Source organism: Arthrobacter sp. B055-34, assembly GCF_059090425.1.
The window spans coordinates 1-57,671 of sequence record NZ_JBNHFQ010000016.1; the positions used below are offsets into that span (position 1 = coordinate 1).

Sequence of the window (57,671 nt, forward strand, 5' to 3'; positions counted from 1 at the left end):
CACCACGGAGGCGGTGCCCCACGACAATAATTCAACCAATAAAATAATTGGTATCAACAAACTTGGCACACTATTGAGTTCTCAAACAACAGGAGCACCCGGCACCAGTCGGACCCTTCTTCAAGGCCCTCCATCGCTCCGGAGCAACTTTTCAAATTTACCCGCACTGCTGGTCCCTGTCAAATCAACCCGTTCCCGCACGCCTCTCAACGAGGTTTGACCTAAGCCTTGTGTGGTTTCGAGCTGTTCAACTGTTCCCTCAGCGCGGATATAAACTCTACTCCGGTTCGGCCCGAATGTAAATCCAAGGTTGCCTGCGAGCGAAGACCCGCGGAATTCCGGGGGTCTCCGCTGCGGCAGCTTTAGCTCGCCGGCTTCAGATACAGGACTCCCAGCGGAGGCACCGTCAGCACGGCGGAGGCCGGATGGCCATTCCAGGCGCCTTCGGCACCGGCGACAAGCCCCTTGTTCCCGACGCCTGATCCCCCGTACTCCGGGTCATCCGTGTTCAGTACTTCCTGCCAGTTACCGGCCCAGGGCAATCCGATTCGGAAATCGGTATGCGGGTGTCCGGCGAAATTCGCGATGCAGACCACCGGGTTGCCGTGGTTGTCCCACCGGATGAAGGAGAGTGTGTTGCGCGCCCCGTCGTTTTCGTCGATCCACTGGAAGCCAGCAGGTTCGTTGTCCCGTTCGTACAGGGCGGGGGTCTCACGGTAGAGCCCATTGAGGTTGCGAACCAGCTTCTGCAATCCCTTGTGCGGAACGTTTTCGGACAGCCACCAGTCGAGGCCGTGTTGCTCGGACCATTCAGATTCCTGCCCGAACTCCGTCCCCATGAAAATCAGCTGCTTGCCCGGATGCGCCCATTGGAAAGCAAGGTAAGCGCGCAGGTTTGCGAGCTGCTGCCACCTGTCCCCCGGCATCTTGCGGAGCATCGAGCCCTTCCCGTGCACAACCTCGTCATGGCTGATCGGGAGCAGGAAGTTTTCCGTGTAGGCGTAGACCATGGAGAACGTGGCCTTGTTGTGGTGGTGGACCCGGTTGATGGGGTCCTCCGAAATGTACTGGAGGGTGTCATGCATCCAGCCCATGTTCCACTTCAGCCCGAAGCCCAGTCCGCCGGCGCTGGTGGCCCTGGTGACGCCGTCGAACGCGGTGGATTCTTCCGCGATGGTGACAATGCCCGGCACCCGCTTGTACGCCGTGGCGTTGACTTCCTGCAGGAAGGAAATGGCTTCGAGGTTTTCGCGGCCGCCGTGGATGTTGGGGTACCACTCGCCTTCCTCACGCGAATAGTCGCGGTAGAGCATGGAGGCGACAGCATCCACGCGCAGCCCGTCGATGTGGAACTCCTCAAACCAGTAGAGGGCGTTGGCAACCAGGAAGTTGCGTACCTCGCGGCGACCGAAGTCGAAGATGAGCGTGCCCCAGTCGGGGTGCTCGCCCAACCGGGGATCTTCGTGTTCGTAAAGCGGCTGGCCGTCGAAGCGGGCCAAAGCCCACTCGTCCTTGGGGAAGTGCGCCGGCACCCAGTCCAGGATGATGCCGATGCCGGCCTGGTGCAGCTTGTCCACCAGGTATTTGAAGTCGTCCGGATGGCCAAACCGCGAGGTAGGCGCGTAGTAGGAGGTGACCTGGTAGCCCCAGGACCCGCCGAAGGGGTGCTCGGCCACGGGCATCAGCTCGACATGCGTGAAGCCCTGCCACTTGACGTACTCGACCAGCTGCTCGGCCAGCTGGCGGTAGTCCAGACCGACCCGCCAGGAACCCAGGTGCACCTCGTACACACTCATGGGCGAGTTGTGTGGATCGCGTGCAGCACGCCGGGCCAGCCACTCGCCGTCGGAAAAGTTGTACCGGGTATCCACGACACGTGAACCGGTCAGCGGCGGCACCTCGGTCCAGCGGGCCATGGGATCCGCTTTCTCATGCCAGTGCCCGTCGCGGCCCAGCAGCTCGTACTTGTAGATGGAGCCAGATGCGACGCCCGGGATGAAAATCTCCCAAACACCGGATCCGCCCATGGACCGCATGGCATGCCGGACAGCGTTCCAGCCATTGAAGTCACCCTTGACCCGCACGGCCTGGGCATTCGGCGCCCATACGGCAAAGCTGGTGCCGGTGACGTCGCCCAGTGTGGAATTGTAGTGGCGGACATGCGAGCCCAGAGCCGTCCACAGCGTTTCGTGCCGGCCCTCGCCGATCAGGTGCAGGTCGATTTCGCCCAGCGTTGGCAGGTAATGGTACGGATCGTCCACCAGGAGGGGGGCGCCGCCGTCGTACACCACCTCGAGACGGTAGTCCGGCACATGGCCCACACGTTCCGCGGGCAGGGTGGCAACCCAGACGCCTTCCTGCTCGTGCTGCATGGACACGCGTGTTGCCGCAGTGATGACGGTGACGGAGTCCGCTAGCGGCTGCAGCGAGCGGACCGTGACATGGCCGTGGTCATCCAGATGGGCGCCGAGGACGGCGTGCGGCTGGAAGTAACTGCCATGCGCGACGGCGGACAGCGTGTTCTGGTCGACCGGCACCGGATTGCCGGCGCTGGTCGCGGAGGTCGCCGACGTTTCGGCCCGCCCTTCGGCAAGCGTCGCCGCTGCGGGACCGACAGCTTGTGCCGTTTCCGAGGAGGATGCGTGGCCTGCAGCGGAACTGCTTGCAGCCGGTTCGCCGTCGCCCGCCGTAGAAGAGTTGGCGTTAGAAGAGTTGCCGGCAGAAGAGTTGGCAGTCTGCATCTGTTCCAGCGCGCGGCGAACGGCCTTGACAGGGACGCCGACCCAGCGCGGACGGTTCCGCTGTTCGTACACAACTTCGTAGAGCGCCTTGTCCAGCCACAAGCCTAGGAACAGCGGGGAGGTCGTGTCGATGCGGACCCCGGTCTCACGTTCATAGCCAGCGATGAACGCATCAGCGGCCGCGGCTGTCCAGCGGTCTGCAGCGGCTTCCACCTGTCCCGATTCATTGCCCTCGGCGGTGGTGACCGCGACGCCGCCCGCGTAGTCGAAGGACCGAAGCATGCCAACGACGTCGCGCAGGGCGACATCGTCCGTACCGCGGCTGCCCATGGGACGCAGCGGTTCGCCTTCAAAGTCCAGGACTACCCAGCCGCGTTCGACCGAGTGAAGGACCTGGCCCAGGTGATAGTCGCCGTGGATCCGCTGAAGCTCGGGGCGTTCCTCGAGGTTTTCCAGCCGGCGGAGCAGCTCATCCACCGTCCGGTCCAGCGGACCGACGGCGGATCCTGCTTGCGCCCAACCCCACCGGATCCGCTCGCGGAGTTCGGCTGCCAGCGCTGCGGCTTCCTCTTCAGTAGCCTCATGTGCGCCGAAACTCTTCCGCAGCTGGCTGTGGATCCGGCCCGTAACCTGCCCAAGTTCGCCGGCTTCCTTGGTGAAATCGGCGTCGTCCAAGGCCGCCGCCGAGGCGGTGCGCCAGGCGTCCTTGCTGTTCGCGATGTACTCGCGCAGCACGCTCAGATGCCCGGAGTCCCACAGCTTGTCCGCATTCGAATCCGTGTGCTGGCCCGGTGTGTGCCAGCCTCCGGTCACCCAGCCGTAGGTGGCGGGAACTTCGCTGGCGCCAAGCTCGCTCAACATCGCCCCGATTTCAACATCGGGATTGGCGCCGGCCTCCAAGACGCGGAAGAACTTCACGATGAGGGATGCACTGTCCGTTTCCACGACCACCGAGGTGTTGGACTGCTCGCCGGCGAGCACGGAGGCCTTCAGCGGCGCGTCGAACGGCGGCCAGTCGCCGAAGCCTGCGCCGGCGTGGCCACGGGTGCGGCCGTCCGCGGTCACGGATTCGCGCCGCATCAGTTCCAGCCAGGCGGCGACGAATACCGGGTCGTGGGTGCCGTCGTACAGCCAGCAGTTTTCCGTGCCCTGCCGTGGCTCGGCTCCGGTATGGCCGATCAGCGCCGCTTCGCCGCCCTCAAGCGGTTCGTGCCGGAAGCTGACCGGCACGTTGACGATGAAGACGTCCTGGTCGGTGTGGACCGCAACAATATGGACCTCCAGCGCGACGGCGTCTGCCGGATCCTGCAGGCGGATTCCGCCGAGCCGGCGCAGCACCGTTTCTTTGCCTTTGGCCGGGAACCATCGCTGCTGCGGCAACCAGTCGTGGAGCAGTTCAGGCAAGGACTGCGAAGCATTGGTAACGGTGTTTGTCATGGGCTCTCCACCTCAGAACGGGTGTTCACCGAAGTGAGCACGGGAAGGGCTTCGGTCAAAGGCGACGCCGGATTGGACCGGGCCGAACGCACACGCAGCCAGAAGAAATCGTGGCTGCCGAGCGTCAGGGTCAGCTGACCGGCGTCGTCAAGGGCAGGAAAGGGTAGTCCGCCGAACAAGTCGCGCAGACCCCGCCCCGCAAATTCCGGCATCCGCAAGGGCGCGGCCACCGGGTGTTGCGACAGATTAAAAATGCACAGCAGCGCTTCCGGTTCCGCCCCTTCGCGGTTGCCCGGCGGAATTTCGCGGATGAATGCCAGGACGGATTCGGCTTCTGTGGGCACGTTGCGGTAGCCGCCGAGCCCGAAGGCAGGATGGGCTTTGCGTACCGCGAGCATTTGGCGCACCCAGTGCAGCAGGGAGCTGCTGTGGGCAAGCTGCGCCTCGACGTTGACGTAGTTGTAGTTGTAGACCAGGGACTGCACCACCGGCAGATAAAGCTTGCCCGGGTCCGCCGTCGAGAATCCGGCATTTCGGTCCGGGTTCCACTGCATCGGCGTGCGCGAGGCATCGCGGTCTTCGAGCCAGATGTTGTCGCCCATGCCGATCTCGTCCCCGTAGTACAGGAACGGGCTGCCCGGCAGCGACAGCAGCAGCGCGTGGATCAGCTCGAGCTCGGCGCGGGAGTTATCCAGCAGCGGGGCCAGCCGGCGCCGGATGCCGATGTTGGCCCGCATCCGCGAGTCCGGCGCGTACCAGCCGAGCATGGCCTCGCGTTCTTCATTGGTCACCATTTCCAGCGTCAGCTCGTCATGGTTTCGCAGGAACGTGCCCCACTGTGCACCGGTGGGTATGTCCGGTGTCTCTTCCATGGTCTGGATGATGGGGGCGGCCTTCTGGTCGCGCAGGGCGTAGAACAGCCGCGGCATGATCGGGAAATGGAAGCACATGTGGCACTCCGGCACCAACCCGCCGTCGTCGGTCTTTTCGCCGAAGTACTCCACGACTTCATGGGGCATCTGGTTGGCTTCGGCGATGATCACCCGGCCGGGGTACTCCGAGTCCACCAGGGCGCGCAGGTCCTGCAGGAACTTGTGGGTTGCCGGCAGGTTTTCGCAGTTGGTCCCGTCCTCTTCGAACAGGTAGGGAATGGCGTCCGCGCGGAAACCGTCGATGCCCTGGTCCAGCCAAAACCTAACGACGTCGAAAACGGCCTCGATGACCTTGGGGTTCTCGTAGTTCAGGTCCGGCTGGTGGCTGAAGAACCGGTGCCAGAAGAATTGCCGGCGGATCGGGTCGAACGCCCAGTTGGATTCCTCGGTATCGACGAAGATGATGCGCGCATCCTGGTACTTCTCGTCCGTGTCGCTCCAGACATAGAAGTCCCCGTACGGCCCGTCGGGCTCCCGCCGCGACGCCTCGAACCACTGGTGTTGGTCCGAAGTGTGGTTCAGCGGCAGATCGATGATCACCCGGACGCCGCGGGCATGGGCCTCGGCCACCAGGCGTTTGAAGTCGCTGATGGTGCCGAATTCGTCGAGCACGTCGTAATAGTCGGCGATGTCGTAGCCGCCGTCGCGCAGGGGGGATTTGAAGAACGGCGGCACCCACAGGCAGTCGATCCCCAGCCACTGCAGGTAGTCCAGTTTGTCGATCAGTCCCACGAAGTCCCCCGACCCGTCCCCATTGGCATCTGCGAAACCGCGGACCAAGACCTCGTAAAAGACGGCCTTGCGATACCAATGGGGGTCATGCGCCAGTCCAGGCGCATGGAGTTGGAAGGGACTGGCCACTAGCTGCTCCTACGGATATGCAGGATATGCGCGGGCTCGAAATGCGCGTCCAGCCGCACATAGTTGTGCTCGCCCCACCGCCAGCTTTCCCCGCTGATCAGGTCGTCCACCCAGAAGGTGCCGTCCTCGTTCAGGTCCGCCGGGTCCAGGCCGAGTACGGCGAGGTCCAGGCTGACGGTGCATTCGCGGGCACTGTGCGGATCCACATTCACGACGACGATGATCGTGTCTTTCCCGGTGCCCTCGCTGCCGTCCGCGGCCGGCAGGTTTTCCTTGTGCTTGGAAAAGACCACGGTGGCGTCGTCCGTGCTCCGGTGGACGGTCAGGTTCTGCAGGTCCCGAAGCGCCGGGTGGGCGCGCCGGATGTGGTTAAGGCGCGTCAGGTACGGGGCCAGCGAGCGGCCTTCCGCTTCCGCACGGGCAAAGTCCCGCGCCTTGTACTCGTACTTCTCATTGTCGATGTATTCCTCGGCGCCGGGCCGGGCGACGTGTTCGTAGAGTTCGTAACCGGCGTAGACGCCCCAGAGCGGGCTTCCCATTGAGGCCAGCACGGCGCGGATCTTGAACGCCGCCGGGCCGCCGTACTGGAGGAACTCGGTCAGGATGTCCGGAGTATTGACGAAAAAGTTCGGCCGGAAGAAGGCCGCGGTTTCATGACTGACCTGGGTCAGGTACTCCTCGATCTCGGTCTTCTGGTTGCGCCAAGTGAAGTAGCTGTAGGACTGCTGGAACCCCGCACGGCCCAGCGCATGCATCATCGCCGGCACTGTGAATGCCTCAGCCAGGAAAACCACATCAGGATCGGTGGCGTTGACCTCGCCGATCAGCCATTCCCAGAACCAGACCGGCTTGGTGTGCGGATTGTCCACCCGGAAGATCTTCACCCCGTGGCTGACCCACAGCCGGACGATGCGCAGCACTTCTTCCGACAGGCCCTCGGGGTCGTTGTCGAAGTTCAGCGGGTAGATGTCCTGGTATTTCTTCGGCGGGTTCTCCGCGTAGGCAATGGTGCCGTCCACGCGGGTGGTGAACCACTCCGGGTGCTCCCTGGCCCAAGGATGGTCCGGCGAGCACTGCAGCGCCAGATCCAGGGCGACTTCCAGCCCCACGTCCGCGGCGGACTGGACGAAGCGGTCGAAGTCCTCGAACGTGCCCAGGTCAGGGTGGATGGCATCGTGGCCGCCCTCGGCGGCACCGATGGCCCACGGCGAGCCCGGATCATCCGGCCCGGCGGTGAGGGTGTTGTTGGGACCCTTGCGGTTCGTCACGCCGATAGGGTGGATCGGGGGCATGTAAATTATGTCGAATCCCATGTCGGCGACGGCTGGGAGCCGCTCTGCCGCCGTCGCAAAGTTCCCCGACGTCCATTTGTTGGCGGCCGGATCGAACACGGCGCCCTCGGAGCGGGGGAAGAACTCGTACCAAGCGCCGCGCCCGGCCAGGTCCCGCTCCACCAGGATGGGGTACCGCTGCGACTCGGTGACGAGGCTGCGGATGGGGTGGGTGCGTACCGCCGTAAGGACCTCGTCCGAGCCTCCCGCGGCCAGGCGGTCTTCGGCGGAGCGGCCCTCATCGGCGATGGCGCCGGCGGCCCGGCGCAGGACCTCGGCGTTCTCGGCCGGACGGCCGTCCTGTCCGGCAGCTTGGTTGAACAGGCGGATGCCTTCGGCCAGCATCAGGTCCACATCCACGCCGGCGGCGATCTTCACCTCGGCGTTGTGGTGCCAGGTGGCGTAAAGGTCGCCCCAGCCTTCAATGGTGAAGGTCCAGTTTCCCGGCGCCGTGGGCCGCAGAGTACCGGCCCAGCGGTCCGTTCCGCCGCCGAGCGGACGCAGGTGGGTCCGCTGCACGGCGTTGCCGTCCGGATCGTAAAGCACCGCGGTCACGCCGAGCCGGTCATGGCCCTCGCGGAAGACTGTGGCGGAGACTTCGATGTCCTCGCCGGGTACGGTTTTGGCGGGGAAACGCCCGCAATCCACCACCGGAGAGACCCCGGTGATGGGGATCCTGCCAAAGCGCAGGCGTGAGTTGGACGGTGCCGGACGCGGTTCCTCAGTGAATGTGCTCACAGACTAGACGTTAGCGACAAATGTGCCGGTTTGCTAAGGCTTCTGGACGAACTGGGTACAAATTCGGATCGTTACTCAAGCGTTTACGTATTTGAAACCGACATATGGTTACATCTGCGCTACCGTAGGCCGAGTGAAGGCAATCCGCAGATTTACGGTCCGCACTGTTCTCCCTGACAGCATCGCCGCCCTGGGCCGGCTGGCAGGCAACTTGCGCTGGTCCTGGCACCGACCCACCCAGCAGTTGTTCGAGCGCCTCGACCCGGCGCTGTGGGCCAAAAGCCACGACCCGGTGGCGCTGCTGGGCTCCTTTAACCGCGAGCAGCTCCAGGCGCTGGCGGCCGACGCCGCGCTGGTGGAGCAGGTCCAGGCGCTCAGCGCAGACCTGGACCGGTACCTGAGCGATGACCGCTGGTACCAGACCCTCGGCGAGGACGCGCCGTCGTCCATCGCGTACTTCTCCCCCGAATATGGCATCAGTTCGGTCCTGCCCCAGTACTCGGGCGGGCTCGGCATTCTCGCCGGGGACCATCTCAAGGCCGCCTCGGACCTGGGCGTGCCGCTGATCGGGGTCGGTCTGCTCTACGCCGCCGGCTATTTCAAGCAATCCCTCAGCCGCGACGGCTGGCAGCAGGAAACGTACCCGGTGCTGGATCCGGATGGGCTGCCGCTGACCCTCCTGCGCGAAGCCGACGGGACGCCGGCGCAGGTAGAACTGCCGCTGCCCAATGAGCGCCGCCTGCTGGCGCACATCTGGCGTGCCGACGTCGGACGCGTGCCGCTGCTGCTGCTCGATTCGAACGTGGCCGGCAATGACGAGGCCGCGCGTCATATTACGGACCGGCTCTACGGCGGCGGCGGCGACCACCGGCTCCAGCAGGAGCTGCTGCTGGGCATGGGCGGCGTGAAGGCCCTGCGCATCTACGAGCGGCTGACGGGCACACCCGCGCCGGAAGTTTTCCACACCAACGAAGGCCATGCCGGCTTCCTTGGCGTCGAGCGGATCCGCGAGCTGATGGACACCGGGCTGAACTGGCACGAGGCGCAGGCCGCGGGCCGCGCCAACACGGTCTTCACCACGCATACCCCCGTACCGGCCGGAATCGACAGGTTCGAGAAGCTGCAGGTCGAGCATTTCTTCCGCGCCGGCCTGGCCCCGAATGTGCCCATCGAAATGATCCTCGCCCTGGGCGCCGAAAATTACGACGGCGGGGATCCCACCAAATTCAATATGGCCGTCATGGGCCTGAGGCTGGCCCAGCGGGCCAATGGCGTGGCCAAGCTGCACGGCGTGGTCTCCCGCGGCATGTTCTCCGGACTCTTCCCGGGGTTCGACACGCAGGAAGTGCCCATCGCCTCCGTCACCAACGGCGTCCACGTGCCCACCTGGGTGGATGCCCGGATCGCCGCGCTGGCCAAGGCCAAGTTCGGCACCGAGTCCGTGGTGGCCCGGCAGTGGGACAAGGTCTACGACGTCGACGACGAGGAGATCTGGAACCTGCGCCGCGAGCTGCGCTCCACCCTGATCGACGACGTCCGGCGGCGGCTGCGCTCCTCCTGGAAAAAACGCGGCGCCACGGATGCCGAGCTGGCCTGGACCAAGAACGTGCTGGATCCGGATGTGCTGACCATCGGCTTTGCCCGCCGCGTCCCCACCTACAAGCGGCTGACCCTCATGTTGCGCGATCCGGCCCGGCTCAAGGCACTGCTGCTGCACAAGGAGCATCCCATCCAGCTGGTCATCGCCGGCAAGTCCCACCCCGCCGATGAGCAGGGCAAGCGGATGATCCAGGACCTGGTCCGTTTCACCGACGACCCCGCGATCCGGCACCGGATTGTCTTCCTGCCCAACTACGACATCGCCATGGCGCGCACGCTCTTCCCGGGCTGCGACGTCTGGCTGAACAACCCGCTGCGGCCGCTCGAGGCCTGCGGAACGTCGGGCATGAAGGCGGCTATCAACGGCGGGCTGAACCTGTCCGTACTGGATGGCTGGTGGGATGAAATGTACGACGGCGACAACGGCTGGGCGATTCCGACGGCTAATCCTTCCACGACGTCCGGAACGGATTCGGTGGTCAGCCCCGAGGAACGCGACGACATCGAGGCCGCCGCCCTGTACGACTTGCTGGAGAACCAGGTGGCCCCGCGCTTCTACGGGGAGGCTACCGAAGGCGCCACTGCCGCCGGGCCGTCCGCGCCAGTTGCACCGTCCGACCGGCTGCCGCACCAGTGGATTGCGATGATCCGGCATACCCTGGCCAACCTGGGGCCCGCTGTTTCGGCCGAGCGCATGGTGGAGGACTATGTCCGCCAGCTCTACACGCCCGCCTGCACCGCAGGCCGCGACGCCCGCGCCGCGGACTTCGCCGTCGCCCGGGATTTTGCGGGCTGGATCAGGCGGGTGCGCGCGGCCTGGCCCGACGTATCAGTGGAACATGTGGACTCGCTCGGTGTGTCCGACAATCCGCAGATCGGGGACCCGCTGCGGGTCAATGCCTATGTACGCCTGGGCAAGCTCAACCCTTCGGATGTCTGCGTCGAGGTAGCCCACGGCCAGGTTGGCGAGGGAGATGAGCTGGACCAGACGGGCTTCGATGCGCTCTCCTTTAAAGAGGACTTGGGCGAGGGCAGGTTCCTGTTCTGCGGGGAGGTCGTGATCGACCGCTCCGGTTCCTTTGGCTACACCGTACGGGTCCTGCCGCTGCATGACTCCATGGCGGCGAAAGCCGAGCTTGGGCTGGTGGCCAACGCGAATTAGGCGGCTGGCCGCAACGGGGCCTATGCCTCCGGGGAAGAAGACTGTCCCGCTGTGCCGACGGCGGTGGTGAAGCCGATCAGCTTATGGGTGCCGTCGCAGTAGGGCTTGATCGAAGACGCTCCGCAACGGCACAGCGCTACGGTCTTCCGGCGGCGCGGTACCGGTTCACCGTCCGGCGTCACGATTTCCACATCTCCGCGCAGCAGGAAGGGCCCGTCCGGGCACGCTACGAGGACGTTGTCCGGCTGTGCGGGGCTGCAAGGGCTTCCTGACGTGCCTGCATTTTCATCGGTGTCTGCTGTTTTGCAGGTTGGCTCGGTTGACTCGATCGGCTCGGCTGGCTGCATGGGAAGTTCCTTTCCTGGTCCCGGGGCGGGAGCGGTGATGGGATGTGCTGCGATCGTTGGGCGGCGTACTTCCGCCGCAGCTGGTAGCCGGGCGTGCCGGCCGTGGGCATCCGGTTGCCGGCGTATCTCACGCCACCGGCCAGTCGCTGGCCCAACGCCAGCCAGATGCAGACGGCGCGTTCGAGCAGCCAGCACGGTGTCCACAGCGCCGAGGTCGGCGGGAAGACAGCGCGCCCGTTTTTCCGCCGTCGTCCGGCTTCCGCCATGGCGACGGCGGCCGCCAGCAGCGGGATCCAGCGGGCCGGTCGGCGGGCCGCGAAGATCGTCAGCGGCAGCAGCAATAGTTCCACGGTCAGCCGGATTGGCTGGGCGAAGTCGTCGTAGGCCTGCCGGACCCGCTGTCCCCTGAAATGTGCGGCCGTTGCCGGGATCCGGCCGACAAAAAGATCGTCCGCCCGAAGTTCCCGTCCGCCGGCGGCCTTGACCGTGCGGATCAGCTCGAGGTTTTCGAACAATACGTCCCCGTCGTAACCGTCTGTAGCGTCCAGCGCGCTGCGGCGGACCCCCAGCGTACCGGGGAAGTCCGAGGCAACGGCGCGGTTGAGCAGCGTGCGGGCGGTGTCCCAGCGGGCATGCCAGGGCAGGGTCAGGAAGTAGTTTTGCGGCCGGACAACGTCTGCTCCCGCCAGCAGTGCCACCAACCGGCGGAGCGCGGGAAGGGTGTAGCGGACATCGTCGTCGGCCAGCACCAGGTACTCCTTCCTGCTGTGCCGCACCCCTGTCATGACGCCGGCGACCTTGCCGTTGCGTCCCGGCCAGGCTTCGGGCCTGCGGTGCTCCACCAACCCGGCCCACGCCGCTGCGTGCGCCTTGTAAAGTTCGGGGGCGGAGCCGTCCACTACGGTGATCCGGATCCAGCCCGAGAGCATGCGGAGGTACCCGGTCAGCTCATCGAGGCCCTCGTCCGAATACCAGCGCAGCGGCAGAATGTACTCAGCCTCAGGTAACTGCGCCTCCGTCCCGCTGCCCCCAGTCCCGGTCATGCCGACGCCCCGCCCGCCTGCCCACGGACAGGACCGCCGCCGCTCATGCCGCCAGGTCCAGCGGGATCCGCAGCGAGCTGCGCCCGGCCTGCCACGCCGACAGCTGGTGCGTTCCCACCAAAGCGTCCACGGCCAGCGCCGCTGCGGCCCCGAACAGGATGTCCGGCAGCAGCTCCGGTTCCGCTTCGGCGAGTCCGCCGGCCAGATCGCGCCCGGCGATCTGTTCGTGGACGGCGTCGGCCTCGACATGCTCGTCGAAGTAGCCGGTCACATCCTCGCCGTGGCCGTGGCGGCGGAAGCCCCGGCTATAGAACTTGTTCGGGATGGATGAGGTCATTTCGTACGCCGCCAAGTGCCCCACGATCGCCCCGCGCAGCCGCCGGTTCAGGCCGAAGAGCGACATCATGTTGACCGAAGCCAGCGTCACGGCGGGAATCAGGTCCACGTACGCGCCGTACTGATCGTCCAGCCCCAAGCCCCGCATGGACCGGGCGAAGAGGGTTGAATGCATCTTCTCCGGCCGGCCGCCGCCATACTCGTCCGCCTGGATTTCCACCAGGGCCGCCTTGGCCCGGCCGGTCAGCCGCGGGATCGCCCAGCTGTGCGGATCCGCTTCTTTGAGCTGGTACACGGACCGGTGGATCAGGAACTCCCGCAGTTGCTCCGGCGTCGCCTCCCTGGCGACGTATTTCGAAACGCTGGGGCCGTCGTCGTCCCCCGTGAGCTTGAACAGCGCCGCCGCCACGTCCGCGGCGACGGGTGGTGGCGCGTCGCGCATGTCAGTCATCCGGCGAAGGACGCCCTCGAAGCGGCGTTCCAGCTCCAGCCGGAACGCGGTCAGCTCCGGATGCCATTCCCATCGGTCGTCCACGCCTTCGATGCCGCCGTAGTGCAGCTCGTAAAGGCAGAAAAGCGCGAGCTGCAGGTCGTCGTCGTCCATGAGCTGCACACCGGCCGTCTGTTCCATGGCGGCGCCCAGCCTCGTCAGCTCGGGCACATGGTGTTGCGGTGCCGTGGCGAGGATGTCCATCAGGATCGAGCTCACCGGTCCGCGGGGCGTTGGCATTTTCATTATTTCTCCTGTTCCAAGGGAACCCCTTACTTCTAAGCATACTTACCAATACGATGGAATTTGTCCGACCATGTCGGGTTCTGCTCAGGAGGTGATCATGGCACACGATGAAACGGCGGCAAAGGGTTCAAATGCGCCATCGCCCGAGGACTCCCGTAAGCCCGATTCCCCCGGCGACCTCAAGAAGCCGTCATGGCTCTATGTCTTCCGTAAGGCCGTCCGTGAGTTCTCTGCGGACCAATGCACGGATCTCGCCGCTGCCTTGACCTACTACGCTGTGCTGTCCTTGTTCCCGGCCCTGCTGGCGCTGGTCTCACTGCTCGGCGTCTTCGGGCAGGGCGAGCAGACCACAACATTCATGACAGACGTGCTCGAGCGCTTGGCACCGGGGCAGGCGGCAGAAACCATGCGCCAGCCGATCGAGCAGCTGGCCAGTGCGCCCACTGCGGGGCTGGCTCTGATTGTCGGTGTCGCCGGCGCGCTGTGGTCGGCCTCCGGCTATGTGAACGCCTTCAGCCGCGCGATGAACCGGATCTATGAAATCGAGGAGGGCCGCCCGTTCTGGAAGCTGCGTCCGGTCATGCTGCTGATCACGCTTGTGGTGGTGGTGCTGGCTGCGCTGATGCTGCTCATCCTGATTCTCTCCGGGCCCGTTGCGGAAGCCATCGGCTCGGCCATCGGGCTGGGTCAGATTGCCCTGACGGTGTGGAACATCGCCAAGTGGCCGGTGCTGGCCGCCTTTGCCGTGCTGGTAGTAGCGCTACTCTATTACGCTACTCCCAACGTGAAGCAGCCGAAATTCCGCTGGATGAGCATGGGCGCATTCATCGCGCTGTTGGTGCTGGCCCTGGCCACGGCCGGCTTCGCCTTCTACGTAGCCAATTTTTCCAACTACAACCGGACCTACGGCGCTATCGGCGGCATGATCGTACTGCTGCTGTGGTTCTGGTTGGCCAATCTGTCCCTGTTGTTCGGCGCCGAGTTCGATGCAGAAACCGAACGCGGCCGCCAGCTGCAGGCCGGCATCGAGGCGGAGGAAACTATTCAGTTGCCGCCTCGTGATACCCGCAAGAGCGACAAGCAGCTCGAAAAAGAAAAGGAGGACATAGAGCGCGGCCGTTCTCTGCGCCGCAAGTACGCCCAGACCGAGGATGATTCCGGCGGCCCAGGCTAACCATCATCTGCTCCGCAGGAAGAAACCGACGAGGAAAAGGAATTGCGATGACTACGAATCCGAATACCGGCAATTACGACGACGGCATTCCCGGCTCCAACCAGCCCGGCGGCCCGGTCAGCCAGGATCCCTACGCCCCGGATCCCTATGCCACGCCGGCAGGCCAGCAGTCCAAGAGCGATACTGCCAAGGAAGAGGCCAGGGAAGTAGGCCGCGAGAGCAAGGCTGCCGGAGAGCACGTCAAGGAAACGGCCAAGGGCGAGGCGCAGCAGGTAGCGCACGAGGCCAAGGAGAAGGCCCGTGGCCTGATGACCGAGTTCGGCGACGATGTCAAAAGCCAGGCCAGCACCCAGCAGCAGCGCGTGGCATCGGGCCTGCGCTCCATCGGCGATGAGCTCCGGTCCATGTCCCAAAACTCCGAAGGTTCCGGCACGGCGACCAGTCTTGTGAGCCAGGCGGCCGACAAGGCGGGCTCCGTGGCGGGCTGGCTGGAGAACCGTGATCCGGGCTCGCTGCTCGACGAAGCCAAGCGCTTTGCGCGCCAACGTCCCGGCGCCTTCCTTGCGATCGCGGCCGGCGCAGGACTGCTCGCGGGACGCCTCACCCGCGGCCTCACCGCCGACAGCGGCGGATCCGGACAGATCGGACAAGGCGCAACACAGTACGGCGGCGCACACCGCGCGACGCCGGCAGTGTCCGACTATGACTACGACACGCAAAGCGCCGCGGGCTTCGCTGCCCCGGGTGCACAGACAGGCTCGGCACTCGGCGGCGCAGCCGGAGCCCCGGAAACCATCGGGTATCCCTCCGGCACCCCGACCGGTGCCACCGAGCGCCAGGAAACAAATTCCGGTCTCGGTGGAGCGGCTGGCACGCCGGAGACCATCAGCTACCCGGAGGAACCGCCGGCCGGCGGCCGGGGCACGGCCATTCCGGAGCGGGACCCGTATGAGGGCGGTGGGAGCCGATGACCGAGAACCGCGTTCCCGATCCGGGTCAGGTTCCGCCCACGCGCGCCGAAGTCAAGGCGGAGAACGAGTCGCTGGGCGATTTGCTCGGCGAAGTCAGCCGTGACATTTCGATACTGATGCGCCAGGAACTGGAACTGGCCAAGGCCGAACTCAAGGAATCCGGAACAAGGGCCGGCAAGGGCGTAGGGATGATGGTGGGTGCCGCGGTCGCGGGCCACTTCGTCCTGCTGTTCCTCTCCATCGGCCTTTGGGATGCCCTCGGCTCCCTCATCGGCTGGGGCTGGTCCGCGGTGATAGTCGCCGTCATATGGGCAATCATCGGCGCCATCCTCTTCGCCGTCGGCAAGAAGCAGATGAAGACCATCCAAGGGATGCCCCGCACGACGGAGTCCGTCAAGAAAATACCCGAAACTCTCAAGCCCAGTGAGGAAGCACGATGAGCCAGTCACCAGAAGAAATCCGAGCAGACATCGAACGTACCCGGGCACGGCTTGGCACGGATGTAGACGCCGTCGCAGAGAAGACCTCGCCCTCGAACATTGTGCACCGGCAGACGGACAAGGTGAAGGATTCCGTTGGCCGGGCCAAGGACAAGGTCATGGGCGCCAAGGACTCGGTCATGGGTGCCAAAGATGACGCGAGCGGCTCCGCCCGGTCCATGGCGCACGACGCCGGCGAGGCAGTCAGCGAAGCACCGCACCAGATTGCCCGCAAGACCGAGGGCAATCCGCTGGCCGCGGGCCTGATCGCCTTCGGCGCCGGTTGGCTGGTCTCCTCGCTGTTCCCCGCCAGCAAGGTAGAGCAGCAGGCGGCCGAAAAGGTGAAGGACCAGGCCCAGCCGTTGGTCGACGAGGTCAAGACTTCCGCCCAGCAGGTGGCGCAGGACATGAAGGAACCTGCCCGGGAAGCGGCCGAGGATCTGAAGACCTCGGCCAGGGAGTCGGCGGAGAACGTCAAGGCCGAAGGCCAGACGGCGGCGCAGGACGTCAAGGACCGGGCCGACACGGCACGCCAGCACGTCCAGGAGCCGCCGGCCGGCCGGGTCTAGGCCGGCTTTCAGGGGTATCCGCTCCGGATTGGTCCGCGACTGTAGCAGAGCGGGACCTGGCCAAGACGGGTAAGGGGAACGACGGCGGTGGTGCACACCGCCGTCGTTCTCTAATTTTCGCCCGGTAGCCAGGCGCGATAGACGCTGAGGGCATCCGCGCCGATGATCTCGCGTTCGCCGCTGCGCACTTTGGCGCCGCGGCGCTGGTCATCCAGCTTGGACGTGGTCAGGACCAGTTCAAACATCCGGTTGTTGCCGTCGAGGATGCCGAAATCCTTCAGGGCGCCGGCGCTGGGCATCGTGATCTTCCGCGGCTCGCACCGGCCGTTGATCACCACCAGCCCGTCGATGACGCCGTCCGGCGAGCCCATCAGCAGCTGGACGGTCCGGCTGCCGGGATCGGTCCACTGCTCCTGGGTCATGGGTTCGCCCGCTTCGTTGAACCACAGCAGATAGGAGCTCTGTTCCCGGGTGGGATAACTGCGCGGCTGGCTGGTCAGGAAGGACTGCCGGATCCGCAGCAGCCGCCGCGTGATCTTGAACATCTGTTCCTGGCGGTCGTCGAGCACCCAGTTGAGCCAGGACAGCTCATTGTCCTGACAGTAGGCGTTGTTGTTGCCGTGCTGGGTTTTGCCCAGTTCGTCCCCGGCGGTGATCATCGGGACGCCGAGCGAGAGCAGCAGAGTGGCCATCAGGTTCCGGGCGGAGCGGGCCCGCGCATCCAGGACGGCCGCGTCGCCCGTGGGACCTTCGACCCCGTGGTTGTAGCTGCGGTTGTGGTTGGTTCCGTCCCGGTTTTCTTCGCCGTTGTCCTCGTTGTGCTTGCGGTCGTACGATGTCAGGTCCGCCAGGGTGAAACCGTCATGGGCGGTGATGAAGTTGACCGACGCCAGCGAGCTGCGGCCGGAACCGGCGAAGACATCGGCCGAGCCGGCCAGACGGCTCGCCAGACGTGCCACCGATCCGCCCGGCATGCCCTGGCTGATGGCGTGCTGGTCCCCGAGCCAGAAGTCCCGGACGGTATCGCGGAAACGGTCATTCCAGTCCGCCCAGCCAGCAGGGAAATTACCGGTCTGCCAGCCGCCCGGCGCCACGTCCCATGGTTCGGAAATCAGTTTGACCCGGGACAGCGTGGGGTCTTCCGCCGTCGCACGCAGGAACGGATGGCGCGGATTGAAATGGCCGTCCGGGTCGCGGCAGAGCGAGACGGCCAGATCGAAACGGAAGCCATCGATATGGAATTCCTGGACCCAGTACCGCAGCGAGTCCAGTACCAGGGCCAGGACCTGCGGCTCGTTCAGGTCAAGGGTATTGCCGCAGCCGGTGGTGTCCAGATAGTTGCCGTGGCCGTCGTGGCGGTAGTAGACCTCGTCGCCCAGGCCGCGGAACGAGTAGGTCTGCTGGTGTTTGCCGCCCTCGGCGGTGTGGTTGTAGACCACGTCGAGAATGACTTCGAGCCCGGCTTCGTGCAGGCTCTTGACCATGGACTTGAACTCGTCCTGCACAGCCTTTGGCCCCGCGGCGCGGGCGGCCTTGGTGGCGTACTGGGCGTGCGGGGCGAAAAAGCCCAGCGTGTTGTAGCCCCAGTAGTTGGACAGGCCCAGCTCCTGCAGGTGCGGCTCGTCGATATGGAAATGCACCGGCAGCAGCTGGACGGAAGTAATGCCCAGGTTCTTGAAGTACGCGAGCATGACCGGGTGCGCCAGGCCCGCGTAGGTGCCGCGGAGCGCTTCGGGGATCTCCGGGTGCAGCTTGGTCTGGCCCTTCACATGGCATTCGTAGACCACCGTGTCACGCCACGGCACCTCCGGCGAAGTGTCGCCGGCCCAGTCGAACCCGGCCTCCACATGAATCGAACGGAAGATGCCGCCGTCGTCATCAATGGCACGGCCGTAAGGATCCAGCAGCAGCTGCCCCGCACCGCCGTCGGGCAGTGCTTTGCCGTGCGGCCACAACGCATAGCGGCCGCCGGGGAGCAGACCCCGGACGACCCCATGATGCACGCCATCGGTCAGCTCCGGCAGTAGCGCGGAAACCCACCGGCCGTCGGAGTCCTCGAAATGGATGTCCAGGGCGGAGACCGCCGGCGCGAACACCGCCACGTTGACCTCCCCGGCCACCAGCCCGGCAGCACCGGTGCTGACGCCCAGCGGTGCGGGACTGGAGGTCCGGGAGGGACGGCCCTCGCTGCCCCGGCGCCCGGCGGTCTGCCTGCCGACGCTCGGGTTGGCTGTGGTGTTGATGGGAGTGACGGAATCGGCGGTGTTGGCCAAGGGTTCGCCTGTTCTGTTGGTACGGCGGCGCTATTGCGCAGCGCGCTGCCGGGATACTTCGTACAGGCTGATGCCCACGGCCATGGACGCGTTCAGCGATTCCATGTCCGAGTCGATCGGGATGGAGACAATCTGGTCGCAGTTCTCGCGGACCAGCCGGGACAGGCCCTTGCCCTCGGAACCGACCACGATGCACAGCGGCTCGGTAGCGAGTTCCAGCCCGGGCAGCGAAACGTCTCCGCCGCCGTCGAGCCCCACGACGTAGATGCCCAACTGCTTGAAGGCCTTGAGCGTGTTGTTCAGGTTGGAGGCCCTGGCCACCGGGACGCGCACGGCCGCACCGGCACTGGTCTTCCAGGCAGAGGCCGTCATGCCCACCGAGCGGCGCTCGGGCACAATGACGCCGTGACCGCTAAAGGCCGAGGCCGAGCGGATGATGGCACCGAGGTTGCGCGGGTCCGTGATGCCGTCCAGCGCGACAAACAGCGGCGCGTTGCGGATGTAGCCCTTCTTGAACTTGGCCATGGTTTCTTCGGCCAGTTCCAGCGCGTCCTGGTAGTCGTACGGCGGGATCTGCAGGACCAGGCCTTGGTGGACGGCGTCTTCGGTCATCCGGTCCAGTTCCGGCTTATGGGTTTCCATCACCGGGATACCGCGTTCGGCGGCGAGCTTCAGGGACTCCTTGACCCGGTCATCCATCTCCACCCGGACCGCGACGTGCAGCGCTTTCGCCGGCACTCCGGCGCGCAGTGCCTCCACCACGGAGTTGCGCCCGGTGACGACCTCCTCGGCGGTCTTGCTGCGTCCGCGGGAGGCCCCTGCCCGGCCTGCGGGCCGCTTGGCAGCGGAACGTTCGGCGAGTTCCTTGCCGCGGTAGGCCTTGTGGTACGGCCGGTCCTCCGCCTTCGGGGTCGGCCCCTTGCCTTCGAGGGACTTGCGCCCGTGCCCTCCGGTCCCCGTGGTGGGGCCCTTCTTGGTCTTGCGCACCGCTCCGGGGCGTCCTTTGTTGGCCATGGTTTTACCTTCGGTCAGTCAAATATGCTCCGCACCGGTCGGCGCGGGATCAGTTTCTAGCGATTCCCGTCGTCCAGGTCTTGCCTATGCGTACGAGTTTACCGGGCTGCCACGGTCCACGTGGGCCCGTCCGCGGAATCCTCCACCACGACGCCGGCCGCGGCCAGCGTGTCGCGGATGGCATCGGCCCTGGCCCAGTCCTTCGCTTCGCGCGCTGCCCGGCGTTCCTCGAGCTGCGCCTGGACCAGGGTGTCCAGCGCCTGGCGTGCCGCGATGTCCGTCCCGCCGGTGTTCCAGTGCGGATCCAATGGGTTGATGAAGAGCACGTCCGTCATCGCGAGCACCTGGTGCAGCGCCCGCTCTACCCCCTCGCTGTCCTTGCCGTCCAGGGCTGTGTTGCCGGCCCGCACGGTTTCGTGGATCACGGCCAGCGCCTGCGGCACGTTCAGGTCATCATCCATCGCGGCGCGGAAGGCCTCCGGGACATCGCTGCCCACGAAGCCGAAGTCTTCGCCATAGAGGAACTTCAGTGACCGCTGCAGGAACCCTTCAATACGTTCGACGGCGGCCGCGGCCTCCGTGAGCGAGCCCGGGTTGTAATCCAGTGCGGAGCGGTACTGCGCCTGGCCCAGGTAGTAGCGGACCACCACAGGCCGGGCCAGCTCCAGCATTTCGGTCGGGGTGACGATGTTGCCCACGGACTTGGACATCTTTTCACCCTCGTAGGTGACCATGCCGTTGTGCATCCAGAAGTTGGCGAAACCGTGGCCGGCGGCGCGGGACTGCGCCATCTCGTTTTCGTGGTGCGGGAACCGCAGATCCAGCCCGCCGCCGTGGATGTCGAACTCCGGGCCCAGGTACTTGGTGACCATGGCCGAGCATTCCAGATGCCAGCCGGGGCGGCCGGTGCCCCACGGGCTGGGCCAGCTGGCGGTGGCGGGCTCGCCTTCCTTGTAACCCTTCCACAGCGCAAAGTCGCGCGGATCCTTCTTGCCGCGGGGACCGGCGTCGGGCGCTGCCTGCATGTCTTCGATCTTCTGCCGTGTCAGCGAGCCGTACTCGGACCACGAGCGCACGTCGAAGTAGACGTCGCCGGAGCCGTCCAGCGCGGGGTAGGCGTGGCCGCGGTCGATCAGCAGCGCGATGAGCTGGTGCATTTCCGGAATGTGCCCGGTGGCGCGCGGCTCGTAGGTGGGCCGCTGCACGCCGAGGATGTCGTAGGCGCGCTCGAAGGCCTGCTCGTAGCGGTAGGCCAGCGCCCACCACGGCTCGTTGGGGACCGCCAGCGGGTCCTCCAGCGCTTCCGGTAGGTAGGAGGCGGCGGATTTGGCCAGGATCTTGTCGTCGATGTCCGTAACATTGCGGACCACGGTGACCTCGTAGCCGCTGTAGCGCAGCCAGCGGGTCAGCTGGTCAAACGCGATGCCCGAGCGGATGTGGCCCACGTGCGGATCCCCCTGCACCGTGGCACCGCAGTAGTAGAGGCCTACCTTGCCCGGCTCCAGCGGGACGAAATCGCGGACTTCTGCACTGGCGGTGTCATAGAATCTCAGGCTCACCGCTCCAGATTAGCTGTCAGGGCTGGCGAACCGAAACAACGACGGCGGTCGCCACCGCCGCGATCCCCTCGCCTCTGCCGGTGAAACCCAGGCGGTCGCTGGTCGTGGCGGAGACGCTCACCGGCGCTCCGGCGGCCTGAGTGAGGGCCGCCTCGGACTCGTCCCGCCGCGGGGTGAACTTGGGGCGGTTGCCGATCAGCTGCACGGCGACGTTGCCGATCTCGAACCCGGCGTCGCGAACGATCCGGGCGGCTTCGGCCAGCAGCGTGAGCCCGGAGGCGCCAGCGTATTCCGGCCGGTCGGTGCCGAAGTGGGTGCCGAGATCGCCCACTCCTGCGGCCGAGAACAGGGCATCTGCGGCGGCGTGGGCGACGGGATCGCCGTCGGAATGACCGGCCAGGCCTCGTTCGCCCTCCCAGTGCAGGCCGCCCAGCCACAGCGGCTGCGGGTCATCCTCGGGTGCGTAAGCGTGGACGTCCACGCCGATGCCGGTGCGCGGAAGCGGGTAGGGGAACGTGGCCACGGATCAATCCTCCATTGTCGGGGCAGGCTGGTTAGCGGTGGCCGGCTGGCCGGTTCCGGAGCGGGCTGCCACCAACGCTTCGGCGGTCATCAAGTCGAGCGCCGTGGTGATCTTCAGGGCCTCCGGCGATCCGGGCACCAGGAACACCTCGGTGCCTTGGCTTTCCAGCAGCATCGCATCGTCCGTGATCGCCTCGGCCTCCAGCGGCCCCATCGCGGCCAAGGTGCGGTGCGCGGCGGTCAGGGCGGCGGCGTCGAAACCCTGCGGGGTCTGCACTGCGCGCAGCCGCGAACGGTCCGGGGTTCCGGCCACTTTTTCGCCGGCGATGGCCTGTTGCCCGGCTGCGGAGGGAACGGCGGTCTTGATGGTGTCCGCCACGGGAACCGCAGGAATGACGGCCTTCGCCCCCGCGGCCAGCGCCTCGACCACGCGGACGAAAACTTCCGGCGGCGTGAGCGCGCGGGCGGCATCGTGGACCAGGATGCCGTCCAGATCCGGGCCCAACCCGGCCAGTGCCCGGCTCACGGAAGCGGCACGGCTGGCACCGCCCTCCACCACCGTCACGGGAACCCGCCCGGAAGCCCCGGCACAGACGGCCCGCAGCACGGAATCGCCCGCCGGTACGGCCACGCAAATCCGCTCCGCGATCCCTGAGGCTAGGATGCCCTCCAGCGCGTGCGCCAGGACGGTGCGTCCGGCCAGCGGTACTTGGGCTTTGGGCAGCCCGTAGCCAAGGCGTTGGCCGGAGCCTGCTGCAACAACAACGACGCCGATCCGCGGCTTGGAACTTCTGGGCACGGCCCAAGCCTATACCGGCATTGAAAAAGCGGCCGGTCCACCAGGACCGGCCGCTTTAAGTTCATTGTGCCTTGCAGGCTGCCGGGTTAGGAGGCCAGGACCTCGTCGAGCACTTCAGCTGCCTTGTCTTCGTCTGTCTTTTCCGCAAGAGCCAGTTCGGAAATCAGGATCTGGCGGGCCTTGGCCAGCATGCGCTTTTCGCCTGCCGAAAGACCGCGGTCCTGCTCCCGGCGCCACAAGTCACGGACTACTTCCGCTACCTTGATAACATCACCGGAGGCCAGTTTTTCCAGATTCGCCTTGTACCGACGCGACCAGTTGGTGGGCTCTTCAGTGAACTCGGCACGGAGAACGTCGAACACGTGCTCCAGGCCTTCCTTGCCCACTACATCCCGAACGCCAACCAGGTCTACGTTCTCTGCCGGAACCTCAATGGTCAGGTCACCCTGAGCCACGCGGAGCTTGAGATACATCTTCTCTTCGCCCTTGATGGTGCGCATCTTGATCTCTTCGATCTTCGCTGCACCGTGGTGAGGGTAAACTACCGTCTCGCCGACCTCAAATACCATGTGGACTTTCCCCTTTCCCGCCTACAAGTTTACCACGGAAAAAGGCCCTACTTCCCCGAGTTTGCGCTGGTCAGAGGCCCTCGGAGGGGCAAAATGATCCGCCTTATGGTCTTGACGGATCCGACGATTGATGCATCCCGGGGTCAGTCTGACGCGTTCTTTACGGGTGCCGAGTCCTGTTTTTTGGGCAATTACGGCTAGGCTAGTGACCGTGTTGTGCTTTCTGTCGCGCAACCGCCACTCATCTACAAAGCCTTTTGATTGAGGAGTTCCTGCTGTGAAGATTGCGCCGAAGAACCGTGTGCAGCGTGCCCTTGTAGCCGGCGCCGCCGCACTAGCCCTGCTGGGGACCGCAGGGTGCAGCGCCATCAATGAACAGGCGACTACGTTCTCCTACGCGGCCAGCGACGGCGTCGTGGCCGACATCGGCCCGATCGACCTGCGCAACCTGATGATCGTTGCCGCCGATGCCAAATCGCCGGGCCGCGTGCTGGGCACCGCCGCAAACACCTCGGACTCCCCCGTCCAGCTGAGCCTGGCCGTTGCCGGCAGCACCGCCAGCGTTACCGTTCCGGCCAACGGGCAGATCCGTTTCGAGCAGGATGAGAACGAAACGATCCTCAGCAACCCGGGCGGCGTTCCCGGTTCCATCGTTGACGTCACCGTCCAGGTCAACTCGGACTCCCAGGTTATCGGCGTACCGGTCCTTGACGGCACCCTGCCCGAATACGCCGAGTTCGTACCCGGCGGCGTCCCGGCCGAAACCACCGCCCCCACCGAAAGCGCCAGCCCGGAGGCAACCGAAACGGCGTCGCACTAGCCGCTGTCCCCCCCCCCCGCCGGCTGGCCCGGACTGGACATACAAAAGGACCGCACCCGCAAGGAGTGCGGTCCTTGTTTGTGTGACCAGGGGTTTACGGCTCGAATTTGTAGCCGAGGCCGCGGACGGTGACCAGATAACGCGGGGCGGACGGGTCCGGCTCCACCTTGCTGCGCAACCGCTTCACGTGGACGTCCAGGGTCTTGGTATCCCCGACATAGTCGGAGCCCCAGACCCGGTCGATCAGCTGGCCGCGGGTGAGCACCCGGCCCGCGTTGCGCAACAGCATTTCCAGCAGTTCGAATTCCTTCAGCGGCAGGGAGACCTGCTCGCCGCTGACGCTGACCACATGCCGCTCGACATCCATCCGCACCGGGCCGGACTGGACCGTATTGGAAATCAGCTCTTCCGGCTCGCCCTGGCGGCGCAGGACGGCGCGGACACGGGCTACCAGTTCGCGTGAGGAATAGGGCTTGGTGACATAGTCGTCGGCGCCCAGTTCCAGGCCGACCACCTTATCGATCTCCGCGTCCTTGGCGGTCAGCATGATCACGGGTACGTTGGACCGCTGGCGCAGCTGCCGGCACACCTCGGTGCCGGACTGTCCCGGCAGCATCAGATCCAGCAGGACCAGATCCGCACCGGACCGGTCAAACTCCACTACGGCGTCCAAACCGTTGTCGACAACCTGTACTTCAAAGCCCTCTTTGCCCAAAAGATAGCTCAGCGGATCGCTCAGCGACTCTTCATCTTCGACAACCAGAATGCGGGTCAAGCACTAACTCCTTGCTCACGGGCGCCTGCGCCCTTTGGTGTTTCCCGGGCCGGTTCATTGCCGGCCTCGTCCTCGGAATCGGGCTGCTCCATCTCCGGCAGCCGGACGGTAAAGGTCGATCCCTGCCCGGGCTGGGACCAAACCGAAATTTCACCGCCATGCTGGGAAATGACGTGTTTGACGATGCTCAGGCCCAGCCCGGTTCCGCCGGTCTGCCTCGAACGCGCGGCATCGATGCGGTAAAAGCGCTCGAAGATACGGTCCTGCTCATCCTGGCTGATCCCGGGCCCCTGATCGGTAACCGACACCGTGGCGAGGCCGTCGCGGGTCCGCATGCCGACTCCCACGGTGGAGCTCTCCGGCGCATAGCGGATGGCGTTGTCGATGAGATTGCGCAGCGCGGTCATGAGCAGATCGGCGTCGCCGTAGACTTCGTTGTCCAGCTTGCCGCCCACCACAATCTTGATGTCCTTGCTTTCGGCCGGCAGCCGGTTGCGGTCCACGGCTTCGGCGACCACCGCGTTGAGGTCGACAGCCTCACCGGACTGCACCACGTCGGCACTTTGCAGCCGCGACAGTTCGATGATGTCCTGCACCAGCGCGCTGAGCCGTTTGGACTCCTTCTCCATCCGCTTGGCGAACCGGCGCACCGCAACCTCGTCATCCGCGGCCTCTTCAATCGCCTCGGCCAGCAGCGACAAGGCGCCGACCGGCGTTTTCAGTTCGTGCGAGACGTTGGCGACGAAGTCAGTGCGCATCGCCTCGGTGCGGGTGATTTCGGTCCGGTCGTCGGCCAGGAGCAGGATGTATTCGTCCCCGATGGGAGCCACCCGTACCTGCACGATGATCGTGCCTTGGCCCAACGGGCCGCGGGGCAGTTCCAGCTGTCGTTCTTCGATCACGCCGTCGCGGCGGACCCGTGCGGTCAGTTCCAGCAGTTCCTTGTGCACCACGGTGTGGCCGCGGACCAGGCCAAAGGCATAGGCCCCGGGGCTGGCACGCACTACGCCGTCGATCACATCAACAATCACGTAGGCACGTCCGACGACGGACAACACTTCCGCCGATCCATCCGGAATGGTCGGCTCGGCAACTTCGATGCGGTCCCGCCGCTGGCTCTCGCTCAGCCTGAAGGCGAGCACACCAAAGGCACCCAGCACGATGCCGGCCAGTCCGGCCAGCAGGCCGATCATCAGAGCACTCACGCCTCTAGCTTATGCCTACGAAAGCGCCACAATTACCCGTTCCAGTAGTAATCAAAGAGGGGTTCAACTAACGTTCACCTAGAGACGGGTAACAGTTCACCGGGCGCTGAAAGTCTGCTTGGTAAGTGTGACCACAACTATTGCAACAAGCGAAAGGACGCCCTGTGCGCAAGGTATTCCAGGCGGAGCTCCACCAGGTCGGCGAACAGCTGATCGAGATTTCACGGCTCGTAGCCGAAGCGATGGAGAAGGCGAACCAGTCGTTCGTTAACGCCGATATCGAACTCGCCCAGGAGGTCATCGCTGCCGATACGCGGATCGATTTCCTGCAGAACGACCTGGACGAACGCGCCATTGAGATCCTGGCGCTCCAGGGACCAGTGGCTTCGGACCTGCGCATGATCGTGGGGGCGCTGCGTATGAGTGCGTCGCTGGAGCGGATGGGCGACTTGGCCCGCCATGTCGCACAGCTGGCACGCATGCGCTACCCGGCGAACGTCAGCCCTGAATCGCTGCGCCCCACGTTCGAGGAACTCGCCGAGAATGACATCGCCATCGCCCGGAAGCTGACGGAGCTGCTGGACACCCGCAACCTCGAGTTGGCGCGGGACATCAACCGCCACAACGACCGCATCAACGAACTCCATGCCGGTATCTTCAAGGCCATTGCGGCTCCTGACTTCTCCGGCACGGCTCCCACCGCCGTCGACGTTTCACTGGCCAGCCGCTACTTCGAGCGCTTCGCGGACCACGGCGTCTCGGTGGCCCGCAAGGTCACCTACCTGGTGACCGGCGAATGGCAGCCCCACGCCGAGTCCAGCTAACCGTTCTCGGTCCGGGCGGCCACCGTCCGGCCTCAAGAAACCCTCCGGACCAAAAGCGAAGGCCGGCCCCAAGCGCAGTAACTGCGCTGAGGGCCGGCCTTCGGCGTATCGGTCAGCGGGCTACTTTTTGCCCTGGTTGGCCACGGCTTCGATGGCCGCCGCCGCCGCGTCGGCGTCGAGGTAGGTGCCACCGGCCTTCACGGGCTTGAGGTTTTCGTCCAGTTCGTACACCAGCGGGATGCCGGTGGGGATGTTCAGGCCGGCAATGTCGTCGTCGCTAATGCCGTCCAGGTGCTTGACCAGGGCGCGCAGCGAGTTGCCGTGCGCGGCCACCAGCACCGTCTTTCCTGCTTGCACGTCCTTGGAGATGTCCGATTCCCAGTACGGCAGGAAGCGCTCCAGCACGTCCTTGAGGCACTCGGTGCGCGGGAGGTTGCCGTTGAGGTCCGCATAGCGCGGGTCCCCCACCTGCGACCATTCGCTGGAGTCATCCAGCTTGGGCGGCGGGGTGTCGTAGGAACGCCGCCACAGCATGAACTGCTCGTCGCCGAACTCTTCGCGGATCTGCGCCTTGTCCTTGCCCTGCAGCGCGCCGTAGTGGCGCTCGTTCAGGCGCCAGTCCCGCTTGACGTCGATCCAGTCCCGGTCCGCCGCCTCAAGGGCAATGTTGGCGGTGACGATGGCGCGCTTGAGCCGCGAGGTGTAAAGCACGTCGGGCAGGATGCCCGCCTCGACCAGCAGTTCGCCGCCGCGCTTGGCCTCGGCCCGGCCCTGTTCGGTCAGCGGAACGTCCACCCAGCCGGTAAAGAGGTTTTTCTCGTTCCAGTCGCTTTGGCCGTGCCGCAGCAGAATCAGCTTGAAGTTCGAAGAGGCAGTCATGGCTGTAATCCTAGCGTTTACACGCCTTTCCCAGCCGTCCGCGACCGTGACGTTACGCACGCTGCTGCGCCGCGCCCCGCCGTCGTCATGCGGGCCTTCCCCTGCTGTGACCTGCGTATTTAGTTTCCGCCAGGGGGAATTACGACGGCGGTGGGCGGCCGCCGTCGTCATCCCGTGTTTCCGTGCGGCACTTATTCTTTTTCCTTGTGCCCAGCCTGAAGACTGCCCCCGCCGCGTCCGGCCTCACTGTGCAGTACCCGAGGGGCGGGCCCGGCAGGCCAGGCAAACCGGTCGGTTCGATCACGCGGGGCACCACCAACCCGAACCGGCTGCGGCGGATGGACCGCTGGCTCTCCGGGCCGAGCGCGGCCAGCGTCAAAAAGGCAGCCGACCCGCTGGTTATCGACCTCGGCTACGGCGCCGCGCCGATCACCGCCGTCGAACTCCACCACCGGCTGGCCAAGGTGCGCCCCGATGTCGAAGTGATCGGGATCGAGATCGAACCGGAACGGGTCCGCCGTGCCAAAGCGCTGGAGCGGCCGGGGCTGAGTTTCCGGCAGGGCGGCTTTGAGATCCCGGTGGCGGGGCGCCGGCCGGCGGTGGTACGGGCCTTCAACGTGCTGCGCCAGTATGACGAGTCGGAGTACGCCGCGCACTGGGACATGGTCCGGGCGCGGCTGGCACCGGGCGGGCTGTTCATCGACGGCACCTGCGACGAGATCGGCCGGCGCGCCACCTGGGTGGCCATTGCGCCCGAGGGGCCGGTGTCGCTGAGCATCTCGCTGCGGTTCGGCGCCTTCGACCGGCCCTCCGATGTGGCCGAGCGGCTGCCGAAGGCGCTGATCCACCACAATTTCCCTGGCGAGAAAATCCACGGATATCTGCAGGCGCTGGATAAGGCCTGGGCGGAGGCCTCCGTGCTCGCTTCCTTCGGCAACCGGCAGCGGTGGCTGGCGATGTGCCACAGCATGGCCGCGGCCGGCTGGCCCGTGCTGGACGGACCCTCGCGCTGGCGCCTGGGTGAAGTGACGGTGGCCTGGGCGGCAGTGGAACCGGGTTACCAGGGTTTGTAGGAGCCGTTTACCAGGGCCCGTAGGGACCGTAGGCGCTGCCGCCCGATCCCTTGAGCTCGTTCAGCGCCGGCTTCACATCCGCCAGGTACACGCAGGCCACGGCGACGGCGGCCAGCTGGAACAGCATCAACGTGCCCAAGCCTGTGCTCAGCAGCGACAGTGCGCCTACGCCAACGGAACCGGCGGTCATGCCGGTCCAGAACCCCTTGGTGCGCTTGAAGGCGGCTTGGAAGTGCTCGCCCTTACGGCCGAGGCAGTCGACCAGCGCCCACAACTCAATGCCCAGGGCAAGAATCCCCAAGCCGAAATACAGCCAATGCTGGAACGCGTAGACAAGTAGCACCTTCCAAGCCTAACCGTTCTTGCGCTTATCAGTCCTGCACTTTTTCCAGCGCCTGCTCCAAATCGGCCCACAGGTCGGCCACGTTCTCGATTCCGACGGACAGCCGCAGCAGGTTTTCGGGCACGCTCTCCGGTTCGTTGACGTGCCGGCGGCGGCGCTCGATCAGTGACTCCACCCCGCCCAGCGAGGTTGCGGGCAGCCACAGCTGCAGTGCCTCGGTAACGGCTTCAGCGGCAGCCGCACCACCACGGATCTGGATGGCAATGATGGAGCCGAAGCCGTTCATCTGCGCCTTGGCGCGCTCGTGCCCCGGATCGCCCGGCAGCCCCGGGTAGCGCACGGCTTCCACCCGCGGATGCTGCTGCAGTTTCGCGGCGAGCTCTCCCGCCGTCGCCTGCGAACGGTCAACCCGCAGTGCCAGGGTGCGCACCCCGCGCAGCGCGAGCCAGGTTGCGAATGGCCCGGCGATGGCGCCGTGCAGGGAACGGTGCGTGAGCAGCTTCGCCTGCAGCTCCGGGTTGGATGTGACCACGGCGCCCAGAACGACGTCGGAATGTCCGGCAAGATATTTCGTCACCGAATGGACGACGACGTCGACACCGACCTCCAGCGGACGCTGTCCCAGCGGGGTGGAAAAGGTGTTGTCGGCAACCACCAAAGCACCGGCGTCGTGCGCTGCCTTGGCCAGGACGCCGAGCTCGGCTATCTCGAGCATGGGGTTGGTGGGGCTTTCCAGCCACACCATGTCCGCGCCCTCCAACTGGGCCTTGACCGCCTCGGTATCCGCAATGTCCACGGTGCGGATCTTCACCGCGCCGCGCCCGGCCAGGTCTTCGGCCAAGGCCAGGCTGCCCTGGTAGCTGTGCTGGGGCATGACCACCACGCCACCGGCGGGAACCAGGGACAGCGCCGCGGCCACGGCGGCCAGGCCCGAGGCGAAGACCAGGGCAGGCAGCTCGGCGCCCTCAAGCTCGCCCAGGGTTTCCTCGAACGGGTCCCAGGTGGGGTTGGAGTAACGCCCGTAGGCGCGGTCGCCCGCCACGACTTCGCCGAGGCCGAAGAACGTCGAGGACAGCACCACCGGCGGGTTCACCGGGGAATCGTGCGTCCGCTCCGGGCGGCCGGCGGAAACCACCACGGTGTCCGGGGCAAGGTGGTCTGGATGCTGGGATGCGCTCTGGCTCATGACAGCAAGGTTAATCCCGCGGGCCGTCCACAGGTTAACTCATGACTCTGTGGCCGCAGCGAAGGACGGTACGCTAATTGGGTGACTTCCCCCGGTATTCCCTCCCCCGCTCGCGCCCGCGCGGGGTTGTTCATCGCGTTCGAGGGCGGCGACGGGGCAGGCAAGTCCACCCAGGCAGCTGCGGTCCAGGCCCGGCTAGAAGCCGCCGGGCACGCTGTATTGCGGACCCGGGAGCCCGGCGGCACGCCCATCGGCGAAAAGCTGCGCTCCCTGGTGCTGGACCATGGCCACGGCGAGATCGACGCCCGCACCGAAGCTTTGATTTTTGCCGCCTCGCGGGCGGCCCACGTACAGCAGGTGATCCTCCCGGCGCTGGAACGCGGCGAGATTGTGCTCTGCGACCGTTTCATCGACTCGTCCGTGGCCTACCAAGGTGCCGGGCGGGAATTGGGCATTGCCGCTGTGCGGGACATCAACCTGTGGGCCACGGCTTCGCTGCTGCCCGATGTCACGGTACTGCTCGACGTTGCGCCCGATGACGGCCGCGACCGGCGGTTGGCCGGTGAAGCGGCCGAAGACCGGCTAGAGTCCGAACCGGATGACTTCCACGGGCGGATCCGGGCCGCCTTCCTCGAACTGGCCGCGGCCCGCCCAGACGAGTACCTGGTGCTGGACGCGCGGGACGAACGCGAGGCCCTGACCACCGCCATCCTCAAGCGCATCGACGGATTGCTGGCATGAGCGTCTGGTCCGAACTGCCCGGCCAAGCCGCCGTGGTGGAACAGCTCAGCCGTGCCGCGGCAGCAGAGCGGCCCAACCACGCCTGGCTGTTCACCGGCCCGCCCGGCTCCGGCCGGTCCAACGCCGCGCGGTCCTTCGCCGCCGCGCTGTTGTGCGAGCAGCCCGATCCCGCCGCCCGTGGCTGCGGTGAGTGCCACGCCTGCCACACCGTTTTGGGCGGCACCAACGCGGACGTGTCCGCCATGGTGACGGAGAATGTGTCCTTCACCATCCGCGAGGTCCGTGACTGGGTCACCAAGGCCCAGGACAAACCGTCCTCGGGCCGCTGGCGCGTGATCATCATCGAGGACGCCGACCGTATGGCGGAGCGGACCACCAACGTGCTGCTCAAGGCCATCGAGGAACCGCCGCCGCGGACCATCTGGCTGCTCTGCGCGCCAAGCCCGGCGGACGTACTGGTGACCATCCGCTCGCGCTGCCGCCCCGTCGGCCTGCGCATTCCGCCCGTGGGCGATGTGGCCGAACTGCTGGTCCGCCGCGACGGCGCCTCTCCGGAGCTGGCGGAGTTCGCTGCCCGGGTTTCGCAGAGCCACATCGGTGTGGCCCGCCGGCTTGCCGCCAATGAGGACGCCCGCAGCCGCCGGGATACGATTGTGCGGCTACCGCTGCGCCTGCGCGGGGTTTCCGATGCCGTGATGGCCGCCGGCGAGCTGGTGGAAATCTCCAATGCCGACGCCGCCGCTGCCTCCGAGCAGCGCAACGCCGCCGAGCGCGAGGCCTTGCTGCACGCCCTCGGCGCGCCGGAAAAAGGCACGCTGCCGCCGGCCATGCGCAGCCAGCTCAAGCAGCTGGAGGACGAGCAGAAACGCCGGGCCAAGCGCAGCGTGAGCGACTCCCTGGACCGCGTCATGATCGACCTGACCACGTTCTACCGGGACGTGCTGGCCCTCCAGCTGGGCGCGTCGTCGGACCTGGTCAACGAGTACCTGCGGCCGGAGCTGACCACCTATGCGGAACAATCGACCCCCGAGAAGACGTTGGAGAGGTTGGACGCCATCGCGCAGACGCGCAAACGGCTCAGCACCAACGTGGCACCGGTACTGGCCATGGAAGCCATGGCTGTCAGTCTGCTTTAGATCCTTGACCACCCAGGAGAACAATTGATGCGCACCCTACCGCGACGATCCGGCGCCAGCGCCAAAACCGCAGCGGCCGCCGTCGTGCTTTTCCTGCTGGCCGGGTGCGGACTGCTGCCGGGCACAACTCAGGCCTCGCCGTCGTCATCGCCTGAAGTCATCGGCAGCGTGGACGAGCAGCTGATGCCCTACTACAACCAGTCGGTCAGCTGGGAAAGCTGCGAAGGCCGGTTCGAGTGCGCGGAGATCGAAGTCCCGGTCGATTATGCCGATCCGGACGGTGAGAGCATCAAGATCGCCGCGATCCGCAGCACCACCGACGGCGATTCCTTGGGTTCTATCCTGCTGAACCCCGGTGGTCCGGGCGGTTCGGGCTATGACACCGTGCGCGGCTCGCTGGAGCAGATGACCACCGAGGAACTGCGCGGCAGCTACGACATCGTGGGCTTCGACCCCCGCGGCGTGAAACGTTCGGCCCCGGTCACCTGCATGACCGACGCGGAGCGGGATGCCGCACGCGAGGTGCAGTATGACCTGGACAGCGATGCCGGCATCGCCGAAGCCAGGGAGGACGCCGCCGAGCTGGCCGAGAAGTGCGAGGCGAAGACCGGCGGAGTCCTGGCCCATGTGGACACCGCCAGCGCCGCCAAGGACATGGACATCATCCGCGCCGTGGTCGGGGACGCCAAGCTGAATTACCTGGGCTTCTCCTACGGCACCTTCCTCGGCGCAACCTATGCGGACCTCTTCCCGGAGCGGGTGGGCCGGATGGTGCTCGACGGGGCGCTGGATCCGTCGCTGACAAACGAGCAGGTGACGCTCGGCCAGGCCAAGGCGTTCGAAGCAGCGATCCGCAGCTACGCGGAAAGCTGCCTGGCGTCCGCTGAGTGCCCCTTGAGCGGCGACGTGGATCAGGCAGTTGGCCAGATCCAGGATCTGATCCAGTCCGTCGAGGCCAACCCGTTGACGGCCGAGGACGGCCGCCTGGTCACCGTGGGCACCTTCGTCTCGGGCTTCATCGTCCCGCTGTACAACGACGTGAACTGGCCGCTGCTGACTCAGGCCCTGGACGGCGCTTTCGACGGCGATCCGACGGACATGCTGTACCTGGCAGACCTGGGCGCCGAACGTCAGGCGGACGGCAACTACACCTCCAACAGCACGGCCGCGTTTACCGCCATCAACTGCCTGGATTATCCGATGGAATCCGATCTGGCGGGCATGAAGGAAAATGCGGCGGCCCTGGAGGAAGCGTCGCCAACGCTGGGCCGGTACCTCGCCTACGGCGGCACCACCTGCGAGAACTGGCCGGCGGAGCCGGTGCGCACCCCCGCCCCGGTTGATGCTGCGGGAGCGGATCCGATCCTGGTCATCGGGACCACCGGCGACCCGGCCACCCCGTACGAATGGGCCGTTTCCATGACGGAGCAGTTGGAATCCGCCTCGCTGCTGACCTACGAGGCGCAGGGCCACACCGCCTACGGCCGCGGCGACAGCTGCGTACAGAACACCGTGGACAGCTACTTCATCAAGGGCACGATGCCGGACGAGGGCACTGTTTGCTAAGCCGGTTTTGACCAGCGTGCCCTTGCTCTCCTATAGTTGTTCCTTGTGGATTCTGGCCGGTTATCCGGCCTGGAAGCCCAGCCTCCTTAGCTCAGTCGGTAGAGCGTTTCACTCGTAATGAAAAGGTCGCCAGTTCGATTCTGGCAGGGGGCTCATCCGAAAATCCCGTCGCATCAAGATGCGGCGGGATTTTTCTTTGCCCGCCTGTTGTATCCTGATTCCCACTGCCGGGGATCTTGGGGGAGCCTCGCGGGTGCTTCCTTTCGTTCTCCTCCGCATGGACAGAGGAAAATGAACGGCCATATCAGGTATCAGCTCGCCGACGGCGCCCCGCGGTATGGCATCCGCACTCTCGTAGACGACGGTGTGCCCGGCTCGGCAACCCGAACAAAATCCGCGGCCAGCCCGGGTGCCATCGCCCGGCAGGCAGCCGGGTTCGGCAGGGCGCATCTGGCTGCGGCGGCGGACTACCGCCTCAGCAGCAAATGGGCGGACACTGACGATCCGCTGCTGGTGGCCCTCCGTGCGAAGCATCCCGCGGAGTTCCAGGAAGCGCGGGAGATCGTCAGGACCGAGCTGGGTTCGGACTCCAAGTGGCTCGACGAGTCAGCGAAGATCTTCTACCGGAGCCTGAAGCCTGTGAACGGACGACGGCGTGCGGCCGGCAAGTCCACCGCGGCCTTGTCCAGCGTCTGGGCCTGTTCGTTCTGCTGGTGCTGCCGCCGCTGCTGCTGGTGATCACTGAAGCCCCGCTGGCCTGGCTGCTGGCCGCCGGCATCGTCTCGGCCGTGCTGGCCATCGCGGTCGGTGAGGCAATTACGGCTCGGCTGCGCGTCCCGGTAGCCCCGCAGGTCAGGAGGCTCTGGCTCAAGGAGCTGCGCCGGGACATCACCGACGCAACCTTGCTGGCTGTCCTTGCGCAGAAGGACATTGAGGTGGCTCCAAGGACCGCCGAGGCCGCCGGGCGGGGCTGGCAGAGCATCCGGTACGCCGCCGAGACCATCGACCGGCTGTACTGACACTTACCAACCGACGACGGCGCCGCTAACGGGTTTCAAGGTAGCGCTGCGCGTCCGCAACGTCCTCGATCACGATGTCGGCCCGCCGTCGTACGTTTTCAACGCTGGCCGAGCCGCTGGAGGGCGCATCGGAGTGTCCGGGGTCCAGCCGGATCATGGCGGCGGCCTGTGCGGCCGCGGCCAATGAGTTTCCAGCCTTGGACAGGCAGCGGTGGACGGCGGCCAGGTTCCCGCCGGGGATGTCCATGCCGTTGCTCGGATGCAGCTCGTGGGCCGCCATGCAGTAGGCACGCACTCGGGGCAGCAGCGCGGCGAGTTCGTCGGCGATGACCAGGAGCTCGCCGTAGAGTTCTTCGTCCTGCACGCCTTCGAGGACCTGGTGGTAGCGGTCCAGCCCGCGGCGGAACCGGTCATGGGTGCGCCGCCAGATGCCTTTGCCCAGTTCCTTATCGTCCCGCCGGGCCTGGCGGGCGGCTCCGAACAGCGCCACCGGGCTCAGAGGTACTGGCCCGGGGTGTGGGTGCCGGGGCCGGTCGGGTTTTCCGATTCCGCTCCGGCAGCGCGGCGCGGTTCGCCGTCGTTGCCGATGACGACGCCGGGGGCAATGACCGTGCCGGGCGGGAGCTGGCGCATCTGCATCCGCGCAGCCATCTGCTGGGTGGCGGCCTGCTGGGCGGCGATGGCGGTCTGGATACCGTGGAACAGCCCTTCGAGCCAGCCGACCAGCTGGGCCTGGGCGATCCGCAGTTCGGCGTCCGACGGCGTGGAGTCGTCGGTGAAGGGCAGATTGATCCGGTGCAGTTCGTCGATGAGCTCCGGCGCCAGGCCGTCCTCGAGTTCCTTCACGGAGCGTTCGTGGATCTCCGCCAGCCGGTTCCGCGCGGCATCATCGAGCGGGGCGCTGCGGACCTCTTCCAGCAATTGGCGGATCATGGTTCCGATCCGCATGACCTTGGCGGGTTCATCCACCAGGTCATGGAGCTGCGAGCCCTTCTTCCCGTTTCTGTCCGCTTCGTCGCGGGATTCGGCTTCCTCGGCGCGCTGCTGGTCAGGGGTGAGAGCTCCTTCGATGGCCGGTTCTTCCGTCTGAGGTATCTGCTCGTCGCTCATGGTTTCATCTTGCCAGAGGCCGAAGCTAAATCCAGCCAGCAGCACAACAAACAGCACCCGCCCCGAAGCCCCGGTGAGGAGCTCGAGGCGGGTGCCGCCGTCGTTGTTCAGTTGTGGGGCGCTAGCAGCAGCGGCCTTCCGGGTTGCGGTCCTGGCGGTCCGTCTTGTCCCGCCAGAACTCGCGCTCGGTCATGGGCGGGGTGCCGGTGTGGGTCCGCGCGTGGTGGTCCAGGTACGCCTGGTAGGCGTTCTCGCCCATCAGGGACTTGAAGTACCAGACGAAGCCCTTCCAGCCGGCGTGTGCTTTGCCGGCCGCCTGGTTGAATGCCTTGTTCGTGGACATGGTCATCAGTGCTTCGACCGTGCCAGCCGCTTGTCCTGGGGCAGTTCGTCCCAGCGCTTCTGCAGTTCGCGCTCCGGTGGTGTGGCGATGAAGCCGGCCGGCGCGTAGGTGGCCGAGACGACGGCGGGGTCCTCGTGCGACTTTTCGCCGCCCCGCTGCCAGGACTTGATGGTGGCGATGATGGCGGTGGCGATGACGATGATGGTCAGCACCACGAACACGATGGACAGCGTGCCCTGGACCCAGGTGTTCCGAACGACCGCCTCCATCGCTTCGACCGACCCTGCATTGCCCAGGCTGGTCTCGCCGTTGGCCAGCGCTTCCTGGTGCGCGAAGTGGTTGGCCCAGTAGCCCACCCGCACGTCCGGCGAGAAGATCTTCAGGATCGACGCCCAGATGGTGATCACTGCCGCGAAGGCCAGCGGGAGGGCGATGATCCACAGGTACTTGAACACGCCCTTCTTGGCCGCGATGGCCATGCAGACCGCGAGCGCGATCGCCGCGAGCAGCTGGTTGGCGATGCCGAAGAGCGGGAAGAACGTGTTGATGCCGCCCAGCGGATCCGTCACCCCGAGTATCAGGATGTACCCCCAGCCGGCCACCATGATGGCCGTGCAGATCCAGACCCCGGGGCGCCAGGACATGTCCTTGAACTTGGGAGCGAAGTTGCCGATGGTGTCCTGCAGCATGAAGCGGGCCACGCGGGTTCCGGCGTCGACGGCGGTGAGGATGAACAGCGCTTCGAACATGATGGCGAAGTGGTACCAGAAGGCCATCAGGCCTATCCCGCCGATCAGGCTCTGCATGATCTGGGCGAGGCCGACGGCGAGGGTCGGGGCACCGCCCGTTCGCGAGACCACCGACTCCTCGCCGACGTTGGCCGCCAGCTGGGTCAGCATGTCCGGGGTCAGGTTCACCCCGGCCAGGCCCAGGCTGTTAACGAAAGCCACCGCGCCCTCCACGGTCCCGCCGGTCGCAGCGGCCGAAGAGTTCATCGCGAAATAGATCCCGCGGTCAATGGAGATCGCAGCGACCAGGGCCATGATGGCCACGAAGGACTCCATCAGCATGCCGCCGTACCCGATGAACCGGGTCTGCTTCTCTTTGTGGACCATCTTCGGCGTGGTGCCCGAAGAGATCAGCGCGTGGAAGCCGGACAAGGCGCCGCAGGCAATGGTCACGAACAGGAACGGCCACAGGGAGCCGGGTACTACCGGCCCATCGGTCCGGCCGGCGAACTCGCTGATGGCGGGGATGTTGATTTCCGGACGCACCAGCACGATGGCCACGGCCAGCATGACAATGGTGCCGATCTTCATGAAGGTGGAGAGGTAGTCGCGCGGGGCCAGCAGCAGCCACACCGGAAGCACCGCGGCGATGAAGCCGTAGATGATGATGCCCCAGGCGATGGTGATGCGGTCCAGCGTGAAGACGGCTACGCCCCAGTCGGTTTCGGCAATCATGCCGCCACCGATGATCGCAGCGATCAGCAGCACGAAACCGATGATCGAGATCTCGCTGACCTTGCCGGGGCGGATGAAGCGCAGGTAGATGCCCATGAAGATGGCGATCGGGATAGTCATGGAAACCGAGAAGACGCCCCATGGGGATTCGCCCAGTGCATTGACCACTACGAGGGCCAGGATGGCGACGATGATGATCATGATGGCCAGCGTGGCGATCAGGGCGGCGGTGCCGCCGATCAGGCCCAGCTCTTCGCGCGCCATCTGGCCCAGCGAGCGTCCGCCGCGGCGCATGGAGAAGAACAGCACCAGGTAGTCTTGCACCGCGCCGGCCAGAATCACGCCGATAATGATCCAGATGGTGCCGGGGAGGTAGCCCATCTGGGCGGCGAGGATGGGACCGACCAGCGGTCCGGCCCCGGCGATCGCGGCGAAGTGGTGCCCGTACAGCACCCGGCGGTCCGTGACCACATAGTCTTTGCCGTCCGCCTTGTACTCCGCCGGCGTGGCCCGTTTGTCGTTGGGCCTGGTGATCTTGTTCTCGATGAACTTCGAATAGAAGCGGTAGAAGATCAGGTAGGTGCACACCGCGGCGAAGACGAACCAGATGGCGTTGACGGTTTCGCCCCGTACAAAGGCGAGCATCGTCCAGGCCACGCCGCCCAGCAGCGCGATGGCTATCCACATGGCGATCTTCAGCGGCGGCCACCGGCGCTCCTCAGCGGCGGCGATCTCCGGGTCGAGGGCTACCGGTGGAAGGTTGGGATCCTGGACCAGGACGGCTGAATCACGGTCCGGGTCCGGATCCGGCGCGGATCCTGCTGTGGGTGTTTGGCTCATCATTGCTCCCTGTTGAGACGCACGGCGGATAAAAAGCTTACTGTTCAGCAATCTAACAGCAGCGTGCATCAAGTCACAGGGATTCGGCCTGCCAAGAGCCGAGCAGGCTGGAGTATGCGCCCAGCGGGCCTCCCGCGGCGGGGCCGCTGGTTTTCGACCTTGCCAGACGGGGCTAGGCGGCCGCGGTGGTGAGCAGGATCTTGCCGATGTGCTCGCCCGAGTCGAAATACTCGTGCGCCTCGGCCGCCGACGCCAGCGGATAGGTCCGGCCCACCTGCGCGGCGATATCCCCCGAGGCGACCAGCGGCCAGACATGGGTCATGACGGCCCGGACGATCGCGGACTTTTCCTCCACCGGCCGCGAGCGCAGCGTGGTGCCGATGACGGCGGCGCGCTTGGACATCAGCTGGCCGAGGTTCAGTTCCGCCTTGGCGCCGCCCTGCAGCCCGATGACCACCAGCCGGCCGGAGGTTGCCAGGGCATCCAGATTGCGCTGCAGGTATTTCGCTCCGACGACGTCGAGAATCACGTCAGCGCCGCGGCCACCGGTGGCTTCTTTGACCTTGGCGACAAAGTCCTCTTCCTTGTAGTTGATGAGGACCTGGGCACCCAGGGGACGTACGACGTCGAGCTTGGCTTGGGAGCCGGCAGTCACCATGGGCAGGCCACCGAACGCGCGGACCATCTGGACCGCCATCGTGCCGATGCCGCCGCCGCCACCGTGGATGAGCACGCTTTCGCCCGCCTGCACCCCGGCCGCCATAAAGAGATTGGAGAAGATGGTGGCCGTCACTTCCGGCAGCGCCGCCGCCGTGACCAGGTCCACTCCTTCGGGCACGGTCATGAGTTGGCCTGCAGGCACCGCAACCTGTTCGGCATACCCGCCGCCGGCCAGCAAGGCGCAGACCTCGTCGCCGACCTGCCAACCGGTGACGTCTTCGCCGAGCGCACCGATGCGGCCGGAAACCTCCAGGCCGGGAATGTCCGAGGCGCCGGGCGGCGGCGGGTAGACTCCGCGGCGCTGCTGCACGTCAGCGCGGTTCAAACCGGCAGCAACGACGTCGACAATCACCTCGCCCGGCTTCGGCACCGGCGGCTGGACCTCACGGACCTCGATGACCTCGGGACCGCCTGAGCCTTCGTAAAAAACCGCCTTCATTCACGCCTCCTGGTGCACGCCGAAAACCGGCCGGAGTTTTGATATCTCCGGCCCCTCCGTGACACACTACTAGGCAGGGAAGGTTGTCCGAGCGGCCGAAGGAGCTGGTCTTGAAAACCAGTAGGCGGTAACCCCGTCTCATGGGTTCAAATCCCATACCTTCCGCTCCCTGTTACTCAAGGGCCCCGGTTCCCGGGGTCCTTGAGTAATTTAATCGCCGACAATGTTTCGCGGGCCGCGGCTTTTGTCAAGACTTTCCAAGCCTCGGGGACGTTCCGAAGCCCTTCTTTCACAGAACTATTCCCTTGGTACTACCCGCGCGGTAACCTCTCGTTCATCCTGCTGGGCTGGGATGGCCAGGTGCGCTCGCACACCATCACTGCCTTGCTGCCGGACCGGCTCGCCTTGGGTGCCGTCCTCCGGCACACCTTTATGGGGAACCGAAACTGGAGATACCGTGCCAAAGGCTGCTTCATCTATGAAGGCCACGCTGGGCGCTGCATTGTCGATCGGCCTGCTGGCCGCTCCCTTCGCAGCCGTGCCCGCCGTGGCAAACGAATCCGATCCGGAACCGACCACGGCCTCGTCGCCTGCGGTACCCGGGCAATCCGGCACCGAGGACGAGCCGGAGACCACTCCGGCAACCGAGCCGGATCCCACACCGACTCTGGCTCCGACAACGGGCACGCCCATCGATCCGGCTCCGGAACCGGAAGAGGGCGCCGATCTGGAGGACTCCGGGACTGCCGAACCCGCTGCGGAAGCCCCAGCCGGGGAACCAGCGGAGGAGCCTGCGGAGGCACCGCTGGAAACGCCCGCCGAAGACCAACAGGTTGAGACGCAGGATGTAGGCGACACCTATGAGCTGAACCTGCTGGGTATCAACGACTTCCATGGCCGCATTGACGACAACACGGTGAAGTTTGCCGGCACCGTCGAACAGCTGCGGGAGCAGAACCCGGATGGCACGCTCTTTACTTCTGCTGGCGACAACATCGGGGCTTCGCTGTTCGCCTCGGCTTCCCAGGACGACCAGCCGACCATCGATGTTCTGAACGCGCTGGAACTGGCGACGACCGCCGTCGGCAATCATGAGTTCGACAAGGGCTTCGAGGACCTGGACGGGCGCGTTTCCACCAGCTCCAGCTACCCGCAGCTTGGCGCCAACGTGTATTCGAAGGGCACCACGACTCCCGCCCTGCAGGAATACGCCCTGGTCGAGGTGGACGGACTGACGGTTGGCGTCATCGGTGTGGTGACGCAGGAAACCTCGACGCTGGTCAGCCCCGGCGGCATTTCCACGCTGGACTTCGGCGATCCCGTGGCAGCCGTCAACCGTGTTGCTGCCGAGCTGACGGACGGCGCCGGCGACGAAGCAGACATCATTCTGGCGTCGTACCACGAGGGCGCCGCCACCGGTGCGAGCCTGGACGCTGCGCTGGGCAGCGCCGTCTTTGCACGCATCGCCAACGAGACCTCGGCCGAGGTGGACGCGATCTTCACCGGGCACACACATCAGGCCTACACCTTCGACGCTCCCGTACCCGGTGCCGCCGGCGAAACCCGGCCCATCGTCCAGACCGGGCAGTACGGCGAGAACATCGGCCAGATCCAGCTCAGTGTCACCGAGGGCGAGGAAAACGGCGAGGCGACCTTCGATGTCACCAGCTACGAGACGGCCCTTGTCCCCCGCGTGGCGATCCCGGACGAGGACGCTGCGAATGCGGACGAGCTAAACAAGGCCCTCGATGACGAGCTGGCTGGCAGGTACCCCCGGGTAGCCGAAGTCCGGACGATCGTCGACGCAGCCCTGGCCGAAGCCGAAGTGGTGGGGGCACGGCCGGTCGGCTCCGTGAGGGGCGACATCACCACGGCCTTCACCCCCGACGGCGAGGACGAGGATACGCTGCCTGAGCGCGACGACCGCGCCTCCGAATCCACGCTGGGCAACCTGGTGGCGGACTCGCTGGTGGAAACACTCTCGGCCGAGGGACTGGGCGGCGCCGAGATCGGTGTAGTCAATCCGGGCGGCCTGCGCTCCGAGCTCTACTACGCGCCGGACGGAACCATCACGTTCGCCGAGGCCAACGCGGTGCTGCCGTTCGTGAACAACCTGTGGACCACCACGCTCACCGGCGCCCAGTTCAAGACGCTGCTGGAGCAGCAGTGGCAGCTGGATGCCGACGGCAATGTGCCCAGCCGCCCGTTCCTGCACCTGGGCCTTTCGGACAACGTCAACTACACCTACGATCCGGACGCCGAACAGGGCAACCACATCACCGGCGTGTGGATCAACGGCGAGCAGCTGGACGAAGCCCGCGGGTACCGAATCGGCACGTTCAGCTTCCTGGCACAGGGCGGGGACAACTTCCACGTCTTCAACGAGGGCACCGATACCCGGGATTCCGGCCTGATCGACCGTGATGCATGGATCGCTTACCTGGAGCAGAACAGCCCGCTGTCCCCGTCCTTCGACCGCCGCGCGGTGGCCCTCACGGGGGTGCCCGCCACGGTTGAACCGGGCCAGCAGGTCTCCTTCGAGGTCTCCAAGCTGGACCCGACATCGCTGGGCGCTCCGGTCAACACCGAGCTGACGCTGCGTTACGAACCGGCCGACAGCGGCGCCAGCGCCTTTGCCCGCTCTGTTCCGGCCGCGGCGCTGCCCGCAACGCTGGGCACTTTCGATGTGGCCGACGGGGCCGCACCCGTCTCCTTCACCGTTCCGGACGAGTTGAGCGGGGGCATCTTTACGCTCACCGCGGCCGAGTCCGGCACGCTGGTGCGGCTGCCGATCGAGGTCCCGGTGGCTGAGCTTCCCGCCGATGACGGCCCCGGCCAGAACGGCGACGATGCCGGCAACGACCAACCCGGTGATCGGACCGATGACAACGCCGACGATCTGCCCGGCGTCGCAACCGGTTCAAACGACGACGGCGGTGCCCTCGCCTACACGGGTGTCAGCGGCGTCCTGCCGCTCGGCATCGGCGCGCTGGTACTGCTGGCGGGCGGAATGGCGACTTTAGTAGCGGCCCGCAGACGTGGCCCGGCGGCTCCCGCCGAGCACTAGCACCACACCAGTGAGGGTTTTCTTCTGCGGAAGGAAGCCCTCACTCTTGTGCCGAAGACCTCCCCCATCCTTGATCCCCAAACCAAGAGGAAGAGAACCATGACCCCCAAGTCAGGTAAGACCGCGCCAGGCAGACCAGTGCTGGGAGCGGTTGCCGCCGCAAGCCTCCTCGCCGGAGCACCGCTGGCAGCGCTGTCCGCACTGCCGGCGAGCGCGGCGGAACCGGCGGACACCGCCGTCGTAATCAATGAGGCGTACGTCAACGGCGGAAGCCGCAACGCGCCCTATACCCATAAGTTCGTGGAGCTGTTCAACACGACGGACTCCCCCGTCAGCCTGGACGGCATGTCCCTGCAGTATCGCTCGGCCACAGGCACCGAAAATCCGAACGGCGTGGTGCAACTGCGCGGCACGATCCCGGCCAATGGCCACTTCCTAGTCGAGGGCGGCAGCAACGGCGCTAACGGTGTTGCCCTGCCGGAGCCGGACATCTCCAGCGGCGCGCTGAATCCGTCCGGAACGTCCGGCACCCTTGTGCTGGCCGACCAGCCGGGCGCATTGGACGGACTGGCTACCGGTTCAGTGACCGATGACGAGCGGGTGCTGGATCTACTGGGCTACGGCAGCTCCAACACCTTCGAGACCTCGGCCGCGCCATCGCCCGGCGGGAGCACGAACCCGCTCTCGATGAACCGTACCGAGGGCGCGGACACCAACGCCAACTCCGCCGACTTCACCTTGAGCGACCAGGTCACGCCGACCAATTCCGGTGGAACCGGTGCCGAACCCGGTCCTGAACCCGATCCCGAGCCGGAGCCGCAACCGGCCGATGAACGGACCATCGCCGAGATCCAGGGCACGTCGGACGTCTCGCCGCTGGCCGGCCGGAACGTGACAACCCGCGGCATAGTGACGGCGGTGTACCCGGAGGGCGGGTTCAACGGATACTACATTCAGACCCCGGGAACCGGCGGGGACATCGACGCGGACCATGCAGCGTCGCACGGCATTTTCGTCTTCTCCTCCGCCACGGTGGACGAGGTTGCCCTCGGCGACCACGTCGAGGTCACCGGCGGGGTCAGCGAATACTACGGGTTGACCGAGCTGACCGTTGAAGAGGGCGGGCTGGTCCGGCTGGACGAAGCGGCCGAGCAAGTGAAGCCTGCCGCCATCGAGTGGCCCGCCAGCGACGGCGAGCGGGAGAAGTTCGAAGGCATGCTGCTTGATCCGCAGGGCAGCTTTACCGTGACGGACAACTACTCGCTGAACCAGTACGGCGAGATCGGCCTGGCCGTGGGCGACCAGCCGCTGGTTCAGCCCACCGCTGTCGGCACCTACGGCTCGGACGAGTTCTGGGCTGAAACAGAGAAAAATGCCGCGCATTCCGTGACCCTGGACGACGGTGCCAGCATCAACTATCTGGGCTCCGACGCCAACAAGGACATCCCTCTGCCGTACCTGACCCCGGAAACCCCTGTCCGGGTGGGCTCACCGGCATCCTTCGACACGAGCGTGGTGTTGGACTACAGGTTCGGCCTGTGGCGTTTCCAACCGCTGACCCAACTGACCGCAGCCAACGGCGAAACGGTCCAGCCGGCGTCGTTCTCCGATACCCGCACGCAGGCGCCGGAGGAGGTCGCCGGCAACGTGAAGATCGCCTCCTTCAACGTGCTGAACTACTTCACCACCACCGGCGACCAACTGGACGACTGCAACGCCTACACAGACCGGGACGGTAACCCGATCACCGCCCGGAACTGCGACGCCCGCGGCGCCTACGACGCCGAGAACCTCGAACGGCAGGAGGCCAAGATCGTCGCCGCGATCAACGCCCTGGGCGCGGACGTCGTCGCCTTCGAGGAGATCGAGAACTCCGCACAGTTCGGCAAGAACCGGGACGATGCCCTGGCCACGCTGACCGCCGCCCTGAACGAGGGCCTCGCCGCCGACGGCGAAGACGCAGCATGGGACTACGTCCGTTCACCGGAAGAGCTGCCCGCGCTGGAGGACGAGGACTTCATCCGCACGGCCTTCATTTACAAGAAGGACGCCGTGCAGACCATCGGCGAATCCGTCATCCACAACGACACGGAGGCCTTTGCCAACGCCCGCAAGCCGCTGGCCCAGACCTTCAAAGTCAAGCACGGCGACGCGGACACGAAGTTCATTGTGGTGGCCAACCACTTCAAATCCAAGGGCTCCGCTCCGTCCTCGGGCGAAAATGCAGACCACGGCCAGGGCGCGTGGAACGTAGCCCGCACAGAGCAGGCGGAATCCCTGGTGGACTTCGCCGGGACGATGCAGGAGCGGTTCGGCACGGAGAAGGTCTACCTCACCGGTGACTTCAACTCCTATGCGCAGGAAGATCCGATCCGCGTCCTGACGGAGGCCGGCTACATCGACCAAGGCGCCAAGACCGGCGAGCACAGCTACAACTTCGACGGCATGGTGGGCTCGCTGGACTACATCTTCGCTTCACCCGAGGCCGACACCGTGGTGGAAGGCGCGGACATCTGGAACATCAACTCGGTGGAGTCGATCGCGCTGGAATACAGCCGGTACAACTACAACGTGACCGATTTCTACGCCCCGGACATGTTTCGGGCCAGCGACCACGACCCGATCGTCGTCGGCCTGGCCCTGCCGACCGCGCAGGACAAGGCGCACAGCAAGCGGTAGGGGCAGGAGGAAACCCGTCAGGAAGGGCCCGCGGCAGAGCCGGCCTCGACCCGGGCGGCACCGGCGGGCTCGGCCGCATCCAGGATGGCGCGCGCAATATCGTCCGCGTCCTTCAGGGTGCGGCCGCCCTGGCGCACCGGCGCACCGGCTTCCGCGGCAATGGATGTCCCCCACTGCACCGAGGACAGCTGCAGCCCCAGCACATAGAGGTTCTCCACGGGCCGGCCGTTGATCCCGACTGGGCGGTACGGCGGCCGGGTGACATCCAACCCCGACGTCGGAACCGGCGCCCCTTCGGCACCGAGCATCTGCTTAGGCCGGACCAGCCCGGCCTCCAGCAGGTGGCGCAGCAGCACGGAGCGGTTCTGCGCCACCCGGTTGGCCGGCATCATGGCTTCCATCAGATACGTCGCCGAGTACGCAGCGCCAACAACCCAGGGCGAAGTGGCCCGGAACTGTTCGGTCTCCGGATCTACTTCGAACTGCGGATCCGGTCCCACGAACTCGACAATTCCGGCGCGGGCGAGCGCCGCCAACTGCTCGATCCGCTGGGCCGGCGGTCCGCTCGCGAGGCCTTCCACCAGCGGCTCGAACCAGCCCCGCAGCTCGGCGAGCCAGGATTCGTCGGTCAGTCCGCCGTCGGCCACAATCTCCTTGAGCAGGCTACGCCCGGCGTTCAGCGCCCCGATGGCCATCTTCAACGGGTCGTCCTCGCCCAGCGCCGAGCCGGCCGCATCCGCCTCAAGATAAGCGACCATGGCCTGCTGGTACTCCTGTGCGGAGGCGAACTTCCGTCCCGCGAAGGGCCGGGCCAGCGCCTCGACGTCCAACAGCCTCCCCGGCTCAATGTGTTCGTCCAGGTACCCGCGGATACGGTTGCGCAGGGTTGGGCTGCCCGGAACGGTTTTCTGGTCCAGCAGCTCCTGAAGCCCGGCCAGGAATTCGCGCGGATGCCCGTTGATGCTCCCGGGCTCCACCCTCGCCAGCGTGGCATAGTACGTCCACAGCACGTCGCGCTGCAGCAGCGGCCACAGGTCGTGGTCGAAACCCGGCTGCACCCCGGCGTCCGCAAACAGCCGCGCGGCGGACGGCGTGAAATAGCGAAGTTCGACGCCGGCAGGTAGGTAACTCTGCAGCCTCGCCTTGGCGCGGTACGGGGTGCCGCGCCGAGAACCGGCTACCAGCTTCGGCTCCTTGCCGGAGGGCACGTACCGCATGGGCTCAGTGTCCGACGCCGGCAGGAACGTTCCGCCCCGGCCTTGGGTCAACTGGATCATCACGTCGAAGAAGTTCAGACCCAGGCCGCGGACCAGCATGGTGCGGCCCGCCGGGATACGGCTGAAGTCGAGATCCGCCGGCACATTCGGCGGCAGGTAGTGCAGGCCGTACCGCGCGGCCTCGTCCTGCAGGTTCTGTTGTTCGGGGTTCAGCGCGGCAGGCAAATGCCCCAGCGCCAGCACCACCGCGTCCGCGTCCACAGTGCTGCCGTCGGCGAGGGTCAGCCGGCTGGTGCCGTCGATCCGGTGCAGGTGGGTGGCCTCAGTCGCGTGGACGTGGACCAGCACGTGGTTTCCGGCCGCCTCGTTCAGCCGGGCGAACGTCCAGGCCAGGTACCTTCCGTACAGTGCCCGGCTGGGGAAGTCCGAAGCCGTGAGCGACCGGGCCTCGTCTACGTCCTCCGGCGGCACATCGCTGATGCTCCCGGCAACGACGGCGGTCCGCCAGGCCTCGAAGGACATCCCGGCCACCGGTGCGGCGTCCAGTTCCCCGGTCGGCACCACGGTGGGGAACAGCGAGGGGGTGTTCATCAGGAACAGCCGGGACTGGCCGGCACGCCAGACGTGGCCGGGGCCCGGCGGGTACGGATCAATGAGATGGATGTGCAGCCGGTCGGTCTCGCCACGGTCCCGGTGATTGGCTACCAAACGTTCCAACACGGAGGTGCCGCGCGGGCCTGCACCCACGATAGCCACCCGGTAGCCGCGCTGAGATTCCATGCCTTCTAGCGTAACCGGGCCCGCGCACTCGCCCGCTCGTGGCCCCTCCGGCTGCCTCCCACCAGGCCGCGACGGCTCACTTGCCTGACCCCGACGGCTTGGTTGCCCGGTCCTGCCTAGGATGGGAAGCATGACTCAGGAGCCCACCCACCTGCCCGACGACGAGTTCCGCTGGCTCGAAGACATTTACGGCGAGAAGCCGCTGGACTGGGTCCGCGACCAAAACGCCCGTACCCAGGCCAAGCTGGTAGACGAGAAGTTCCTGGAGCTGGAGCAAAGCGTGCTCGAGGTGCTGGACTCGGAGGACCGGATTCCTGCCGTCACCAAGCGCGGCAACTTCTACTACAACTTCTGGCGGGACAAGACGAACCCCCGCGGCCTCTGGCGGCGCACTACGTGGGAGAGCTACCTGCAGGACTCGCCCGAGTGGGACGTCCTGCTGGACGTCGACGCGCTGGCCGCGGCCGAAGGGACGGAATGGGTCTTCGCCGGTTCGCAGTTCCTCCGCCCCGCGGACGGCACCAGCTACCGGAGCGCGCTGCTGCGGCTCTCCCCTGACGGCGGGGACGCGGTCACGCTGCGCGAGTTCGACGTCGAAACCCGCAGCTTCGTGAACGGCGGCTTCGAGATTCCCGCCGCCAAGACCTACGCCAGCTGGCTGGACGAGGACACCATCCTGCTCGGAACGGACTTCGGTCCCGGCAGCATGACCACGTCCTCCTACCCGCGCACCAGCCGGATCCTGCGCCGCGGCCAGAGCCCGGCGGACGCCGAACCGTATTTCGAAGTGCCCGCCGAGCATATGCTGGCGCAGGCCGTCCACGACTCCACACCCGGTTTCGAGCGCGAGATCGCGGTAGACGTGATCGATTTCTTCAACTACCGCAACTACCTCAGGCGCGACGGCGGATGGCTGCCCATCGACGTGCCCACGGATGTGGAGGTCGGCTTCCACAAACAGTGGCTGACCCTGCGCCCGCAGACCGACTGGCAGCCTGCCGGCACCGACACCACCTACCCGGCGGGCTCGCTGCTGGCCGTCGGGCTCGAGGATTTCCTCGCCGGCAGCCGCGACCTCATCGCCCTCTTCACGCCGGATGCCGGCACCTCGCTGCAGTCCTGGAGCTGGACGCAGAACTTCCTGCTGCTGAACCTGCTGCAGGACGTCTCCTCGCAGGTGCTGGTCCTGGACCCGGCGAAGAACTGGGCGGCCGTGGAACTCGATGCCTGCCCGCCACTGCATTCGGTGGACGCCTCGGCCGTGGACGATGAGGACAGCGACGACTACTGGCTGGTGGCCACGGGCTTCCTCACGCCGTCCACGCTCTCCCGCGGCACCGTGGCAGATCACCCCGCGACGGCGGTGAAGTCGTCGCCGTCGTTCTTTGATGCCTCCGGCTACACGGTGGAGCAGCATTTCGCCGTGTCCGAGGACGGCACCAAGATCCCGTATTTCCAAGTGGGACCCAAAGACCTTACGTACGACGGCGGCAATCCCACCCTGCTCTCGGGCTACGGCGGGTTCGAGGTCAGCAGGACGCCCGCCTACAGCGGGACCGTCGGGCGGGCCTGGCTGCAGCAGCGCCCGGCGGACGGGCGCGGCGGAGTGTACGTGCTCGCCAACATCCGCGGCGGCGGCGAGTACGGCCCGGCCTGGCACCGCGCCGCACTGCAGGCGAACCGGCACCGGGCCTACGAGGATTTCGCGGCCGTCGCGCAGGATCTGAAGGACCGCGGCGTGACCCGGCGGGAGCGTCTGGGCTGCTCGGGCGGTTCCAACGGCGGGCTGCTGGTGGGGAACATGCTCACCCGGTACCCGCACCTGTTCGGGGCGGTCTCCTGCGGGGTCCCGCTGCTGGACATGGCCCGCTATACGAAGCTGTCCGCGGGGTATTCGTGGGTTGCCGAATACGGCGACCCGGAGGACCCGGCGCAGTGGGACTTCATCCGCACCTTCTCGCCGTACCACCTGCTTGAGCCGGGAACCGACTACCCGGACACCTTGATCTGGACGGCAACCTCGGATGACCGGGTCGGACCGGTGCAGGCACGGAAGATGGCGGCCCGGATGCGGGCCATGGGCGTGCAGAATGTCTGGTTCCACGAAGCGCTCGAAGGTGGCCATGCCGGCGCCAGCGACAACAAACAGGCCGCCCGCCTGCAGACGCTGTCCAACACCTTTCTGTGGAACGCGCTCACCGATTGAGGCCCGCAGACCGGCGGCGGAGACCACCTGTTGGCGCCCGTTTTGATCTGGCCCCGTTATCTGGGTAATCTTGATGGGCTGGCAACAGCATCTTGGAGACGTGCCAGAGCGGCCGAATGGACTTCACTGCTAATGAAGGGTCGGGGTTAAACTCGACCGGGGGTTCAAATCCCCCCGTCTCCGCGTTTGGCCCCTGCAGTTCCGCGAGGAACCGCAGGGGCCTTTTGCGTTTCCACGCGGCGTTCCGCGGAGTCTGAGGCCCCACCCGCCCCGGCGACAGGGCGGGCAGGTGGGCACGGGGGCCTCTCAGCCCCGCGCCATCAGGCCTTCAGAGCCAGGGCGAACGGCAGCACGGCCTCGGCTCCGGCCCGGCACAACGTGCGGCCGGCAACCGTAACGGTCCACCGGCTGTCCGCCAGATCATCCACCAGCAGAACCGGCCCCGGGTTGGCCGCGAACCATTCGGCTCCACCGGCCGGCACCTCGAACTGATCCCAGACGTCGGCCAAACGGTACGCGCTGTTGCCGCCCGGGCCGCTCTTCGGACCACCGCCGGGCATGGACAGAGCGCCCAGGTAGGGCATCCGCCCGATGCTGGCCAATCCTTCTGCCAGCGAACCGACCAGTTGCGGGCGGGTCCGGGACGGCACGCTGACCACCGCGACGGGCCGCTGGGCCCAGCCCCATTCCGCGAGCACGCGGACGCAGGCCTGCAGGGTCAGCTGGTCCAGCGGCCGGTCCGGCGCCTGATCAGACAACAGTTCGCGCAGTTTGCCGCCCCAGCCCAGATCCGTCAGACGGGCCAGCGCACGGCCGGGCAGGTTCGCCTCCGCCGGTCCGATCTTGCCTTTGACCTCCACACCGAGCCGGTTCATGCCGGTGGGCCACATGGCACGCGGATCCAGTTCGACACCCACCCGGTGCAGGGCCGCATCGGCGCTTTCCGTGGCGGACTCGGCCACCGATTCCGCGTACCAGCGGCCGGCGCAGTTATCGCAGCGGCCGCACGGTGCCGCCGCCGGATCGTCCAGCTCCCGGGAGAGGAATTCCATCCGGCAGCCGGTGGTGTTCTCGTAATCCAGCATGGAGTTCTGCTCCGCGACGCGCGCCTTGGCAATGCGCTCGTAGCGCTCGCGGTCATAATCCCAGGGCTGCCCGGTGCCTTCCCAGCCGCCCGAGACCCGCTGTACGGCCCCGTCCACGGCCAGCACCTTGAGCAGCAGCTCCAGCGGGGAGCGCTTGAGATTGACCCGGGTTTCCAGCGCAGCGGTGGACAGCACGATCCCCGGCTGCGCCAGTTCCCGCAGCACGGCCAGCGCGATGTCCTCGTTCGGCATGGACGCGGTGGCGAAGTACTCCCAGATGTCGCGGTCTTCGCGGCCGGGCAGCAGCAAGACGTCAGCGTTCGGCGTTCCGCGGCCGGCGCGGCCCACCTGCTGGTAGTACGCCACCGGCGACGACGGCGCCCCGAGATGCACCACGAATCCCAGGTCCGGCTTGTCGAACCCCATGCCCAGCGCGCTGGTGGCGACCAGTGCCTTGACCCGGTTGTCTTTAAGCGCCGCCTCGGCAGCCTCGCGGTCCGCCGGGTCCGTCCGGCCGGTGTAGGCAAGCACTTCGTGGCCCGCCTCACGCAGCAGCCGGGCGGTGTCCTCGGCGTTGGAAACGGTCAGGGCGTAGATGATGCCGCTGCCGGGCAGCTCGTGCAAATGCGTCAGCAGCCAGCCCAGCCGTGCCCTTGCATTGGGCAGGCGCAGCACGCCCAGACGCAGCGATTCCCGGGCCAGCGGCCCGCGGATGGTCAGCACCTGTCCGTCGGCCGCAACGTCGCCGGCAAGGGCCGCGGCACCAAGCTGTTCTTCGATGTCGTGGACCACGCGCGAGTTTGCTGTCGCGGTAGTGGCCAGTACCGGCACGGATGCGGGCAACTGCTCGATCAGGTCCCGGATACGCCGGTAGTCGGGGCGGAAATCATGGCCCCAGTCCGAGATGCAGTGAGCCTCATCGATCACCAGCAGACCCGAGCTGCGGATCAGCTCAGGCAGCTGTTCATCACGGAACCGCGGATTGTTCAGCCGCTCCGGGGAGACCAGCAGGACATCCACGCTGTTGCCCGCCAGTTTGGCTCGGATGTCGTCCCATTCCAACTGGTTGGCCGAGTTGATGGCGGCGGCGCGGACCCCGGCGCGTTCGGCCGCGGAGACCTGGTCCCGCATCAGCGCGAGTAGCGGGGAGACGATCAGGGTCGGCCCGGCGCCCCGGGCACGCAGCAGCAGGCTTGCCACGAAGTAGACGGCGGACTTTCCCCAGCCCGTCCGCTGGACCACCAGCGCCCGCCGGCCGCCGGCCACCAGAGCTTCCACAGCCTCGAACTGCCCCGAGTGGAACTGTGCCTCCGGATTTCCCACCAGCCGGCGGAGGATTTCGGTTGCTTCTTCCCGAAGGTCGGTTACCTGTCCGGTCATGCTCTGCAAATCAGCCATTACCCCAGTATTACAGCCGCGCCTGACAGTCCTGTCGGTTATCCACAGGGGTTCCTTATAAGCTAGGGCGGTGACGAGTCTCGATCTTAGTGTTTCTTTCCAGGAGTCCTTCAAGGCGTACGACGTGCGCGGCATCGTTGGCGAAACGATTACCGCGGCCACGGTGGAGGCCACCGGCGCCGCGTTTGTGGACGTCCTCGGACTGGCCGGTCAGACCGTCTTGGTCGGCGGGGACATGCGCCCGTCCTCCCCCGAATTCGCCCGGGCCTTCGCCCGCGGCGCCGCGGCCCGCGGCGCGAACCCGAAGATGCTGGGCCTGATCTCCACGGACGAGCTCTACTTCGCCTGCGGCACCCTGTCCGCGGCCGGCGTCGTCTTCACCGCCTCGCACAACCCGGCCGAATACAACGGCATGAAAATGGCCCTGCCCGGCGCCGTCCCGGTCTCCTCCGACACCGGACTCTTCGAGATCCGCGACACCGCGGCCCGCTACCTTACCGACGGCATCCCCGCCTCCGACCCCGGCACGCTCAGCGAACAGGACGTGCTGGCCGACTACGCCGCCTACCTGCGCTCCCTGGTTGACCTCTCCGGTTCCCGGCCTCTGAAGGTCGTGGTCGACGCGGGCAACGGCATGGCCGGGCTGACCACCCCCGCGGTCCTGGGCGACGGCGTGCTTCCGGCCCTGCCGCTGGAAATCATCGAACTGTACTTCGAGCTCGACGGCACGTTCCCGAACCATCCGGCCAACCCGCTGGAACGGGAAAACCTGCGCGACCTGCAGGCCGCCGTCGTCGCCCACGGCGCGGACATCGGCCTGGCGTTCGACGGCGACGCGGACCGCTGCTTCGTGATCGACGAAACCGGCAACCCGGTCTCCCCCTCCGCCGTCACCGCACTGGTGGCCCGCCGAGAAATCGCCCGCGCCAAGGCCGCTGGCGAGCACACCCCGGTCATCATCCACAACCTGATCACCTCCCGCGCCGTGCCCGAACTCGTCGCCACCGACGGCGGCCGCGCCGTGCGCACCCGGGTGGGGCATTCCTTCATCAAGGCCGTGATGGCCGCCGAAGGCGCCGTGTTCGGCGGGGAGCACTCCGCGCACTACTACTTCCGCGACTTCTTCAACGCCGACACCGGCATGCTCGCCGCGATGCACGTCCTCGCCGCCCTCGGCGAACAGAACCAGCCGCTCTCCGCCCTCGCGCACGAGTACGAGCCCTACGTCTCCTCCGGCGAAATCAACTCCAAAATCGAGGACAAGGACGCCGCCGTCGCCCGCGTCCGCGCCCGGTTCTCCGGCGACGACGTGGACATCGACGAACTCGACGGCGTGACCTTCACCGCCCGCGACGGCTCCTGGTGGTTCAACCTCCGCCCGTCCAACACCGAACCCTTCCTGCGCCTGAACGCAGAAGCCATCGACACCGCAACACTGGACAAGGTCCGGGACACCGTCCTGGGACTGGTAAGGGAATAACCAATGAGCACAGAGGGCACTTCGTGGCGCGAAGGCATAGAACCTGAGGTCCTGAACGACATCGACACGCTCTTCGGTACCGGCCTGGGCATGGCACAGGAGCAACTGGAAGAACACGGCGCCTTCCTGCCGGTGGGCCTGGTGATGACCACAGACGGCGAGCTGCGACTGATCGCCGTCCAGCCCGAGGACATCGAGGGCGATGAAGAATCCGACGAGGTGGACGCGGATGCCATGATCCAGGACATCTACACCGCGCTGCAGCAGGAGAAGTCGCAGTTCCGCGCCATCGCGGTGATCAGCGACATCTATTTGCCCGACAATGACACGGACGCCATCCACGTCGCCACCGAGCATTCGTGGGGAGCCGCCATCGCGGCCATCCAGCCCTACAGCCATGACGACGACGGCGAATGGACCTACCCGGATCCGTTCATCGACCCGCAGGACCGGATCGTCTGGCCGCCCGCCTAAGACCGGACGGAGCATCCACGCGGCGGCGTTAGAATGCCTGCATGCGGATCAATGCCTTCTCTGACGTGTGCCTGCGCGCCCTCATGCTGCTCAGCGCCTCGCCCGAAGGCGAACTGCTGACCACCCAGGCCATCGCCGACGGCGTCGGGACTCCCTACAACCACGTCAGCAAAGCAGTTCTGAAACTGCGCTCCCTCGGCCTCGTGGACGCGGTCCGCGGCCGCTCCGGAGGCGTGCGTTTGAGCGCCAAAGGGCGTACGACGGCGGTGGGCTGGCTGCTGCGCGAACTGGACGAGCGCGAAGACCCCGTCGACTGCGAAAGCGCCGCCGGTAACTGCCCGATGAGCAACAACTGCGGCTTGCGCGGGGCCCTGCGCCGCGCCCGCGAGGCCTTCTACCGCGAGCTCGACGATCTGGTCGTCTCGAGCCTGCCGCATCAGGCTCAAATGGAGCCGGTTCTTGTGATGTTGGGCACACGCCGCCAACCCTAGCTGCGAAAAATCAAAGAACTTTCTACACGCGGTAGAAATGTGGATTTAAACCAGCATTTTGAATGCTACTTTTGAGGCGTCAACCACCTTCTGACCCAAGGAGTAACGATGCTCTCGGAGAAGTCCCGCCCCATCATTGAAACCACCCTCCCCCTCGTGGGCGAGCGGTTGGGGAGCATTACACCGAACTTTTACAGCCGCCTGTTCGCGGCGCATCCGGAACTCCTGGACGGGCTTTTCAGCCGCGCCAACCAGCGCAACGGGGAGCAGCAGAAGGCCCTGGCCGGCTCCATCGCCGCCTTCGCCTCCGCTCTGATCGCCAACCCGGACCTGATCCCCGAGACCATGCTCAGCCGCATCGCCAACAAGCACACCTCGCTGGGCATCACCGAAGATCAGTACGAGATCGTCTACAAGTACCTCTTCGAAGCCCTCGCCGAAGAGCTGGCCGATGTGATCACAGCCGAGATCGCCGAAGCTTGGACCGAGGTCTACTGGTTGATGGCCAATGCCCTGATCAAGATCGAAAAGCGCCTCTACACACAGCAGGCTAACAACAAGATGTGGACGCCGTGGAAGGTCGTGGAGAAGAACCAGGCCGGCACCGGGTCCATGACGTTCGTCCTTGAGCCGGCGGATGACACCCCGGTCACCGTCGCCCGCCCCGGCCAGTTCGTCAGCGTCAAGGTCCAGCTGCCCGACGGCCTGCGCCAGGTCCGCCAGTACTCGCTCTCCGCCGACGTCGACTCCACGGACCGCCGCGTCTTCACCACCAAGCTCGACGACGGCGGTGACGTCTCCCCCGTGCTCCACCGGAACGTCCAGGTCGGCGATGTACTCGAGCTGTCCAACCCCTACGGCGACGTCACCCTGGACGAGGGCGACACTCCGGTGGTCTTCGCGACGGCAGGCATCGGCTGCACCCCGTCCGCATCCGCGCTGCGCTCCCTGGCCCGGCAGGGTTCCAGCCGCGAAGTAATGGTGCTGCACGCGGAAAAGAACCTGGAGGCCTGGGCCCTCCGCGACCAGATGGTCAACGACATCGAAAAGCTCGACGGCGCCAACCTCAAGCTGTGGCTCGAGGAACCGGCCGAAGGCGCAAGCACAGGCTTCATGTCCCTGCAGGATGTCGTACTGCCGGCCGATGCCTCCGTCTACGTCTGTGGCCCGCTGCCGTTCATGCAGTCCATCCGCAGCCAGGCGATCGATGCCGGCATCCCCGCCACCAAGATCCACTACGAGGTCTTCGGTCCGGACCTCTGGCTCGCCTCGGCCAACTAAGGCCCGTCGAAGAACCAGCCACCATCCCAACGACGGCGGCCCGGAAACGTCCGGGCCGCCATCGTTGTTAAGCGCACTCATCGTCAAGTAAGCTCATTGCCGGCAGGAACAACCAGGCCTGCCGACCCATCGACCAGCACCTGCTGGCCGTCCTGCAGCACCTTGGTTCCGGTGCCGGTTCCCATCACCGCCGGAATGCCGTACTCGCGGGCCACGATCGCGGCGTGCGAGCCGAGGCCGCCGGCATCCACGACGACGGCGGCGGCTCGCTGGAACAACGGCGTCCACGAGGGATTGGTGTACGGGCACACCAGGATCTCCCCGCTGGCCAGGGTGCCGAAATCCGCCGGCGAGCGGATCACCCGGACCCGTCCGGCTGCCCGGCCCGCACTGGCTGCTGTGCCGGAAACCAGCGCATTCCCCTGCCTGCGCCTGCCGGCGAAGAGGGCATCCATCGGCAGCAGCGGGATGCCTTCGAGCTCGCGGCGTTTTGCCTCGCGGGCAAGCACCATGCGGCGGTACCGCTCGCGTTCGGCGGCCGGCAGCGCCCCGCCGTCGCCGTCCCCACCGCCGCCGCCGCCGATTGTCATCGTTTGGAGTTCGTCGAATCGCAGGTGGTGGACTTGGTCCGGTGAGTCCAGCACACCGGCCGCGGCGAGCCTCCGCCCGAGCTCCCGCAGCGCCCGGCGCAGCGGTGGCAGCAGCTTCGTGGCATAGAAGTGGGTGTCTTCGCGGAACGCTATGCCCGTTTTGGCAGCCGCGACGGCGTCAAGAACCTGGCGCCGGAGCGGCCCGATCCGGAGGGCGGGATGGCGCTCCAGCTCCCGCAGGGCCTGTCCGGTCTGGTCAGCGCCCTGGTGCCGCTCGCCCAACATCGCCTTGACCAGGCCGAGCAGCACGTCGGGAGCGCCGGACCAGGTGGGTGCGCTGCTGAGGACAACGCTCACTGTCTCGCGGTGGCCGTACTCCGCCAGGAAAGCGTCGAAATCGGCGCGGAAGCCGGCGAACTCCGGCTCCGCCAGCCGGACGAGCAAGTCCGCTGGGGCCAGCTCGTCGAACGCCGCGGACAGGACTGGATCGCGTCGGACGCCTTCCGCCAGCTGCTCAATGCCGCGGTTAGCCTGGCTGGTGCGGGTTTCGGCTCCGGCGATCAGCGCGGAAGCCAGCCGGGGTTTGCCCAGCAGCAGCAATAACAGCCGCAGCTTCGCCTGCGGGACAAAGGCACCAGGCAGATAGGAAGCTCGCAGTTCGGTAATCCAGTGGATCGCGGCAAAGGCGTCCTCGGCCAGCTGGATGACGTCCTGCCAGCGCAGCGGCTCCGGATCCAGGGCATTCAGCTGCTCCACCTCGGCCAGGAAGGCGGTGAACCGGCCGTCCTCGGTCCACTTTTCCGGCTTGAACCGACGGACGCGCAGGGCGATGTACAAGGGCGCGGCCAGAGTCCGGAGCGTCGGCCGCGGGATCGGCGGGACCAGCCGGACCACAACCCCGTCCTCTTCCGGCAACAGCTGTTGAATGCTCGGGAAGCGGACGCCGACACTGCCGGCCATGTCCCGGAGCATGGCGCCGATTCCCCGGTCCAGCCAGCCGGAAACGTCCAACGGGAACGGACGCTGCGTGAACATCTCCAGGAAGAACGGCCCCATCAGCTTCTGGAACCGGTTCAATTTCCCCGGCTGCGGCGGCAAGGCCGTCATCGGGCGGGATTGCAGAACATACAGCCGGCCCCCGGCTATCGCCCACTCCATGTCCTGCGGTCGACCGAACAGCTCCGCCGCCTGCTCCACCAGCTGCGCGAGTTGCGCGAGCTGTGCCGGACTAAGCGGCGGCTGTAGCTCC

The 57,671-nt window shown here is 66.3% G+C and carries 45 protein-coding genes and 3 tRNA genes (1 of these 48 running past the window's edge); 23 read left to right on the forward strand and 25 right to left on the reverse strand.

What is annotated here, in order from left to right; genetic code table 11:
• Positions 1–362: 362 nt before the first annotated feature.
• Genes glgB through AC5RWO_RS20705 form a run of 3 tightly spaced genes read right to left on the reverse strand, consistent with a single transcriptional unit; the run spans position 363 to position 8,040 of the window.
• The gene (gene glgB, locus AC5RWO_RS20695; RefSeq protein ID WP_498733719.1) at positions 363–4,178 is read right to left on the reverse strand and encodes a 1,4-alpha-glucan branching protein GlgB; all 3,816 of its coding nucleotides are present in this window, start codon (positions 4,176–4,178) and stop codon (positions 363–365) included.
• Positions 4,175–5,971, reverse strand: coding sequence for a maltose alpha-D-glucosyltransferase (gene treS / locus AC5RWO_RS20700; RefSeq protein ID WP_498733721.1), 1,797 nt, complete (start codon positions 5,969–5,971; stop codon positions 4,175–4,177). Before treS ends, glgB begins: the two co-directional genes overlap by 4 nt.
• The gene (locus tag AC5RWO_RS20705) at positions 5,971–8,040 is read right to left on the reverse strand and encodes an alpha-1,4-glucan--maltose-1-phosphate maltosyltransferase (protein WP_498733722.1); all 2,070 of its coding nucleotides are present in this window, start codon (positions 8,038–8,040) and stop codon (positions 5,971–5,973) included. The genes treS and AC5RWO_RS20705 overlap by 1 nt, the downstream gene beginning before the upstream one ends.
• 133 nt (positions 8,041–8,173) lie before the next feature.
• Here AC5RWO_RS20705 and glgP point away from each other — a divergent pair, with 133 nt between their 5' ends.
• Entirely contained in the window at positions 8,174–10,801 is a 2,628-nt protein-coding gene (glgP, locus tag AC5RWO_RS20710) for an alpha-glucan family phosphorylase (protein ID WP_498733724.1), read from the forward strand.
• A gap of 20 nt (positions 10,802–10,821) precedes the next feature.
• Here glgP and AC5RWO_RS20715 read toward each other — a convergent pair whose 3' ends face one another.
• From AC5RWO_RS20715 to AC5RWO_RS20725, 3 genes are read right to left on the reverse strand one after another with little or no spacing between them, the layout of a single operon-like run.
• Positions 10,822–11,130 (reverse strand): CDGSH iron-sulfur domain-containing protein, encoded by a 309-nt coding sequence (locus AC5RWO_RS20715; protein ID WP_498733791.1) that lies wholly within the window; start codon positions 11,128–11,130, stop codon positions 10,822–10,824.
• On the reverse strand, positions 11,028–12,191 hold the full coding sequence (locus tag AC5RWO_RS20720; RefSeq protein WP_498733726.1) for a glycosyltransferase family 2 protein: 1,164 nt from the start codon (positions 12,189–12,191) through the stop codon (positions 11,028–11,030). Before AC5RWO_RS20720 ends, AC5RWO_RS20715 begins: the two co-directional genes overlap by 103 nt.
• Positions 12,192–12,234: 43 nt before the next feature.
• Positions 12,235–13,263 (reverse strand): iron-containing redox enzyme family protein, encoded by a 1,029-nt coding sequence (locus AC5RWO_RS20725; RefSeq protein WP_498733728.1) that lies wholly within the window; start codon positions 13,261–13,263, stop codon positions 12,235–12,237.
• A gap of 97 nt (positions 13,264–13,360) precedes the next feature.
• On the opposite strand from AC5RWO_RS20725, the gene AC5RWO_RS20730 reads away from it, so the two are divergent.
• Genes AC5RWO_RS20730 through AC5RWO_RS20745 form a run of 4 tightly spaced genes read left to right on the forward strand, consistent with a single transcriptional unit; the run spans position 13,361 to position 16,456 of the window.
• Entirely contained in the window at positions 13,361–14,437 is a 1,077-nt protein-coding gene (locus AC5RWO_RS20730; RefSeq protein ID WP_498733730.1) for a YihY/virulence factor BrkB family protein, read from the forward strand.
• Positions 14,438–14,484: 47 nt separating this feature from the next.
• Positions 14,485–15,408 carry a F0F1 ATP synthase subunit B family protein gene (locus AC5RWO_RS20735; RefSeq protein WP_498733732.1) on the forward strand — a complete coding sequence of 308 codons (924 nt, stop codon included), beginning with the start codon at positions 14,485–14,487 and terminating at the stop codon, positions 15,406–15,408.
• Positions 15,405–15,848, forward strand: coding sequence for a phage holin family protein (locus tag AC5RWO_RS20740; protein ID WP_498733734.1), 444 nt, complete (start codon positions 15,405–15,407; stop codon positions 15,846–15,848). The genes AC5RWO_RS20735 and AC5RWO_RS20740 overlap by 4 nt, the downstream gene beginning before the upstream one ends.
• A complete protein-coding gene (locus tag AC5RWO_RS20745; protein ID WP_498733736.1) occupies positions 15,845–16,456 on the forward strand; it encodes a DUF3618 domain-containing protein in 612 nt (203 codons plus the stop codon). The genes AC5RWO_RS20740 and AC5RWO_RS20745 overlap by 4 nt, the downstream gene beginning before the upstream one ends.
• A 110-nt stretch (positions 16,457–16,566) precedes the next feature.
• Here AC5RWO_RS20745 and glgX read toward each other — a convergent pair whose 3' ends face one another.
• From glgX to AC5RWO_RS20775, 6 genes are all read right to left on the reverse strand, one after another.
• Complete coding sequence (gene glgX / locus AC5RWO_RS20750; RefSeq protein WP_498733793.1) at positions 16,567–18,576, reverse strand: glycogen debranching protein GlgX; 2,010 nt, start codon at positions 18,574–18,576, stop codon at positions 16,567–16,569.
• A gap of 183 nt (positions 18,577–18,759) precedes the next feature.
• Positions 18,760–19,743: a 23S rRNA (guanosine(2251)-2'-O)-methyltransferase RlmB gene (gene rlmB, locus AC5RWO_RS20755; RefSeq protein ID WP_498733738.1), complete on the reverse strand. Its 984-nt coding sequence runs from the start codon at positions 19,741–19,743 to the stop codon at positions 18,760–18,762.
• Between the two features lie 98 nt (positions 19,744–19,841).
• On the reverse strand, positions 19,842–21,302 hold the full coding sequence (gene cysS, locus AC5RWO_RS20760; RefSeq protein ID WP_498733741.1) for a cysteine--tRNA ligase: 1,461 nt from the start codon (positions 21,300–21,302) through the stop codon (positions 19,842–19,844).
• Positions 21,303–21,318: 16 nt separating this feature from the next.
• Complete coding sequence (ispF, locus tag AC5RWO_RS20765) at positions 21,319–21,825, reverse strand: 2-C-methyl-D-erythritol 2,4-cyclodiphosphate synthase (RefSeq protein WP_074699805.1); 507 nt, start codon at positions 21,823–21,825, stop codon at positions 21,319–21,321.
• A 3-nt stretch (positions 21,826–21,828) separates the two neighbouring features.
• On the reverse strand, positions 21,829–22,623 hold the full coding sequence (gene ispD, locus AC5RWO_RS20770) for a 2-C-methyl-D-erythritol 4-phosphate cytidylyltransferase (RefSeq protein ID WP_498733743.1): 795 nt from the start codon (positions 22,621–22,623) through the stop codon (positions 21,829–21,831).
• Positions 22,624–22,709: 86 nt separating this feature from the next.
• Positions 22,710–23,192: a CarD family transcriptional regulator gene (locus tag AC5RWO_RS20775; protein WP_074699806.1), complete on the reverse strand. Its 483-nt coding sequence runs from the start codon at positions 23,190–23,192 to the stop codon at positions 22,710–22,712.
• A gap of 277 nt (positions 23,193–23,469) precedes the next feature.
• Here AC5RWO_RS20775 and AC5RWO_RS20780 point away from each other — a divergent pair, with 277 nt between their 5' ends.
• A complete protein-coding gene (locus AC5RWO_RS20780) occupies positions 23,470–24,012 on the forward strand; it encodes a hypothetical protein (RefSeq protein ID WP_498733745.1) in 543 nt (180 codons plus the stop codon).
• Positions 24,013–24,106: 94 nt separating this feature from the next.
• On the opposite strand, the gene AC5RWO_RS20785 is transcribed toward AC5RWO_RS20780, so the two are convergent.
• Both AC5RWO_RS20785 and AC5RWO_RS20790 read right to left on the reverse strand, forming a co-directional pair.
• The gene (locus tag AC5RWO_RS20785; RefSeq protein WP_074699808.1) at positions 24,107–24,787 is read right to left on the reverse strand and encodes a winged helix-turn-helix domain-containing protein; all 681 of its coding nucleotides are present in this window, start codon (positions 24,785–24,787) and stop codon (positions 24,107–24,109) included.
• The gene (locus AC5RWO_RS20790; protein ID WP_498733795.1) at positions 24,784–25,983 is read right to left on the reverse strand and encodes a sensor histidine kinase; all 1,200 of its coding nucleotides are present in this window, start codon (positions 25,981–25,983) and stop codon (positions 24,784–24,786) included. The genes AC5RWO_RS20785 and AC5RWO_RS20790 overlap by 4 nt, the downstream gene beginning before the upstream one ends.
• Before the next feature lie 173 nt (positions 25,984–26,156).
• Here AC5RWO_RS20790 and phoU point away from each other — a divergent pair, with 173 nt between their 5' ends.
• Positions 26,157–26,816 carry a phosphate signaling complex protein PhoU gene (gene phoU, locus AC5RWO_RS20795; RefSeq protein ID WP_498733746.1) on the forward strand — a complete coding sequence of 220 codons (660 nt, stop codon included), beginning with the start codon at positions 26,157–26,159 and terminating at the stop codon, positions 26,814–26,816.
• A gap of 120 nt (positions 26,817–26,936) precedes the next feature.
• On the opposite strand, the gene AC5RWO_RS20800 is transcribed toward phoU, so the two are convergent.
• Complete coding sequence (locus tag AC5RWO_RS20800; protein ID WP_498733748.1) at positions 26,937–27,695, reverse strand: phosphoglyceromutase; 759 nt, start codon at positions 27,693–27,695, stop codon at positions 26,937–26,939.
• Positions 27,696–28,033: 338 nt separating this feature from the next.
• Here AC5RWO_RS20800 and AC5RWO_RS20805 point away from each other — a divergent pair, with 338 nt between their 5' ends.
• Positions 28,034–28,768 (forward strand): class I SAM-dependent methyltransferase, encoded by a 735-nt coding sequence (locus tag AC5RWO_RS20805; RefSeq protein ID WP_498733797.1) that lies wholly within the window; start codon positions 28,034–28,036, stop codon positions 28,766–28,768.
• A gap of 7 nt (positions 28,769–28,775) precedes the next feature.
• Here AC5RWO_RS20805 and AC5RWO_RS20810 read toward each other — a convergent pair whose 3' ends face one another.
• Both AC5RWO_RS20810 and AC5RWO_RS20815 read right to left on the reverse strand, forming a co-directional pair.
• Complete coding sequence (locus AC5RWO_RS20810) at positions 28,776–29,111, reverse strand: DUF2516 family protein (RefSeq protein WP_498733750.1); 336 nt, start codon at positions 29,109–29,111, stop codon at positions 28,776–28,778.
• Between the two features lie 28 nt (positions 29,112–29,139).
• Positions 29,140–30,297, reverse strand: a complete 1,158-nt coding sequence (locus AC5RWO_RS20815; protein WP_498733752.1) for a trans-sulfuration enzyme family protein — start codon at positions 30,295–30,297, stop codon at positions 29,140–29,142.
• Positions 30,298–30,378: 81 nt separating this feature from the next.
• Here AC5RWO_RS20815 and tmk point away from each other — a divergent pair, with 81 nt between their 5' ends.
• From tmk to AC5RWO_RS20845, 6 genes are all read left to right on the forward strand, one after another.
• A complete protein-coding gene (gene tmk, locus AC5RWO_RS20820; protein ID WP_498733754.1) occupies positions 30,379–31,038 on the forward strand; it encodes a dTMP kinase in 660 nt (219 codons plus the stop codon).
• Complete coding sequence (locus AC5RWO_RS20825; protein WP_498733757.1) at positions 31,035–32,174, forward strand: DNA polymerase III subunit delta'; 1,140 nt, start codon at positions 31,035–31,037, stop codon at positions 32,172–32,174. The genes tmk and AC5RWO_RS20825 overlap by 4 nt, the downstream gene beginning before the upstream one ends.
• 27 nt (positions 32,175–32,201) lie before the next feature.
• A complete protein-coding gene (locus AC5RWO_RS20830; protein ID WP_498733759.1) occupies positions 32,202–33,740 on the forward strand; it encodes an alpha/beta hydrolase in 1,539 nt (512 codons plus the stop codon).
• Positions 33,741–33,820: 80 nt separating this feature from the next.
• Positions 33,821–33,893 (forward strand) — tRNA-Thr (locus AC5RWO_RS20835).
• A gap of 138 nt (positions 33,894–34,031) precedes the next feature.
• Complete coding sequence (locus tag AC5RWO_RS20840) at positions 34,032–34,478, forward strand: hypothetical protein (RefSeq protein ID WP_498733760.1); 447 nt, start codon at positions 34,032–34,034, stop codon at positions 34,476–34,478.
• Complete coding sequence (locus tag AC5RWO_RS20845) at positions 34,475–34,759, forward strand: hypothetical protein (RefSeq protein ID WP_498733762.1); 285 nt, start codon at positions 34,475–34,477, stop codon at positions 34,757–34,759. The genes AC5RWO_RS20840 and AC5RWO_RS20845 overlap by 4 nt, the downstream gene beginning before the upstream one ends.
• 25 nt (positions 34,760–34,784) lie before the next feature.
• Here AC5RWO_RS20845 and AC5RWO_RS20850 read toward each other — a convergent pair whose 3' ends face one another.
• The 5 genes from AC5RWO_RS20850 to AC5RWO_RS20870 form a co-directional block, all read right to left on the reverse strand.
• The gene (locus AC5RWO_RS20850) at positions 34,785–35,249 is read right to left on the reverse strand and encodes a hypothetical protein (protein WP_498733763.1); all 465 of its coding nucleotides are present in this window, start codon (positions 35,247–35,249) and stop codon (positions 34,785–34,787) included.
• Between the two features lie 5 nt (positions 35,250–35,254).
• Positions 35,255–35,869: a bacterial proteasome activator family protein gene (locus AC5RWO_RS20855; protein ID WP_498733765.1), complete on the reverse strand. Its 615-nt coding sequence runs from the start codon at positions 35,867–35,869 to the stop codon at positions 35,255–35,257.
• Positions 35,870–35,990: 121 nt separating this feature from the next.
• Positions 35,991–36,212 carry a YbdD/YjiX family protein gene (locus tag AC5RWO_RS20860; RefSeq protein ID WP_074703069.1) on the reverse strand — a complete coding sequence of 74 codons (222 nt, stop codon included), beginning with the start codon at positions 36,210–36,212 and terminating at the stop codon, positions 35,991–35,993.
• 5 nt (positions 36,213–36,217) lie between these two features.
• Positions 36,218–38,515 (reverse strand): carbon starvation CstA family protein, encoded by a 2,298-nt coding sequence (locus tag AC5RWO_RS20865; RefSeq protein ID WP_498733766.1) that lies wholly within the window; start codon positions 38,513–38,515, stop codon positions 36,218–36,220.
• Positions 38,516–38,687: 172 nt separating this feature from the next.
• Positions 38,688–39,674, reverse strand: a complete 987-nt coding sequence (locus AC5RWO_RS20870) for an NAD(P)H-quinone oxidoreductase (RefSeq protein ID WP_498733768.1) — start codon at positions 39,672–39,674, stop codon at positions 38,688–38,690.
• Positions 39,675–39,751: 77 nt separating this feature from the next.
• Between AC5RWO_RS20870 and AC5RWO_RS20875 the strand changes: the two genes are divergently transcribed.
• From AC5RWO_RS20875 to AC5RWO_RS20885, 3 genes are all read left to right on the forward strand, one after another.
• A tRNA-Ser gene (locus tag AC5RWO_RS20875) sits at positions 39,752–39,839 on the forward strand.
• A gap of 313 nt (positions 39,840–40,152) precedes the next feature.
• Complete coding sequence (locus tag AC5RWO_RS20880) at positions 40,153–42,741, forward strand: 5'-nucleotidase C-terminal domain-containing protein (protein ID WP_498733770.1); 2,589 nt, start codon at positions 40,153–40,155, stop codon at positions 42,739–42,741.
• A 99-nt stretch (positions 42,742–42,840) separates the two neighbouring features.
• Positions 42,841–45,420, forward strand: coding sequence for an ExeM/NucH family extracellular endonuclease (locus AC5RWO_RS20885; protein WP_498733772.1), 2,580 nt, complete (start codon positions 42,841–42,843; stop codon positions 45,418–45,420).
• 17 nt (positions 45,421–45,437) lie between these two features.
• On the opposite strand, the gene AC5RWO_RS20890 is transcribed toward AC5RWO_RS20885, so the two are convergent.
• Positions 45,438–47,417 carry an FAD/NAD(P)-binding protein gene (locus tag AC5RWO_RS20890; protein ID WP_498733774.1) on the reverse strand — a complete coding sequence of 660 codons (1,980 nt, stop codon included), beginning with the start codon at positions 47,415–47,417 and terminating at the stop codon, positions 45,438–45,440.
• Positions 47,418–47,547: 130 nt separating this feature from the next.
• Here AC5RWO_RS20890 and AC5RWO_RS20895 point away from each other — a divergent pair, with 130 nt between their 5' ends.
• Together AC5RWO_RS20895 and AC5RWO_RS20900 are read left to right on the forward strand one after the other, a co-directional pair.
• Complete coding sequence (locus AC5RWO_RS20895; protein WP_498733776.1) at positions 47,548–49,623, forward strand: prolyl oligopeptidase family serine peptidase; 2,076 nt, start codon at positions 47,548–47,550, stop codon at positions 49,621–49,623.
• A gap of 94 nt (positions 49,624–49,717) precedes the next feature.
• A tRNA-Ser gene (locus AC5RWO_RS20900) sits at positions 49,718–49,806 on the forward strand.
• A 137-nt stretch (positions 49,807–49,943) separates the two neighbouring features.
• Here AC5RWO_RS20900 and AC5RWO_RS20905 read toward each other — a convergent pair.
• Positions 49,944–52,106, reverse strand: a complete 2,163-nt coding sequence (locus AC5RWO_RS20905) for a RecQ family ATP-dependent DNA helicase (RefSeq protein ID WP_498733778.1) — start codon at positions 52,104–52,106, stop codon at positions 49,944–49,946.
• 70 nt (positions 52,107–52,176) lie between these two features.
• On the opposite strand from AC5RWO_RS20905, the gene AC5RWO_RS20910 reads away from it, so the two are divergent.
• The 4 genes from AC5RWO_RS20910 (at position 52,177) to AC5RWO_RS20925 (ending at position 55,832) form a co-directional block, all read left to right on the forward strand.
• A complete protein-coding gene (locus tag AC5RWO_RS20910; RefSeq protein WP_498733781.1) occupies positions 52,177–53,586 on the forward strand; it encodes a phosphomannomutase/phosphoglucomutase in 1,410 nt (469 codons plus the stop codon).
• Between the two features lie 3 nt (positions 53,587–53,589).
• Positions 53,590–54,060, forward strand: a complete 471-nt coding sequence (locus tag AC5RWO_RS20915) for a hypothetical protein (protein ID WP_169992935.1) — start codon at positions 53,590–53,592, stop codon at positions 54,058–54,060.
• 41 nt (positions 54,061–54,101) lie between these two features.
• On the forward strand, positions 54,102–54,551 hold the full coding sequence (locus AC5RWO_RS20920) for an RrF2 family transcriptional regulator (protein WP_498733783.1): 450 nt from the start codon (positions 54,102–54,104) through the stop codon (positions 54,549–54,551).
• 108 nt (positions 54,552–54,659) lie between these two features.
• Positions 54,660–55,832, forward strand: coding sequence for a globin domain-containing protein (locus AC5RWO_RS20925; RefSeq protein WP_498733785.1), 1,173 nt, complete (start codon positions 54,660–54,662; stop codon positions 55,830–55,832).
• Between the two features lie 83 nt (positions 55,833–55,915).
• Here AC5RWO_RS20925 and AC5RWO_RS20930 read toward each other — a convergent pair whose 3' ends face one another.
• On the reverse strand, positions 55,916–57,671 hold the 3' portion of the coding sequence (locus AC5RWO_RS20930; protein WP_498733787.1) for a PEP/pyruvate-binding domain-containing protein. Its footprint extends 797 nt past the window's final position; 1,756 of the gene's 2,553 nt are visible here — the last part of the coding sequence; its start codon lies off the right edge, out of view; it ends in the stop codon at positions 55,916–55,918.

What these genes read in the sequence shown, in the direction of transcription:
- glgB (WP_498733719.1), bottom strand. Translation starts at nt 4,178, where the DNA reads ATGACAAACACCGTTACCAATGCTTCGCAGTCCTTGCCTGAACTGCTC.
- AC5RWO_RS20720 (WP_498733726.1), bottom strand. Translation starts at nt 12,191, where the DNA reads ATGACCGGGACTGGGGGCAGCGGGACGGAGGCGCAGTTACCTGAGGCT.
- AC5RWO_RS20725 (WP_498733728.1), bottom strand. Translation starts at nt 13,263, where the DNA reads ATGAAAATGCCAACGCCCCGCGGACCGGTGAGCTCGATCCTGATGGAC.
- AC5RWO_RS20730 (WP_498733730.1), top strand. Translation starts at nt 13,361, where the DNA reads ATGGCACACGATGAAACGGCGGCAAAGGGTTCAAATGCGCCATCGCCC.
- AC5RWO_RS20735 (WP_498733732.1), top strand. Translation starts at nt 14,485, where the DNA reads ATGACTACGAATCCGAATACCGGCAATTACGACGACGGCATTCCCGGC.
- AC5RWO_RS20740 (WP_498733734.1), top strand. Translation starts at nt 15,405, where the DNA reads ATGACCGAGAACCGCGTTCCCGATCCGGGTCAGGTTCCGCCCACGCGC.
- AC5RWO_RS20745 (WP_498733736.1), top strand. Translation starts at nt 15,845, where the DNA reads ATGAGCCAGTCACCAGAAGAAATCCGAGCAGACATCGAACGTACCCGG.
- rlmB (WP_498733738.1), bottom strand. Translation starts at nt 19,743, where the DNA reads ATGGCCAACAAAGGACGCCCCGGAGCGGTGCGCAAGACCAAGAAGGGC.
- AC5RWO_RS20775 (WP_074699806.1), bottom strand. Translation starts at nt 23,192, where the DNA reads ATGGTATTTGAGGTCGGCGAGACGGTAGTTTACCCTCACCACGGTGCA.
- AC5RWO_RS20800 (WP_498733748.1), bottom strand. Translation starts at nt 27,695, where the DNA reads ATGACTGCCTCTTCGAACTTCAAGCTGATTCTGCTGCGGCACGGCCAA.
- AC5RWO_RS20805 (WP_498733797.1), top strand. Translation starts at nt 28,034, where the DNA reads ATGGACCGCTGGCTCTCCGGGCCGAGCGCGGCCAGCGTCAAAAAGGCA.
- AC5RWO_RS20815 (WP_498733752.1), bottom strand. Translation starts at nt 30,297, where the DNA reads ATGAGCCAGAGCGCATCCCAGCATCCAGACCACCTTGCCCCGGACACC.
- AC5RWO_RS20825 (WP_498733757.1), top strand. Translation starts at nt 31,035, where the DNA reads ATGAGCGTCTGGTCCGAACTGCCCGGCCAAGCCGCCGTGGTGGAACAG.
- AC5RWO_RS20830 (WP_498733759.1), top strand. Translation starts at nt 32,202, where the DNA reads ATGCGCACCCTACCGCGACGATCCGGCGCCAGCGCCAAAACCGCAGCG.
- AC5RWO_RS20840 (WP_498733760.1), top strand. Translation starts at nt 34,032, where the DNA reads ATGAACGGCCATATCAGGTATCAGCTCGCCGACGGCGCCCCGCGGTAT.
- AC5RWO_RS20855 (WP_498733765.1), bottom strand. Translation starts at nt 35,869, where the DNA reads ATGAGCGACGAGCAGATACCTCAGACGGAAGAACCGGCCATCGAAGGA.
- AC5RWO_RS20860 (WP_074703069.1), bottom strand. Translation starts at nt 36,212, where the DNA reads ATGTCCACGAACAAGGCATTCAACCAGGCGGCCGGCAAAGCACACGCC.
- AC5RWO_RS20865 (WP_498733766.1), bottom strand. Translation starts at nt 38,515, where the DNA reads ATGAGCCAAACACCCACAGCAGGATCCGCGCCGGATCCGGACCCGGAC.
- AC5RWO_RS20870 (WP_498733768.1), bottom strand. Translation starts at nt 39,674, where the DNA reads ATGAAGGCGGTTTTTTACGAAGGCTCAGGCGGTCCCGAGGTCATCGAG.
- AC5RWO_RS20880 (WP_498733770.1), top strand. Translation starts at nt 40,153, where the DNA reads ATGAAGGCCACGCTGGGCGCTGCATTGTCGATCGGCCTGCTGGCCGCT.
- AC5RWO_RS20885 (WP_498733772.1), top strand. Translation starts at nt 42,841, where the DNA reads ATGACCCCCAAGTCAGGTAAGACCGCGCCAGGCAGACCAGTGCTGGGA.
- AC5RWO_RS20890 (WP_498733774.1), bottom strand. Translation starts at nt 47,417, where the DNA reads ATGGAATCTCAGCGCGGCTACCGGGTGGCTATCGTGGGTGCAGGCCCG.
- AC5RWO_RS20895 (WP_498733776.1), top strand. Translation starts at nt 47,548, where the DNA reads ATGACTCAGGAGCCCACCCACCTGCCCGACGACGAGTTCCGCTGGCTC.
- AC5RWO_RS20905 (WP_498733778.1), bottom strand. Translation starts at nt 52,106, where the DNA reads ATGGCTGATTTGCAGAGCATGACCGGACAGGTAACCGACCTTCGGGAA.
- AC5RWO_RS20915 (WP_169992935.1), top strand. Translation starts at nt 53,590, where the DNA reads ATGAGCACAGAGGGCACTTCGTGGCGCGAAGGCATAGAACCTGAGGTC.
- AC5RWO_RS20920 (WP_498733783.1), top strand. Translation starts at nt 54,102, where the DNA reads ATGCGGATCAATGCCTTCTCTGACGTGTGCCTGCGCGCCCTCATGCTG.
- AC5RWO_RS20925 (WP_498733785.1), top strand. Translation starts at nt 54,660, where the DNA reads ATGCTCTCGGAGAAGTCCCGCCCCATCATTGAAACCACCCTCCCCCTC.